We start from the raw sequence: 56427 nt of genomic DNA, 5'->3' as shown, positions 1-56427 counted from the left end.
GGCCGGAGCTATCATTGCCATCATCGTCGGGATCACATCATATCGTATTTTCTGCAGATCAGAAAACCTGCGGATGGCAAACCCGCTCCGGATTCTTCTCCTTCTCGTCTATGCGGCCATTCCGTTACTCATCGAGATGGCGCGGGCAAACATCGATGTTGCGATCCGGGTCATCACAGGCAGAGTACACCCGGGAATCATCAGGGTGCGAACAGGGATGAAGACCGATCTCGGGCTCCTTCTTCTGGCAAACTCGATCACCCTCACGCCGGGAACCCTCTCTGTGGATGTGGATGAGGAGAGCCGGGATCTCTATGTCCACCTGATCAATGTTCCGGAGGCGCTCCGTACTGAGAAGAGTGTCGACTCACGGGAACTCTTCACCTTCTTCAATATTCCAGGATGGATACGGAGGATCGCGGAATGAACGATATCTTCTATGCAGCTATTCTCGCACTGCTGCTTCTGATCCTCGTTGCCGGTATCAGGCTTGTGATAGGGCCGACAGTCCCGGACCGGGTTGTTGCCCTTGATACCATCAATACTCTGATGGTCGGTTCGATGATCCTGCTGGCTGCGTATCTGGGCCAGACGATCTTTGTTGATGTCGCGATCGTCTATGCCCTCCTCTCATTCCTCGGGACACTTGCCATTTCAAAGTATATCGGAGGAGAATTATGATTACAACCGCAGCATTGATCTGTATCGTGATCGGTGTCATCTTCAATGCACTTGGAGCAATCGGTATCCTCCGGTTCCCGGATGTGTACACCCGTCTCCACGCAGAGACGAAGATGACGACATTCGGGACGATCTTCGTCTCACTCGGTGTAATACTCTATGCCGCCGGGATGCTGACCGGAACAGGTGATGCACAGTACCTGACGCTTGGGATCCATACCGCCATCGCTGTCATCGCCCTTGCCTTTACAAACGCCACCGGCTCCCATGCGATCGCACGGGCTGCCCACAGAAGCGGTGTGAAGCCGGATCCCGCAGTGGTGGATCGACTTTCGGAGGTGAAGCGGCGTGATTGAGATGATCCTTCATCTGGTCATCCTCTCCGGGATTGTTATCTCGGCAGGGCTGGTATTTGCTCTCCGGGACCTTGTCTCAGCGGCAATCGCCTTTGCGACATTCAGCTTCCTGCTTGCAATCGAATTCTATATCCTGCAGGCTCCGGATGTTGCGCTGGCTGAGGCTGCCATCGGAGCCGGCCTCTCAACTGCTGCCTTAATGATTGCTATCCGTGGCACAGTCCGTTCAGAAGGTGATGGCATATGAGACGAAGACTCTCGATCGTGCTTACGCTGCTTACTGTCATGATGCTCGGCGTCATCGTCACCGGCCTCTCGTTTGGAGAGCCCGGTGCGGCACCGATGGACGACTACTTTATCGAGAACAGCCAGAGTGAGAGCGGTGCAAACAATGTCGTCACCGCAGTTCTCTTCGACTACCGTGGTCTCGATACACTCGGTGAGGCGGCCGTCCTTTTTACTGCAGCACTCGGAACAACGCTCATCTTCCGCCGACGGAGGGATGACTGAATGCAGATGAGCAGAATTGTTCGGACAACGGCTGATATTGCATTCCCATTCATTCTGGTGTATGGATTCTATATTATCATCCATGGACATCTGACACCAGGTGGTGGTTTTCAGGGAGGGGCGATCCTCGCCTCCGCTATGCTTCTCCTTCTCCTTGCGTACCGCTATCACGAGAGCATCAGACATGTCAGGAAGACGATGATGAAGACGCTTGAATCAGGCGGACTTCTCCTCTTCGCCTTCACAGCGCTATCCGCGATGGCTCTTGGAGCAGGGTACTTCTATAACTGGCTCTCTCCGGGTGGAGTTCTCTTTGGAGATATTGTCGAGGTGGGATCGGCTCTTGCAAATCTGAATACAGCAGGTCTGATCCCGATCATGAATCTCGCCGTTGGTATTGAGGTGGTGGGTGCGGTCAGTGTCATCCTCCTCGCACTCCTCTCAGGAATTAAGGAGAAGATCTGATGCTTACACAACTACCATACCTGGCCGTCGTCCTGATTGCAGGGATCGGGATCGCAACGATCCTCCTGAAGAAGAACCTGATCAAGATGATCATGGGGCTTGGAGTCCTGACCGGATCTGCAAACCTCTTCCTTGTGACCCTCGGATACAGGGATGGGGGGATTGCTCCAATTTATACGAGTGCACCTGAAGGGGTCATGGTCCTCTCCACCGTGCAGGCGATGACCGTGACGAATATCGTCATCGGCTTTGCAACGACTGCGCTATTGCTTGCGTTTGCTATTATGCTATACAGAAAATATGGATCTGTTGAGACCGGAGATATACGGAGGCTGCGCGAATGAGCCAGTACGTACCACTCCTCGTCGCATTACCGCTCATCGCTGCATTTGCGATGCCCCTCGTCGGGATGCTTGGAAAAACGATCAGAAACAGCCTTGCGATCATCGCAATGGCCGGGACGGTCACTGCTGCCCTCCTCCTCGTCTATGAGGTTCTGGTCAATGGGACGATCATCTATGCTTTTGGCGCATTTGATCCCTCACTTGCCATCCCATTTGATTCAGGCGGGGTTCCGATACGGATCCTCTTTGTGATAGATGCGATGTCGGCGTTCATGGTCCTGACAGCAGCGATCATGATGTTTGCCGTTGTCCTCTACTCGCTATCGAGCGAGTCCGAACAGACCGGCCAGGATGGATATTATGCCCTCCTCTTCCTGATGATGGTCGGTATCTTCGGGATGGTGACGACAGGGGATCTCTTCAACTTCTTCGTCTTCCTCGAGATCAACTCTCTTGCCGGTGCCGCACTTGCCGCCTACCGGATCAACAAGGGACTCTCGGTGGAGGGTGGTCTGAAGTACGCGTTCATCTCAACGATTGCAGGCCTCTTCTTCCTCTTTGCCATCGGGATGCTCTATGGCCAGTATAACTCGCTGAATATTGCATATATCGCATCGGTCATCGATCTGACCGGACTGTCACTGGTTGCACTCGTCCTGATGATCACCTCCCTTGCGATGAAGGCGGGATCTGTCCCGATGCACTTCTGGACACCGGACACCTATTCCAGTGCGCCCTCCTCGATCACGGCGATCCTGATCGTCTCGAGTATGGCAAGCCTCTATGCCATCTTCCGTGTCGCCTTCTCACTCTATGGAGTGACGATGAATGTCGTGACGATCGGATGGATCATCATCATCCTTGGTATCCTCTCGATGTTCATCGGGGTATCGATGGCGTTACCCCAGAAAGATGTGAAGCGGCTGATGGCATATCACTCGGTCTCGCAGATCGGCTATATGCTGGTTGGTCTTGGTGTTGGTGTTGCGGTCCTTGGGGATACACAGATGATGAATGAGTTTGGCCTCGTCGCAATGGAAGGAGGTATCTTCCATATCATCAATTATGCACTCTACAAGGGCCTCCTCTTTCTGATCGCCGGTGCAGTCATCTACCGGTGTGGGACGAGAAATCTGAATGAACTCGGCGGCCTCGGCCATTCGATGAAATGGACGATGGGATTCTTCATCATAGCGGCGCTTGCCATTGCCGGTATACCGCCATTTAATGGCTTTGCATCAAAGATACTTATCTATGAGTCGGTCTTTATATTCAATCCGTATATATCGGTGATCGCGATGGTCGTCTCAATCATGACCCTCGCATCATTTGTGAAGGTCTTCCATTCAATGTTCATGGGTCCGAAGCTTCCGCAGTATGCAGAGGTGAAGGAGGTACCCCTCCCGATGCTCATCGGCATGGGGCTCCTTGCGGCTCTGATCATCCTCTTCGGTCTCTTCCCGGATCTTGTTGTGAATCTTCTTATTGAGCCTGCCGCTCTTGCATTCATCGACCAAAGCGGCTATATCTCATCCGTCATGGGAGGTATCTGAGATGCAGACAACACTCTATAGCGGTTTTGGCGTCTGGGATCCGGTCATCTGGACGATAGCCGGAGCAGTGATCCTGCTTCTGGTCTATCTCTTCTGGAGGAGCGGGGTCTCAACCTACCGGAAAGGAAGCGAACAGGAACGACCCTACCTCTCCGGGAATGCCGAACCCGAGAAGAACGCGGTCCATATCGGTGGAGGGAACCTTTACTGGGGATTCACCGAAGGGCTGAAAGGATATTACTCCCGGCTCGTCCCGGTCCATACCGGTGATCTGAATGATTACATGCTCTGGTACTTCGGGGTACTGGTTGCTGTCTGCGCACTGGTGGTGATCTTCCAATGACACTGTCATCATCATTCAAGCGGTCGCTCTTTGTATTCCATTTCAATGCGGGCTCCTGCAATGGATGCGATATCGAGATCGTTGCAGCAATCACGCCCCGGTATGATCCGGAGCGGTTCGGTGTCCGGCTTGTCGGTTCCCCCAAGCATGCGGATGTCCTCCTCGTGACCGGGCCGGTGACGGGGAAGATGGCGCCACGGCTCCGAAGGGTCTATGACCAGATGGCAGATCCGAAGGTTGTGATGTGTATCGGAACCTGCGGCCAGTCAGGGGGGGTCTTCTATGACTCCTATAATCTTGAGGGGCCGATCGATCAGATCATACCCGTTGACGTCTATGTCCCGGGCTGTGCCCCACGGCCGGAGGCGATCATTCATGGTGTCGTCACCGCGATAACAAAACTCGAACGATTGGAAGGAGGTGAGGTATGAACGAGACAATACTTACGCCACAGGAACTGGTCGATCGGTTCATGGATACATTTGGTGAAGCAATCACCGATCCCAGGATCGTTACCAGGGCCGAAGGGGCGAAGAAGAACCCAAATACAAATATCTGGATGACGATCGATCGCGAGATCCTTAAGCCCGTTATCAGTCTGTTAAAAGAACTCTATTATCCGCATCTCTCAGTCATCTCGGGATGGGATACCGGGGACGAGCTTCGGCTCCAGTATATCTTCTCGATCTATTATGGAAAGCCCCACGGAGAGTACATGGTCACCTTCACGGTGCCGCTGAAGAAGACAGATCTTAGCGTCCCGACGATATCGGATCTTATTCCCGGAGCGGTCTTCACGGAGCGGGAGAAGCAGGAGATGTATGGTATCACTGTCGTGGGTATTCCCGACGGCCGCCGCCTCTTCCTGCCTGAAGATTTCCCACAGGGCGTCTATCCTCTCAGAAAGGATGAAACAGGGATTCCTGATTCGATGATAAAGAACCTCTGGGAGACGAAGCGGCCAACAGACCGCCCCGCACCGCCTGTCGCCGAGAAGGAAGATACTGAAGAGAAGCCGAAGGAGGTGAAGTCTGATGAGTGATGAGATGAAGAAGAAGCCGTATGTGGTTCCAATCGGTCCGATCCACCCGGCATTAAAGGAGCCGGTCCAGTTCCTCTTCGAGATGGAAGGGGAGGTCGTGAAGAAGGCGGACTTCGCCCCTGGACAGACCCACCGGGGGATCGAATGGATGGGGATGCGCAGAAACCCGGTCCAGATCGTCCACCTGACCGATCGTATCTGTGGTATCTGCGGTGTGACCCACTCGCTCTCGTTTGCGCGGGCTGTTGAGCAGATCGTCGATATCGAGGTCCCCGCAAGGGCAGATTATATCAGGGTGATCATCGCTGAACTGGAACGTATCCAGTCCCATCTCCTCTGGGCAGGGGTTGCTGCACATGAACTTGGGTTTGATACCCTCTTCTATCTCGCCTGGCGGGTTCGGGAGGATTCGCTCGATGTGATCGAAAATATCACCGGAAACCGGATCAACTATGGCCTCGTCCAGATAGGCGGGGTCAGGCGGGATATCACCCCGGAGCAGCATCCGGTGATTCATAAATGTCTGGATGGGTACCGTGATCTCCTCGGAAAGATGCTCAATCTCTTCCTGCATGACACAACCATCTCAATCCGGTGCAAGGATACAGGGAAACTCTCGTTTGAGGAGGCGTTGCACCTCTGCACCGTCGGCCCGACTGCCCGCGCCTCCGGCGTGGTGAAGGATGTCAGGGTCGATTATCCCTATGCCGCATATGGCGATCTCGATATAACCCCGATCCTCCCGTCTGCATATGGCGGGGAGATCAACGGTGATGTCTATGACCGGATTGTTGTTCGCCTCCTTGAGATCGAACAGTCGATCGGGATCATCGAGACCTGTCTCAAAGAGATGCCGGAGGGCGGGATCATCTGGGAACCGAAGCTCCCGAAGCTGCTTGCGGCCTGTAAGAAGGCGCATGGCGAGGCGATCGGCAGGCATGAGGCACCCCGTGGGGAGTGCACTCACTATGTTGCGATGGATGGGAACGAGGCTCCTGCGATGTGGAAGGTGAAAGCATCCTCATACAGCAACCTTCACTCCTGGATTCCGATGCTTGAGGGTGAGCAGCTCGCCGATGTTCCGATCATCGTCGCCTCGATCGATCCCTGTTTATCATGTACTGACCGTGTTGCGGTGGTGCGTGGGAACTCCAGTGACCTGCTTACGAAAGAGGATCTTCACCGGCTCTCGGTCGAAAAGACCCGGAGGATCCAGGGATGCTGACGGTGATTCTCCAGACGGTGGCGGCTGCTGTTGCCTTCTCGGTGATCGGGATCGTCGTCGGTCTCTTCCTTCTTGGGATCGACCGGAGGATCTCTGCCCGGATGCAGGCCCGGATCGGGCCGATCCTCATCCAGCCGTTTTATGATATCAGGAAGCTCTTCTCAAAGGATAATATCGTTCCTGAGAATGCGATCCCCTCGATCTTCCATGCTGCACCGATCGTCGCCCTTGCCTCGTCGATCATCGTGCTGCTGTACCTTCCGATCGGATCGATGATGCCGATCCTCGGAGGATATGGTGATCTCATCCTGGTGATGTACCTGCTTGCTGTTCCGTCACTTGCGATGGTCGCTGGTGGTTTTGCATCAGGGTCACCGTATGCGACGGTTGGTTCCCAGCGTGAGATGGTGAGCATGATTGCATATGAGCTCCCGCTTGCTTCTGCGGTGATCGCCATCGCCTGGCTCCTCTATTCATCAGGGATCTCTGATCCCTTTACACTTCAGGCGATCGTGGAGAATCCGGTCTGGACACTCGTCGGCCCGATCGGGTTTATCGGACTTGTTGTCCTGATGCTGACGCTTGCCTGGGTGACACCGGCAGAACTCTCAAAGATCCCCTTCGATTCGCCTGAGGCCGAGACCGAACTTGCAGGCGGCCTGCTTGTTGAGTATTCAGGAAAGAATCTCGGCCTCTTCACCGTCGCCCAGGGAGTCAAGACCCTGGTGATGGGGGGGCTTGCCGTGGCAATCTTCTTCCCCTGGAATATCTCACCCCTCCTTGGTCTGAGTTCCTATGCAGCGCTTGCAGTCGATGCTGTATTCTTCTTCCTGAAGGTTGTGCTGCTGATGATCATCTCGGTGACGGCCATCAGGACAGGACTTGCCAGATTCAGGATCACCCATGTTGTCACCATCTTCTGGGTGTATCTTGGTCTTGCAGGGCTTCTCGGCCTCTCGCTCATTATCCTTGATTCAGTTGTTATGGGGGTTCTCTAGATGGCACTCCCGATGATCCGTGAAATCTTCACCCAGCTCTTCAGGACACCGGCGACGAACCAGTTCCCTGCCCGCCATCTTCCAAAATCGGTCACTGAGTTCCTGAAGAAGGTCGGTTCCGGCGAGGCGAGGATGATCCCCCCGGTTGCAACACCCCCTGCATTCCGCGGGAAGATCCAGTATGATCGCGACGGGTGTATCGGCTGTAAGCTCTGTCTCAAGGTCTGTCCGGCACATGCGATCGAGTTCATCCCTGAGACGAAGAGGGTCAGGATCTATGTGGCAAGCTGCATCTTCTGCGGCCAATGCAATGACATCTGTCCAAAGCATGTCCTCACGATGAGCGATGAGTTCCTCCTTGCGACCGAGGACCGGTTTGCTGAGAATCAGATTGTTGAGTGAGGGGAGAGACCCTTTTTTTATCCCTGATGACGGGACAGGACGAAGCAGAAGCCCGGTTTGAGGATTATATGAGCCTTTATTACACAGACTCCTCACTCCTCCGAGGGGGGCACCGCCTACCCCCTCGGGTTCCAGGGTAGGTGGTCTGGCGACCACCGAACGGGGCTTGCTCTTCGTCAGTGAGGATAGATGGTGCTTCGCGCCCCACTTCTTGTTACTGGTCTCTCTCCCCTCTCAACTACAGTTTCTCATTCTCTGTCTCTTGTGTAGAAAGGGATGCCACAGTGAGGATGACACCAGAATACTCAATTGATACTTGCTCAGGAATCAGGGAAGTTGGCGATCAGAAATTTGGATTAGAGTCATTCTGCTATGTTTTCCCTGCTCGCTCCTTCATATTCATCAGAGGTTAGAGATCCATCCGATCGAGAGGACTGCCATACTTTTATGCATTCATCTAAATGAGCGAGGAGACTCCGGCATTCATGCCGGGGAGGAATCTCCCGAAATTGAAACATAACGTATAACGTGTGGTACAACCCATATCGATATAATGGTTATTCGAACCGTGTCAAATTATATGCGCCTGTCCCAACGACAGCATTATATTATTGACACGCTCGCATACCATGCAAAGAATCTGTACAATGTTGCATTGTACAATACCCGGCAGCATTACTTTGAATATTGCGAAAACATTTCGGTTCTCCAGACGATTCGACCGGATATTGCATCAAAGGTCACCACCTGTGTCGGTTCCTTTCTCCCCTATACCCGGAAGAAAGACTTTCCATACAAAGATATCTCAAATTATGCCCGGTCCCGTCAGAATGAGAACTATCCGCTGCTCCATAGTGATGTTGCGCAGCAGACCCTCAGAAGTGTTGAAGAAGCGTACAGCTCGTATTTTGCACTGATGCGGATGTACCACTCCGGCGAACTCCCACACCGACCACGTCTTCCACGCTATCTGGAGAAGGATGGCCGGTACAAACTGGCTTTTCCTGCGTCACATATCACGATCCGAAACGGCAATGTCACCCTCGGCATGGCACGAATGTTTAAAAAACAGCATGGTTTAACCGGGAAAGAACTGACCTTCAAAATTCCGCCACACATCCAGCCAAACCGGATCCGTGAAGTGACTATTGTTCCAGTCCATAACGGGAAGGTATACAAGATCGAATGTGCGTATACTGTTTCCGTACAACCAATATTTTTCCATCCTGACCATTATCTTGCGATCGATCTCGGCGTCAACAATTTTGCGACGATCGTTGAGACTGCTACCGGGACTGCCTCGATTATCGATGGTATGTATCTGAAATCAATTAACCGGTGGTATAACAAAGAAAACGCCAGATTACAATCGATTAAAGATAAACAGGGTTTAACAAAGGATTTCACACACAGTCAGTCCCGGCTCCTCATCAGGCGGGATAACCGGATCAACGAAGCGATGAACCGGATTGTCGCCTATCTGATCGCGTTTGCCTGTGAGCATGGAATCGGCACCATTATTGTGCCGCGATGGGATGGGATCAAACACCAGATCAATCATGGTGCGATAAACAACCAGAATTTCGTCCAGATCCCCTATGCGAAGTTTCGACAGAAACTGCGATCCAAATGCGAGCTCGTCGGGATACAGTATGACGATTCCCATGATGAACGGTATACCTCGCAGGTTGATGCCCTGGCACGTGATCCGATCGAGAAACCATGGTATGGACGAACCCGTCGTATTACGCGGGGACTGTATCAGAGCAGCTCCGGTACCGTGATCAATGCGGATGTAAATGGTGCGCTCAACCATTTGAGAAAAGTAGCTGGTGATTCGGGTATTACGCCGATAATCAGTAGCGGCCGTGTCAACCGGCCGGTACGAATAAGGCTCAACTACGAGCAACCTTCGTGCAGATTAAATTGCACTATCAGTCGTATGACTGGTATTGCAAGCCCCGCCGTTTAGGGCGGGGTAGTTGACGCTTGTAAGTATATGGTATCAGGGGTTTGATCATGGGAAAGATACAATTAACTGTAATAATATGGGAGGAAGAGGGATTATATGTCTCGAAATGCCTTGAAATCGAGGTTGCCAGTTGCGGAAATTCTCCACAGGAAGCCCTTGATACTATTCATGAGGCGATCAATCTTTACATAGAAAATGCGCGGGCTCTTGGCATGATGGAAGGGATCGAATCGGCGCTCCAGGCCCGCCATACATGTACCTCGATGATCGAGGTCGAGACATGACAAAACTCCCACTTCTGCCTTCAGAAGAGATCATCAAAAAATTGAAGAAAGCAGGGTTTATGAACTTAAAAGCGTGCAGGCTGTCATCGAAACCATCTCTATGCACATAATGGCATTTACGGCCATTGGTTATAATGTGCACATCCATAAATGCATTAAAGGCATACATGGAGCTGTGTTAACCCGCACGAGCGAAGCTGGGAGCAATCGGATCAGGCGTATTCCTGTGAATGAGCCAATCTGGAGGAGTCTCCACGATCTGAAAGAAGCTGGCCAGAGTTATGATGAGCTGCTTTCCATGATGATCCGGCTTGAGCGTGACTATCGCGATTGGAAGATGATCATCGGGATCGATCAGGCCGGCAGGTTTGTAGACTTCAACCCCGACGAGATAATGCGAGACAGGTAAGTTCCCCAAACGATTCCATTCCGCTCCTGAATTGTGCGAGGCTTTCGTAGTGGCATTACGTATCATACTTTATTCCATATACGAAAGTACAATGACGAAAGGCAACAAAAGGCATTCATTTTCCAGGCATAATCGTCGATCAGCTCCTGCCTGCCCCGCCGTGCACCCTGTCCCAACAGCAGCCACTCTATTCTGTCTGTACTCCTGTTGCGTATGGAGGACCATCCCCACAGGATCTATCCAGGCTACAACCGCTCCACCATTCGGATCTCCCCCATCTGTAACAGGTCAAGGAGCCGATCAGCAGCCTCCTGTACAACCGGAGAGAGGCCGACGCCCGGTTGGATCGTTGCAGGCTCAATCCCGATGAAGAGGATCTCGGGGATGTCGGGGGAGAGATAGGTGATCAGGTGCGAGAGCGGGAGCATATGGGTGCCGATGCTCGTATCATCGATCTTCTCCGGGGGGATGATCCGGATGCTGCCTGCAGGAAGGCCCATCTCTGCCGCATCAATGATGACCAGGAGTGAGGGGGCGGCACGGCGGATCGGGGCGGTGAAGTTCTCCGGTGCAGTGCCCCCGTTGTAGGCAGGGTGGATGTCTGCGATCGCCTCTGCAATATAACAGCCGGCACCATCATCTGAAAGAAGGGTGTTTCCGACACCAAGGATGAGCATCATTACAGAACCTGTTGGTGCCCAGGACTACAAGAACCTGCGGCAGGAGGGGGTACCTGGACGGTTGTCTGAGGGAGGGGGGCCTTAAAACAGCTCCCTCCGGCTCATTAGTTGCGCGCCGGATGGAGAAGGCGTTATAGAGGAATAAATCTTCATTTTGCGGGTTAATTTAGGAGGAGGATCGAAAGTGTACGGCAGATTCATAAGCTGATCCACAGACGTATCAATTGTCCCGGATGATCGGGAGGGAGGTGAAACGCCTCATGGCATTTGAAGCACCTGGCAAGAAGGAGAAGACTCCGGCACCTGAAAAGAAATCCAAGGATATGAAAGGAGGAAAGAAAGAGAGCAGGAGATAAGATCCTCCCCTCCGTCTTTTATTTGAAAATGCATGGGATTACGCATCATTTTAATCTTGTATCCCTGTGGCCCCTGTTAGCATCATCAAATGTTGTAGTGATCCTTATTCTGTCAAAAGTAACTGTTCCCTGATTCAGTTAATATTTCATAAACAGCATTCAGGCCGCATATCCCCTTTTTTGAAGGATCCAGAGCACAGAGAAGATCGCGATATTCCATTCAAACTGTGAAAATACTGCCACGATATTATTTTTATATTAATCATCGAAAGGTAGTTAATGAAATAATAAGAGGCAGTAATCCGGATTTATGACTGCTGTCATGTAAATCCATAAATGTCGTAACTTTATTATATGGTAGATGTAGTATAATATGCAATGAGAAAATATGTTGTGACTCTCACCAAGGAAGAACGTGATACCCTTGAAGCCCTCTCCTCTAAAGGTAAACATTCATCTCAAGCAGTTCTGAATGCCCTCATCCTTCTTGCATGTGATGAGGGCGAGCATCAGGCACAGCGTTCAACAAATGAAGAAATATCTCGCGTTTTGAATATCAGTATGAGAAAAATCGACCGTGTGAAAAGCAGATTTGTTCTGGAAGGTCTTGATGAGGCACTGACAAAGAAAAAATCAGATAGGATCTATGACAAAAAGACCGACGGTGATTTCGAAGCCAGATTAATTGCCCTGAGTTGCAGTGAACCGCCAGAGGGCTACTCTCGGTGGTCACTTCGATTGCTGGCAGATAAAATGGTTGAACTCGAGTACGTTGACACAATATCTCATGAAGCCGTTCGTCAGGTTTTAAAAAAACGAGCTCAAACCATGGCGAAATCAGGCGTGGGTAATACCTCCTAACCAGAACATTAATTTCGTTGCTCAGATGGAACGGGTTCTGGATGTGCATAAGCGACCCTTCGATCCACAACATCCAGTTGTTTGCATGGATGAATCCCCAAAACAACTCATTCCTGAAACTCGAGACTCAATACCCTGTACACCAGGATATCCCGCAAGACATGATTATGAGTACCGCCGTTGTGGCACATGTAATATTTTCATCGCATGTGAACCTCTTGCCGGGAAACGATTGGTAAAAATAACTCATCGAAAAACCAAGCAGGATTGTGCCGAATTTCTGCGTGATATTGCTGCCCAATATGAAGATGCAGATACAATTACTCTGGTTATGGATAATCTGAATACGCAGGGACCTGGATCACTTTATGAGACCTTCGCTCCCGAACTGGCCAAGAGTCTCTGGAATCAGTTTGAGTTTGTCTATACGCCAAAACATGAAAGTTGGCTAAATATAACAGAAATAGAGCTGAGCGTTCTGACCAGTCAGTGCCTTGACCGTAGGATGGATAGTATTGAGGTTGTCCGGAGAGAGGTTAAAGCGTGGGAAGAATCCCGAAATAACAAAGATAGTCGGATAAACTGGCAATTCACTACTGAGGATGCACGAGTGAAGCTATCTCGCCTTTAAACGACGTTTGAAGTTTGACGTGACACTACGTATTTTTCAAAGGGATGGAGGATGTCAGGAAAAGGTTCTCACCTCAACACATAAAAATGCGATACTTTATATATTTTAATTTATTAATTTAAAAATTAAAAAATTAATTACGGGGGTAACAATATGCCAGGAATATGGGGAGTTATATCAGAGAATTCGTCACGGGATTACCCAAATATTGGGCAGAAGATGCAAAAAATCAAAGAAGTATCGTACTTAATAGATTGCAGTTCCTATGCACACGGTCTCTTCGGCCGGTGTTCTCTTGATAAATTCTCAAATGACAAAACCTTCTCTAATAAGGAAGGGAAGCTTATTTGTGTAGATGGAATTACGTTTAATCTCCAGGATTTACTCCATAAATATAATGCACAGTCCTATGGAGATCTTATTAATCTGATGGAGAAAAAGTATGGTTGGCAATTTGTCAATCGGCTCCGAGGAAATTTCTCGGGCTATATACATAATGAAACGGAGAATACTCTTCTTCTATTTACCGATCATATCGCATCAAAACCGGTGTACTATTCCTTTGATAAAGCATCCGGAACCCTTCTATTTGGATCTGAGATTGCCCCTATTATTTATGGTATGAAAAAAATGGGCTTATCCGTCACCGTTGATCAAGACGGGGCATACAGTCTTCTCTCCCTTGGATATATGCTTGAGGACACCACCCTCTTTCAGGAGATTCACAAGCTCCCACCAGGCAATGTTCTCAATTTTAAAAATGGTACTATCTCTTTAATGGAATATTATCGGATCAAAAGCACTCCATATATCGACGAGGATGATGACACTATTCTGGCAGAGCTTGACTGCAGATTCAGAGAAGCCATTCGAATGGAGTACAGAAAGGACCTGGAATATAATTATCAGCATATTGCAACCCTGAGTGGTGGACTTGATTCACGAACAAATGTAGGATATGCCAAGAAACTTGGTTTTGATTCCATCCTCTGCTTTTGCTTCTCGCAAAGTGATTATGATGATGATCGTATTGCCAAGCGGATATGCTCGGAAAAAGGTTTGGAGTATCTCTTTTTCTCTCTGGATCATGGTAACTATCTTCTTGAGAATATTGATGAGATCATTGGATCAAATAGTGGCCAAATTTTTTACGCGGGATCTGCACATCTGTATAATGTTCTAAAAAAAATATCGTTTAAGAATTATGGGCTTGTCCATACCGGAATCGCAGGGGAGCCCCTAAAAGGAACAAGCCTCTCACATGGCTTCCATGGAGAAATAAATGAAGAATCGCTTAATCATATCACATATTCAAAGACTCTCCTTGGAAAAGTTAACATATCGTATAAAGAAATAAATGAATTAAATGAAAATGATGAAATATTTATGTTTTATCAGAGAGCGATAAACTGTGTATGGAATGGATTTAGAGCAATCGAACAATTTACCGAATACGCATCCCCATTTCTCTATCATGATTTTCTGGATTACGTGATGAGAATCAACCCGAAGAGACGATACGGTGAGAATCTATATTTAAATTGGATAAACCGATATATTCCTGAATTTTCAGAGTACCCATGGGAAAGGTATGGTCTCGCCCCAAAATATCCAAAGCTTATTTTAAATAATTATAGAATGGGAAGGGCGTTAATGAGACGCTTCAATACTGGATGCAATAATAGTATGAATCCGGCTCAATACTGGTGGGATAACAATCCAAAACTTCGAGACGCAATTGTAGCAAGTTATGAGCAGGATATATCGATAATTGATATGTACCCCCCCCTGTCTCAGGATGTTCATACTCTATTTGAAAATGGGACGTTCATTGAGAAAACACAGGTATTGACACTTATTCGTGGTTTGGAGTTATTAGAAGGAAAATAATTTTGACTCTTCTCCATATTTCTGATCGCCAAACTTCCTGATTCCTGAGCAAATGTCAACTGGACATTGTGGTATCATCTTCAAAGCAGATCCCTTTCCACACAAGCGACAGTGGATGAGAAACTGTGGTTGAGACGGGAAAGAGTATGATAAATACTATTTGTGAAAGAGGACATGCGGATGGGGATGTTGAGAAAAGTTTCTAAACCCATAAAAAAACGATACTTTATATATTTTGATTTATTAATTTAAAAATTAAAAAATTAATTACGGGGTAACAGTATGCCAGGAATATGGGGGGTAATATCAGAGAATTCGTCACGGGATAACCCAAATATTGGGCAGAAGATGCAACAAATCAAAGAAGTATCGTACTTAATAGATTGCAGTTCCTATGCACACGGTCTCTTCGGCCGGTGTTCTCTTGATAAATTCTCAAATGACAAAACCTTCTCTAAAAAGGAAGGGAAGCTTATTTGTGTAGATGGAATTACGTTTAATCTCCAGGATTTACTCCATAAATATAATGCACAGTCCTATGGAGATCTTATTAATCTGATGGAGAAAAAGTATGGTTGGCAATTTGTCAATCAGCTTCGAGGAAATTTCTCAGGCTATATACATAATGAAAAGGAGAATACTCTTCTTTTATTTACTGATCATATCGCATCAAAACCGGTGTACTATTCCTTTGATAATGCATCAGGAACCCTTCTATTTGGGTCGGAGATTGCCCCTATTATATATGGAATGAGATATCTCGGCTTACCCCTGACCATTGACCAGGACGGGGCATACAGTCTTCTCTCCCTCGGATACATGCTTGAGAATACAACGCTCTTTCAGGAGATTCACAAACTTCCACCAGGCAATGTTCTCAATTTTAAAAATGGCACTATCTCTTTAATGGAATATTATAGGATCAAAAGTACTCCATATATTGATGAGGATGATGACACTATTCTGGCAGAGCTTGACCGCAGATTCTCAGAAGCCATTCGAATGGAGTACAGAAAGGATCAGGAGTATAATTATCTGCATATTGCAACCCTGAGTGGCGGACTTGATTCACGAACAAATGTAGGATACGCAAAAAAGCTTGGTTTTGATCCCATACTCTGCTTTTGCTTCTCGCAAAGTGATTATGATGATGATCGTATTGCCAAGCAGATATGCTCGGAAAAAGGTTTGGAGTATCTCTTTTTCTCTCTGGATCATGGCAACTATCTTATTGAGAATGTTGATGAGATCATTGCATCAAATAGTGGTCAAATTTTTTACGCAGGGTCAGCACATCTATATAATGTTCTAAAAAAATTATCGTTTCAGAATTATGGGCTTATTCATACAGGAATCTCGGGAGCATATCTCAAAGGGGTACATCTTACAAAGGAAGTCCACCGTGAAATAACAGAAGGGTCATTAAACCATATAGCATATTCTAAAAAACTCCTAAAAAATATAAATTTTTATAAATATGATATACGGGAAAAATATGAGAACGAAGAAATTTTTTCTTTTTACCACAGAGATATTAATTGTATATTTAATGGATTTCGAGCCATCGAACAGTTTACCGAATATGCATCTCCATTCCTTTACATTGACTTCATAGATTATTTGATGAGGATTGACCCGAAGAGACGATACGATGGGAATCTATATTTAAAACTGATAAATAAATATATTCCAGAATTTTCAGAGTATCCATGGGAAAAGTATGGCCTTCCCCCAAAATATCCGATGTTTATTTTAAACAAATATGGACTTGGAAGGGCTTTAATGAGACGTTTAAACACGAGAAGCAATTATAGTATGAATCCTGCTCAATACTGGGGGAGTACCAATCCTAAACTTCGGGAAGGGATGGGCGCGAGTTATGAGCGGGATATATACACAATTAAGATGTACCCCGCTCTTTCTCAGGATGTTCATGTTTTATTTGAAAATGGAACCATTTTTGAAAAAGCACAGGTATTGACACTTATTCGTGCTTTGAAATTGTTAGAAGGAAAATAACTTTTTCAACTCATTCTTTTCACGAGACGCGAACAACTAATATCATAAAATTATTGGATCATCATTATTTTCTCTTGAGAATGAGTCCTATTTCTTTTTTTAACAATGGATCCATATAAATTACAACCACATAATATGTTAACATAATTACTCCAGTTATTAAAAATATAATGAAAATATTGACTATGAAAATTTTTATTATAATTATAGGGGAGGCGATAACAAAAGCAAGTGCCAAATATGTGAAAAGATCCTTTAAAGTTTCAATATAGCATACACCAGATATCGAAAGTGTATAAAAGTTCATAAATCCGATAAATAGCACTCCAGTTATTGAGAACAGTATCAGAGTTACTATTGGATTGAAAAATAAACCCCCTACCAGGAGAATGATAATACGTGATACAAGGATTACCAGATTGAAAGCTAAAGAAACAGTCTGTTTTTCCAGTACAAGTAAAACAGTGGAGAGTGGTGCACTAATAAAAACGAGAAATATCCAAGGTGCGAGAATCTGGGCATATTGTCCCGCTACAGACCATTCAGCCCCAAGCATAAATGCAAAAAGCTCTTCTCCAATAATCATTACAACCAAAAAAGGAAATATACCAATCGAAATCAGTCGTTTATGCATCTGCTCCACAGTGACCTTAAAATTCCCTGATAGGTTCTTAACTTCAGATATTTTCTGGAAGAAGACCTGGGATGCGGCAGTTCCAATAAGACCCATAGGCATGCCAATAACCATGAAAGCAATAGCATAGTGTCCAACTATCGTCGGACCAAAGAATATAGCTAACAAAAGAGGGGCAACCCTGGTGGAGAGGGTATTGGCCAGAGTTGCCCATGTCGTAAAAAGAGGGAATCTCTTATATCTGATAGCCATTTCTTTCATTTCAGAGAGACTGTATTTCAATAGTAACGAAGAGTCTACTAGCATCTGGCGAGCCATTATAAATAGAGCAGCTAAAAGGCCGGCGATATGTCCGGCGATCAATCCAAAAGCAGAAACAGCATTGATTCCGGCACCAATCTGAACTAGTTTGGTTATGAATGAATTAGTCACCTGAGCAGTCGCGACACCGGAAAACTGGGTTCTTCGTATCATCCAATTATTCAAAACTAAAAAAATGCCATTTAATAAAATAACAATAGGTAAAAAAACGAGGTACTGAGAGAGAACAGGAGTTTTTAGCATATTTCCAACGAAATCGGAGAAGAGGATGAATACAACCCCGGTAATAAGTGAGGTTCCAAGGATAAGAACAAAACACAAAGCAATAATATTAACCGAATCTTCATCTTTTTTGGGTAAAACAATTGCCAGTTGATAGGATAGACAGGACATAACTGCAATGATGCTGGATATTGATATAAATAGCTGAAAAACACCATAATCCCCGGGAGAATATAATCTGGTTATTATAGGGATGAGTAAAATACCCAGTATCTGGGCAAGGACACTCCCAGATAAGAGCTTCAATACATTGGTGATGAACCGTGACATATTAATATATTAAAATGTTATAGAATTATTATTATTAATAATTTTTCATATTGATTTTTATGATACAATAAAGCCATCAAAGTAATATAATAGTTCACTAAAAAATCCATCTGAAATAGATCCGGGCTCAATTCCGGCAGCAAATCGATCAGAAGGAATAGACAATCCCGAATAATATCCTTGTGGATGCCAGTATCATCAAAGCAGATCCTGATCATGCACCCATAGATAAACCATCAGTGCCACTCTGATTTAGCCCGCCCATGGTTTCCCTGAAACACCTGTAAGATAATGAACACGTGCCCTTAAAATACCTTAGAATTCATCCTAAATTACAAAATAAACTCATTTAAAGAGCGCAGAGGTTAAATCGGAAAATTGCACACGTATGATCAATTTGGTCATCTAAATTTTGGTAAATAATGTAAATGAAGTCTATGCAAGAGATGAATTCTCTCACCACTTTTAACATCATGTAGTCTGATGAGATCATTGGCAGGTAAAAGCATTTTATGCTTCTTCTTCATCATATAGAAAAATTATTAAATAAATATAATTAAATATAATTAATATAATATATATACAATAATGCGAATTTATAGCTCATATATTCTTTAGAAAATTCTAAATCAAATCACAAATTTTTTTCTCTACAATAATATATAATCAAATATATTTATACGTTAGAATGTAGATAGAGAGTATTGCAGTAAACTCTTACAGGTGATACAGATGGTTCAACCAGCAGGAAAAATCCAACGAAGAAGTGGTGGAGAGAGTCGATCCAGGTTTCGTGACTATTCATCCATATATTTTAAACAATGGGAAGCTACGACCGGAAAATCCCGGACTATATCAATTAACCAAAAAAATCCGAAAAACTCCGACGAAGCGAAATATCCCGTTCAATCCAATGAACAAATAGCCGCTCTAATTCCGGCATTTAATGAATCACTTGTAATCGGAAGCGTTGTGCTTCAGACGCGAAAATATGTTGACCATGTTATAGTCATCAACGATGGATCAACCGATGAGACAGCTGAAATAGCCCGACTTTCTGGTGCTGAGGTGGTTGATATGCCAGAGAATGTCGGTAAGGCTCATGCAATGATGGCGGGATTTAAGCGGGCAAAGATGCTCGGCTACTCGGTGGTTGTGATGTTCGATGGTGATGGGCAGCACAATCCTCATGATATTCCGGCCGTGTCTGCACCAGTGTTATCTGGAGAGGCTGACGTTGTCATCGGATCGCGATTCCTCAATATCGAGGCCAAGATACCGACCTATCGGATTGCAGGCCAGAAGATTCTCAATGGATTTACGAATGCTACCTGCAACTTCAAAACCACTGACTCACAATCGGGTTTCCGTGCACTCAATAAATATGCTCTTGATCACCTCACTTTCAGCTCTGAAGGTTATAATCTTGAATCTGATATGCTGTCACACTTCTCGGATTGCAAATTGAAAATTACTGAAGTTCCTATTCATGTGAGGTATGATGTCCCCCATAAGCATAAGATGAACCCACTGGCTCATGGACTCGGAGTCTTTACCAGACTGGTCGGGATGATTGGATACCGTCGCCCGCTGTTATCATTTGGGGTTCCGGGTTTTGCTTTCTTCACTGTTGGTTTTCTTATGGAGATCTATACATTCTCAACGTTTGTCGGGATTGGGCAATTTAATTACATTTTATTTACCGGGGGCATAGCATTGCTGACACTGGGATTGTTATTACTCGTGTGTGGCCTGATATTGAATTCACTTGTTATCCTCATGAAAGATGGAAATAAGAGAGGAGGTGTCTGAAATGATAGGGATAATTCTTGGAACCCGGCCGGAGATAATTAAGATGTCTCCGGTTATAAGGGAATGTGAGCGGAAGGGCCTTGACTATTTCATCCTTCATACCGGGCAGCATTACTCATATGAAATGGACAGGAACTTCTTTGAAGAACTTGAACTGCCCGAACCACACTTTAATCTGGATGTTGGCTCGGCTAGTCATGCCGATCAGACATGTCGGATAATGACAGGTATTGAGAAGATACTGATCGATGAACAGCCAGATACGGTTCTTGTACAGGGTGATACAAATACTGTGCTTGCAGGTGCACTTGCCGCTTCGAAATTAAACATACGAGTTGGGCACGTGGAGGCGGGACTTCGGAGTTTTGACCGAACAATGCCCGAGGAGATTAACCGGGTTGTTACAGATCATATATCCGACTATCTCTTTGCCCCTACTGAGACGGCACGTCAATACCTTCTGAATGAAGGGATCGAAGAGAGAAAGATATGTTTAACCGGAAATACCATCGTTGATGCAATCCTCCAGAACCAGAAAATATCCCAGACACGGTCAAAAGTTTTAGATGATATAGGAGTGAAACCAAAAGAATTCTTCCTTGCAACCTCGCATCGCCAGGAGAATGTCGATTCCTATGAAAAGCTTCGAAATATAATTAATGCTTTTGAAAATATTCACAATGAATTATCATTTCCAGTCATCTTCCCCATGCATCCACGAACACAGAAGATGATTCAGCAATTCAAAATGTCACTGGAGGGAACCATCGTTATGCCACCTGTTGGCTTCCTCGACTTCCTCCAGCTTGAGTCAAAGGCCCGTCTGGTCCTGACCGACTCAGGGGGCGTTCAGGAGGAGAGTTGTATTCTTGGCGTGCCATGTGTCACCCTGCGTGAGAACACTGAAAGGCCGGAGACCATAAGGGTTGGAGCAAATATGCTCGCAGGTACTGACAGGGACAAAATTCTCTCATCATCTCGTGAGATGATTTCTCGTACAGCTACATGGTCAAATCCATATGGAGATGGGAGGGCAGGGAAGACAATTATTACGTTATGTAACGGCCTTCCACCCCGTAATGCCAATCATTAGGTAGCTGGCCATGAGTATTATTCAAATTTTCAGGATATTCATTAATACCATTTGTACGTAAATCAGAAAGTGGGTACCTTCAAAAAATTTAATTATTTATAAAAATTACAAAAATTAATATATAAAATGGTATAATTATAATATTAAAATTGATGGTGATTTGTTATGGCAACAATATGCGTACTCGGACTTGGATACATCGGATTTCCAACCTCCCTTCTGTTAGCAGCAAACGGCCATATTGTAATTGGTGTAGATATCAATCAAAAAGTTCTCGATAGCCTGAATAGTGGAGTTCCCCATATCATGGAGCCGGGCCTTAACGAACTTTTCGAGGAGGGAAGATCGCGCTTTTCTGCACAGGGAACGGTACCTGAAGCAGATGTCTACCTTATTGCCGTCCCAACCCCCCTTGATACGCATCTTCGAATCTCTGATCTCAGGTATGTCCGATCAGCAGCCACGATGATCTTCCCCCACCTGAAAAAGGGGAATCTGGTGATCCTTGAATCGACAGTACCCCCAAGAGCCAGCGAGCGGGTCATCATCCCCATCCTTGAAAAGAGTGGCCTCAAGGCAGGAGAATTCCTGTACGCACACTGCCCTGAGCGTGCAATTCCCGGGAATACCCTTCATGAGATGATGTACAATGACCGAATAATCGGAGGAGTCACACAAGAGTCGATTATTGCGGCAGAGAAGATCTATTCATCATATGTTCGGGGGAAGATCTACACAACGGATGCCAAAACTGCTGAATTTGTGAAACTTGTTGAGAACACCTTCCGGGATGTGAATATCGCCCTGGCCAACGAACTGGCCCAGATCGCAGAAGATTATGGGATTAATATCTGGGATGTGACCGAGCTTGCAAACAGGCACCCCCGTGTCAATCTTCTCAAGCCAGGTCCGGGTGTCGGGGGTCATTGTATCGCAGTTGACCCCTGGTTCCTTACAGAGAACTCAACGAATACCGGTATGATTCAGCTTTCACGGGACATCAATGAGACAATGCCAAACTATGTCATCCAGCATGTTCGTTCCATCCTAAAGGGTGTCAGGGAGCCTGTTATCACGGTCTTTGGTGTGAGCTATAAAGGGAATATTGATGACTGTCGTGAAACCCCGGCGTTAAAATTCATCCAGCTTGCTCTTAACGAAGGGTACCAGGTGAAGTGTTTTGATCCACTCGTAAAAGAGTTTGCATATGACCTCTCCCCGATGCATGAAGCGCTGGAGGGGAGTGACTGCATCATCCTGATAACAGATCACGATCAGTTTAAGGAGATTGATCCTGCAACGCTTCTGATGAGGAGAAAAAATATCGTTGATACCCGAAATCTTCTCGATCACCAGAGGTGGAGGAGTGCGGGATATTATGTAAAACTGATGGGAGATGGGAGGGAGCAGTTTTTGGATCATAGCTTACTCGAAAGAGTATCCTCTGAAGAACGACCATGACGTGACAGAGAGGAGAAACATGAAGAGAGTCCTAATCATATCGCAACATTTTCCCCCTGAGAAGTCAGGAAACGCATCCCGTATTCGTGATATGGCATTTCATCTACAGAATATGGGAGTGGATGTTACTGTGATGTCCCCCCACCCGACATTTCCCACAGGGTCTTTTCCCAAAACCTGGCGACTGTCGCGAAAGAGAACTGTTGACGGCATTCAATCGATTAACCTCTGGACATGGCAGCCATCATCACATGATCCGGGTTTCCTGAGCAGGATGGCATACTACCTCCTCTTTCCTCTTCATGCTACGCTCTGGATCTCTCTACATCCCCGATCCTATGATGCGATTATCACCTCAGCTCCCCCCCTCTTTACCCATATCACCGGAAAATTTGCAAAGACGATATTTCGGAAACCATGGATAGTTGAGGTCCGCGATCTCTGGATTGATGCCTCCATCAGCCTGGGTTTCCTACGGAGAGGAAGCCTCTATGAGCGATTATCCAGGGGACTGGAACATAATGCCCTGCAATCAGCAGACAGGATCATGGTGACAACAGATGAACTCGGGAGACGTCTCTCTCCCGAACCTTCCATCCAGAAGAAGATTCGATGGCTCCCAAATGGCGTTGATACCAGTTTTTTTAAACCAACCAATGGATCGAAGATCGATCGGTTAATCTATGCTGGAAATATCGGGCATGCACAGGATCTGGAGAATGTGATTCTTTCACTGAAAATAATCCTCCGGAAGAGAGATATCGGTCTTTGTATCGTTGGTGATGGCGATATCAGAAGTCAGCTGATGAAGCTGGTCGAAACGGAGGGGCTGACCGACTATGTCTCGTTCACAGGGCTTGTGGAGAGAGAGATGGTTCCATCGCTCCTCTCTGAGAGCCGGATTGGTCTTGCACCACTTAAAAATCTTGAAACACTTGAGTATGCTGCACCAACAAAAGCCTATGAATACATGGCATGTGGCATTCCATTCCTTGGGTGTGGCAGAGGGGAGATAGAATCAATTGCGCAGGATTCCGGTGCCGGCGTTATTGCAGAAAATACACCCCAAGCCATTGCTGAAGCGATCCTCGGTCTGATCAATGATCCTCAGAAGATGGAGGAGATGGGAAAATCCGGACGTGCATACGTTATGAAGCATTATGACCGCAGGGCAATTGCAGGAAAGCTGAAGATATACCTGGATGAGGTGGCAGATGCCAGTTGATGTGGAGGAGGTCCTTACCGGGCTTCTGGATGAGACAAAAAAACATCTGGTTATTCAGGAGGACCAGGCATACTTTACCGATCCAATCTTTGATATTGTTCGAAACAGGGTGAATGCTGAGATCTGCAAGACACTGATCCGGATGGGAGATCTGGATCATGTCCCTGGATTAATCCGTTATATTACAGACCATCAGAACCCTGATGGTTCTTGGAATGAGATTCATCCTCAATATAACCAGCCATCGGCATTGATCACCTCTTTCATCGGGGAAGCTCTCATTCTGGCATATAATCATGTACGTATGGATGCATCACTAAAGAGAGCACGAGGGTATGTGCTTTCACAGGAGAGAGCCCCGGGACTCTTCCTGAAATCTGCCCAATATACCGCCGATCATCTTAATGTTGATGCATCATGCGGAGCGTTTCTCGCAGCTTATGGCAACCTCTTTTCAGATCAGATATCCCTTGATGCAGCTCATCGGGCTGCAGAGCGGATATGCCAGTACCAGGCTCAGGATGGATCGTACCCTTATACCAGTGACAAGGGCAGTTATCCCCATGCGCTTGATATCCCATGCATTCACTATCAGGGAGTGACGATGTATTATCTGGCAAAGATCAACGCCGTCCTGGGAAAAGATTGGATTAATGACAGCCTGATGAAAGGTGCAGACTGGCTCGCCTCACAACAACGGGATGACGGATCCTTTGACTGGTCTTCAAGCGGTCTTCTGTTTGCCTATTACCTGAGTGGGGCACAGGCGTTCGCATACGCCTCTTTTCTGCATGCAGCAGAGCATGATTCAAAATATCTGAAGAGTGCAGAGGGTTCATTAGAGGAGCTTACAAAGAATATCAATGGGATCATGCTCCGCTGGGAAGGGGGATCATGGGGATCATTATCCCCTCTAACTTCCCTCAGAACATCAAGGATTGGTGACTTTCCGCTGAAGGAACAGGTGTTTCGTATCGGATATGGAATGTACAGGGAGATTGCCAGGAGAAGGTTTTCGTATCAGGTCGATCCGACGGTATTTCATATCCTCTGCTCTCTCCTTGGGATCAAAGCATCAACGATCGAGGCATCAAATAATTACCCGGATCTCTTCATGACATCAGAGGTGCTGGATTGTTTGAGTTATACAATATCACATGGAGGAAATAAATGAAACAGTTGCTCCTGGATCTACAGAATGGTGAAGTGTGTATAGAAGATGTTCCCCTCCCGGTACTGAAGAATGGTGTCATGGTCGAGACTGCATACTCCCTGATAAGTGCAGGGACCGAAGGCGCACTCCTCAGCCTGGCCGGCAAATCACTCCTCGGTAAAGCCCGTGAACGACCGGATCTTGCAAATAAAGTGATTGCAAAGATGAAAACGGATGGGGTGCTTACGGGGTACCAGCAGGCGATGAGCAGGCTTGCCAAGCCTGAGCCCCTCGGCTACAGTTGTGCAGGGATTGTCACTCAGACGAATGTAAGCGATTTTTCAATCGGAGACAGAGTGGCATGTGCCGGGGCAGGATACGCAAATCATGCAGAGATGAACTACATCCCAAAGAACCTCTGTATCAGGGTTCCGGATTCCGTCTCCCTCCGCGACGCCAGCTTCACAACCGTCGGTGCCATTGCGATGCAGGGGGTCAGGAACGCCCGGGTCCAGGTCGGTGACGCCACCGTTGTGATCGGCCTCGGGCTGATTGGATTACTGACCGTTCAGATTCTGAAGGCCGCGGGATGTCGGGTCTTCGCCATCGATGTTGATCAGAAGAAGATTGCGCTGGCAACCGATCTTGGAGCAGATGTTGCCACGAATTATGATAATCTCACCGGGAAGATGGAGGCGTTCTCCCCCTTTGGTGCCGATGCGGTCATCATCACAGCGGCGACGAAGTCAAACGGTCCGGTCGAGCTTGCCGGTGATCTCGTCCGGCAGCAGGGGAGGGTCGTTGCCGTCGGCATGGTCGGGATGGAGCTTCCCCGTGAGAAGTACTATGATAAAGAAGCTGAGTTTGTCGTCTCCAGATCCTATGGTCCCGGGCGATATGATCGGCAGTATGAAGAGAAGGGGATCGACTATCCGATTGCAATCCGCTGGACCGAGAGGCGAAATATGGAGTCGTTCCTTGGGCTTCTTGCAGAAGGAAAGATCACCCTCGATCGCCTGATCACCCATGAGTTCTCAGGTGATGATGCCGTCTCTGCTTATGATCTCATCGAGAAGCGGAGAGAGCCGTTCATCGGTGTTGTCCTCAGATATGATGGAGACAGTGAAAGGAAGTCTGCATCTGTTGTACATATTGCTCAGGGTGCCGAAAAGAAGGCTCCGGCTGAAGGCGTGGTTCGCCTCGGCTGTATCGGGGCGGGCATCCAGGCTCTAAGTGCACTTTTCCCGCATTTCTCCAAATTACCGGTCCAACTCACCGGTCTTGCGACCGCAACCGGCCTGAGCGGAACCTCTGTGGCAAAAAAATATGGATTTGAGTACTGCACAACTGATTATCGTGAAATTTTACAGGATGAGAAGACAGATGCGGTGATCATCTCAACACGAAATGATCTCCATGCAGAGATGGCCATCGAGGCGATGCGTGCAGGAAAGCGGGTCTTTGTTGAGAAGCCCCTTGCCACCACTATGGAAGACCTTGAGAAGGTCGCCAGTGTCTGGAAGGAGTGCGGGGGACAGCTGCAGGTAGGGTTTAACCGGCGGTACTCCCCGCTCACCATGCAGCTGACAGAGTTCTTCAAAGAGCGGAGCTCACCGATGGTTATCCACTACCGGGTGAATGCCGGTCCCATCCCCCCGGATCTCTGGGTCAATGATGCTGAGCAGGGGGGCGGGATGCTCATCTCCGAATGCTGCCACTTCATCGATTATATCCTCTGTCTGTCCGGCGCACGGCCCATAGAGGTGTATGCAAAGTCGGTGCTGCCCGGGGGGTCGATCAACCGGTTCTCCAATCTTCAGATCGTTATCTCGCTGGATGATGGATCAATCGGAACCATCACCTATACCACACTCGGTGACAAAGCGTATTCCAAGGAGCAGGTTGAGGTCTTCTGCGATGGATCGGTTGGCGTCCTGACCGACTTCCGGGAGCTACGGCTGGTGAGGGATGGAAAGGAGAAGAAGACAAAGCGGTGGCTGTCGCAGGATAAAGGGTTCTTTGAGGAGCTGGAGAGGTTTGTCAGTGGAGAGAGAGATGATGTTCTACCGTCATTGTTCTCGACAATGCTTACGTTTAAGGCATGGGAATCGGTGGAGAAGGGTGTGTCGATCCCGGTTGGGCTGAATGAGCCCGGGATGACAGCGATAGAGAGAGAGACAGGTATCTGATAACATGGCTCCCTTGTTAGATACGTTCTATCAATCCAACTCACTCACTCTCAAGATTCTGTCACTATTGCGTTATTATGGTGTCTTCCGGAAGACCTATAGATTTTTAAAAAAATCCCAGTGGTGGAGCAAAGAAGAGCTTGAAGCATATCAATTGGGCCAATTACAAAACCTTCTTCATCATGCATATGAGAATGTTCCTTATTATCGAAGGGTATTTGATGAGCGACAGCTCAAGCCCGAAGACATCCGGAGTCTTGCTGATCTCCAGATGCTCCCCTACCTGACCAAAGATATTGTCCAAAATAACAGAGAGGAGTTAAAAGCCAGAAATTATCCTGAAGAAGCATTTGAATATGTTACAAGCGGTGGAACAACAGGTAATCCCCTCGGTTTTTATTATGAAAAGGGAGTATCCCGTGCAAAAGAATGGGCATTTATGAAGACCCAATGGGACAGGGTGGGATACAGCTTCTTCGACAAATGTGTCATATTGAGAGGGAATATTGTCAAATCAGCAAATGACGGGAAATATTGGGAAAAGTCGTTCTTCGGGCGGTGGTTAATTCTTTCGTCATATCATATGAACAATGATACAATCGCAGATTATGCTCATCAAATACGACTTTTTCGTCCCAAATTTATTCAGGCGTTTCCATCGACCATATTCACTATAGCACAATATATTAAGGATAATAGAATTGAAGAAAAATTCCCTACATTACAAGCCATTCTTTGTGGATCAGAAAAAGTCTATCCCTGGGAGCGTGAACTCATTGAAAGCGTTTTCAAATGCCGGATATATAGCTGGTATGGAATGAGTGAGCAGGTCACCCTTGCCGGGGAGTGTGAAGATAATGCAGAATATCATATATTTTCTGAATATGGTATTGTTGAGTTGATCAGTGATACAGGATCTCAGATTCATCAAACTGAAGAGCAAGGGGAGGTCGTTGCAACCAGTCTGACTAATTACTGCTTTCCTTTTATCCGATATCGCACTAAGGATCACGCGATAATGGCGACAAATGAGAATTGCGAATGTGGGAGACATTATTCTCGCCTTAAGACAGTTGTCGGTCGGGATTACGAATATATCATGACGAGTAAAGGAAAGGTAATTCTTAGCTTTGCAAGTACCCCTTCATCAACATTTGACAATGTTCTGAAGTTTCAATTTATTCAGGAGAAAATTGGAGAGGTTACAATGAATATTGTAAAAAAATCAACCTATACTGATAGAGACTCAGATACTATCCTGCAAACGCTACAGCGAAAGATGGGGAATGATGTACATATCGATATCCAGTTTGTTGTGGATATCCCAAAAACAAAAAATGGAAAATATCAATTTTTTATTCAGAATATCCCCCTTGAGGAAAAATCAGATGGTGTGAAGTCCTGATGAGCTCCATAACCCTAACAGCTGTTGGTGATATCTTGCTGAAAACCAATGATAACTCGGACCCATTCTATATGGTTCGAGAATCACTCTCAGAGGGAAATATAGTATTTGGAAACCTGGAAACGGTTCTATCTCAAAGCCCTGTGCGAGCGAAAAAGGCACATGTGTTATATGAGGATCCAGAGAAGGTACGCTATCTCAAAGATCCAGGCTTTGATGTCGTCAATGTTGCCAATAATCAGATTCTCGATCTCTGGGTAGAGGGATTTCATGATATACTGAATGTCCTTGAACAGAATCTGATATCCTATGTCGGTGGTGGTCATTCAAAAAATGAAAACCGACCGGTGATCATCGAACGGAATAATATCAAACTGGGTTTTCCTGGATATATTTCCGGGCGATGGAGAGTGCCCAAGGAGATAGCAATCAACAAGATACAGGAAAGAGAGGTTCTTAGAGATATTGCTCAGCCGAAGAAGTCCTGTGACCATGTTATTGTATCGCTGCACTGGGGAATTGAACATGTCCTTTATCCATCGCCGGATCAGATCGATCTTGGCCACAGACTTATTGATGAGGGAGCATCTGTTATTCTTGGGCACCATCCAGATGCACTGCAGGGGATTGAAGAGTATCACGGGGATCTGATTGCATATTCATTGGGGAATTTTCCGTTTGAACACAAACCTCCTTTTGGGAAACCGGATCAGAGTATGAGTCAGTCAGTAAATATTGAAATAAAAAGGGTGTGTGAATATTCGATGATAGCATGTACAATTAATGAAAATTTTGCTTCGCAGGTTGCATATGAAAGAGAAGAGGAAGATATTAGGAAGGATATCTTACAAATCTCAGATTCCACCACCAATGGGTTGGAAAATCCCACTTGGTGGTATAAAGAGATTGTTGACCTTTACTTAACTGGTAATATGAAAAAATATGAAAAAAGAATTGGCAATGAGACTCTTAAACCTCTGGTCGAATGTATTGTATGGCTTATGACATCATTTTGTATCAAATGTTATCAGGGTTTTTTGAGAAGAAGAACAGATGAACTTAACATGGAGTGAGATATTATGAAAATTCTTCAGGTTACACCATTTTTCAAACCTATGTGGGAATCGGGTGGGGTTACTCGGGTGGCGTATGAAATATCAAAACAACTTTCAGATATGGGGAATGATATTACTGTATATACAACCAATCGTTCAAAAATCGCTAATAATTTGATAACTAATGTCCCAGTTGAGATGGAGGGTTTTAAAGTCTACTATTTTGAAAATTTAAGAAGATATTTTCCGTGGAAACCATTACCAATACTACCATATTATTTACCATTTATTGCGAAAAAAGAAATAAAAAATTTTGATTGTATACATATTCACGATCATAGATCTCTTCTCGCAGTTATTGTATATTATTATGCAAGGAAATATAATATACCTTATGTCGTACAAGCACATGGATCCTTGCCATATCTGGTAGGAAAAGGTCGTCAAAAAAAGGTATTTGATTATATAATAGGAAAAAGAATACTCAAATATGCAAATAAAACAATCGCCTTGAATATTACTGAAAAAAATGGTTATATAGCTCTAGGAGTACATCAAAATAAAGTTGAAATAGTGCCAAATGGTATAAATATTTCAGACTATAATCACCTCCCGAACCCAGGAACCTTTAAACAACTTTACGGCATGTCATTAGATGATAGAATTATATTATATGTAGGAAGACCGGATCCGACAAAAGGTGTTGATCTGCTCATTCGTTCCTTTGCAGACATTCACACTCAGGATAAAAAGGTAAAACTTGTCATAGTTGGAGTAAAAGGAACGAATTTATCATTCGAAAAGCTTGTAAAATCATTAAAACTTGAAGAGATGGTGATATTTACAGGTTTTGTCTCAAAAGAAGATAAAATGGCCGCCTATGTTGATGCTGATGTCTTTGTGACCCCAAGTTTCACTGGTTTTCCCATGACATTTCTTGAAGCATGCCTCTGTGGTACACCCATCGTGACAACAGACAAAGGGGACTTTTTAGATTGGATTAATGATGAAGTTGGTTTTGTCGTTACGTACGAAAAGGAAGAACTGAAGGAAGCCATTCTTAAAATTATTCAGGATGGGTCATTGAGAATGCGGTTTTCAGAGAGGGGTAAGGAACTTGTACAAACAAGATATAACTGGACTTCTATTGTGCAAGATATTGAGAAAATTTATGATGATATACAGAAATGAAAGAAAATATAAGAAGAAGTGAAAATGTTATGGTATACAATAACACATCAACTCTTTTTCCCTCATAGGGAAGATTTTCTTTTCTCAGGGTATTCTTAAATCAATGTTGGTCTTAAAAATAATAATTCTTGTCATTGTTGGTCCGGATGGAGGCAGCCAGCAGGAATTGCTGGAGACGGCAGTAAAGCTTGGTATTTCAGATAATGTGATCTTCACCGGTCCTCTCTACGGCCAGAAGAAGGTGTCTGCATATCGACGCATACCTGTATGTACTCCCATATGTATATGAATCATTTCCGATGACGGTTCTTGAGGCATGGGCTTTTCATACCCCGGTCATTATTTCAGAATCATGCGCGTTATCTGCCACGATTGACAAAAAAGAGGCAGGGATTGTTTTCAGTCGGGATCCTATCGACTCAGTCGTACGATGCAGTTTCTTCTTATGGATGACGGATTGAGGGAAAGAATTCATGCTAATGGCCGGGCACTTGTTGAAGGCGAGTATGCTATCGAGAGGGTTGTTGAAAAGATAGAAGGAGTGTATTCTGTAATGACCAGGAAGAATTATAAAAAATTTTAATCATATCTTCAAGAATAAAATGGCAGCAGTCAGCTAACCTAAAGAGTATTCTATATACCTTAGTATTTTGATAATGAATAAACACGTTCATCGTTATCATTGTACTAATTTTTAGTGAGTTGTTTTATTATGCAGATACCAATTGCCCGCCCATCAATAGGCAGAGAAGAGGCGGATGCTGTCACCTCCGTCCTCGCCTCCGGCATCATCGCCGAAGGCCCTGTCACGAAATCATTTGAAAAAGAGTTTGCTAAATACTGCGGGGCAGCGTATGCCGTTGCCGTGAACAACGGAACCGCCGCCCTTCATGCGGCTCTTCTTGCGGCAGGGGTGGGTTCCGGCGATGAGGTGATTGTCCCTGCATTTACTTTCTTTGCCACTGCATCCTCTGTCTCAATGACAGGGGCACAACCGGTCTTTGCTGATGTTCTGCAAAATACCTGTTGTATCGATCCCGCGTCGGTTCCTGAGCTGATAACTCCTGCTACGAAAGCGGTGATCGGGGTACACCTTTATGGCCAGCCCTGCGATGCGTTTGTGCTGAGAGAGATCTGCTCGGATCAGGGACTTGTCTTCATCGAGGATGCTGCCCAGGCCCATGGGGCGATGATCAACGGAGAGAAGGTCGGCTCAATCGGGGATCTCGCCTGCTTCTCCTTCTATGCAACCAAGAATCTTGCAACCGGCGAAGGGGGAATGGTGACGACCGGGTCGGGTGCGTTCCATGACCGGCTCCGGCGGATCATCAATCATGGGCAGTCCGAGAAGTACATACATACGGAGATCGGGTACAACTACCGGATGACCGATATCGCTGCTGCCATCGGGCGGGTGCAGTTATCAAAACTGGATGGATTCATCCGGGCACGGCAGGAGAACGCAGCATACTTTAACGAGCATATCAGGGTTCCCGGGATTCTGACGCCCGGGATCGCTCCAGGCTGCACCCCTGTCTGGCACCAGTATGCGATCAGGGTGGCAGATGATGCCCCGCTCTCTCGCGAGGCCCTGATGGCGTACCTGAAGGAGAAGGGGATCGGATCAGCAATCCACTACCCGGTCCCGCTCCACAGGCAGCCGGTCTATGAGGCGGGAGCGACATTGCCGGTCGCTGAGGAGCTGGCCGCAACAGTACTCTCTCTTCCGGTACACCCGGGTGTCGGAGAAGCTGAACGAAAGTATATTGTCGATTGTTTAAATGAGGTTGTACCATGATGGATGCTGGCGTCATCGGAACCGGAATCATGGGCCGAAACCATGCCCGTGTCTATAGTGAGTTGAAGGAGGTCGGAGACACCTATGTCTTTGATCTGAACAAGGAGAGTGCAGAGGAGGTCGCTGCCTGGACGGGGGCAACCGTCTGCTCGACGATGGACGAGCTTCTCAGGAATGTGGATCTCGTCTCCCTGGCTGTACCGACACGGTTTCACTTTGATACCGCAAAACAGATCATCGAATCCGGGGTCCATACTCTCATCGAAAAGCCTCTCTGCCTGACCGCAACGGAAGGAGAAGCACTGATCCGGGAGATACCCGATGGTATCACCGTTGGAGTCGGGCATATCGAGCGATTCAACCCGATCGTTTCTGAGATACAGAAGATCGTGAGCGATCCAAAGTATATTGCGTTTCACCGGCACAACCCCGCATCCGGCCGGATCACCGATGCCTCCATCGTCGAGGATCTGATGATCCATGACATCGACATCCTCTTCAACGCCCTCTATCCTGATCATGACTATACCTTCAATGCCCGTGGAAACGGTGATATTGCCCTCGTATTAGGATCATTTGATCACGTCGCATTCTACCTCTCCGCCTCCCGGAAATCTGCAAAGAAGATCCGGTCGATCTACATAGAAGAAGCGGAGAGGACGATCGAAGGCGACTTCATGACCCAGGAGATCTTCGTGTACCGCAAGCCCGAGACCTATGATCAGACCAATAACCTGTACCGGCAGGATAATATCATCGAGAAGGTCCTGGTCAATAAGGTTGAGCCCTTAAAGACCGAACTCCAGGCATTTGTCCGGGCTGCCCGTGACAGAAAGCCCTTCCTGGTCACTCCTGAAGAGGCAGTCTTAAACCTCCGAATCTGTGACGAGGTTAAGCGGGAGATGTCGACGTGAAGATCGTCTCCATCATCGGTGCCCGGCCCCAGTTCATCAAATGCGCACCGGTCTCGCGGGCACTCAGAACGGATCACCAGGAGATCCTGGTACATACAGGCCAGCATTATGATGAGAATATGTCGGGTATCTTCTTTGAGGAACTATCCATTCCGACACCAGACTACCATCTCGGGATCGGATCCGGCTCTCACGGAGCACAGACCGGCCGGATGCTTCTTGCGATTGAAGAGGTGCTGCTCAAGGAGGAACCTGATATGGTCCTCGTCTATGGCGACACCAACTCCACACTCGCCGGTTCACTGGCGGCAGCCAAACTGCATATCCCGGTAGCGCATATCGAGGCCGGCCTCCGGAGTTATGATCGCAGCATGCCTGAAGAGATGAACCGGATCGTAACGGACCATACGTCTGATCTCCTCTTTGTTCCGACTGAGAACGGGGTCGCAAACCTTGCGCGTGAGGGTATTGAGAAGGGTGTGTATCATGTCGGAGATGTGATGGTCGATGCCCTCCTCTTCAACCGGGAGCTTGCAGGGAGATCGGATATTCTTGAGCGGCTTGGTCTCGATGCTGGTACATATTACCTCGCCACCGTCCACCGTGCCAGCAACACCGATGACGAGCAGAACCTCAGATCTATCATGGCCGCATTTGCCGCTCTTGACCGGCCGGTGCTCTTTCCGGCACACCCGAGGACGCGTAAGTTCCTTGAGCAGTATGGAATCCTTGCTGAAGGGAATGTCCGGCTGATCGAGCCGCTCCCCTATCTTGATATGCTCCGGCTGCTCGCCCAGGCTACCGCTGTCCTCACCGACTCAGGCGGTGTCCAGAAGGAGGCATATATCCTGCAGGTCCCCTGTATCACCCTTCGGGAGAATACAGAATGGGTCGAGACGGTGGAGGATGGCTGGAACGTGCTTGCAGGTGCGGATACCGGCCGTATCATTGCAGCAGTCAGTCAGATGACCGGAGGTGGCGGCCGCTCCGGGAGCCATTCCGCACACTATGGCGACGGCACCGCCGCTGACAAGATCAGACGGATTATCAGTGCATTTGACAAAGAATAAGAGAGATACTACTATCAAGAAATCACAGGAGATGACCATGACAGACCAGCACCCAGAGAATCATCTAGCAACACGCATCACGGAACGCGGGCCGATCAGGACCATCGGTGTCATCGGGATGGGGTATGTCGGGATCCCCGCCGCCGTCCTCTTCGCCGATATCCCCGGGATCACCCATGTCTACGGGTTTCAGCGGGACTCAAAGACCTCGGGCTACAAGATCGCGATGCTGAACCGGGGCGAGTCCCCCCTCAAGGGCGAGGAGCCGGGGCTTGAGCCCCTCCTCCGGAAGGTCGTGGATGCCGGAACCTTCTCCTGCACACCGGACTTTTCAAAGATTGCAGACTGCGATGCCGTATGTCTTGCCATCCAGACCCCGTTCCTTGATCCCGCTGATCTTCTCCCTGACTTCACCCCGCTCATCGACGGCCTCCGGCATGTCGGCCGGAACCTTCGGCCAGGGATGCTCGTGGTCCTTGAATCGACCATCACCCCCGGCACCACCGCCGGTATGGCCCGGGAGATCCTTGAAGAGGAGTCCGGTCTTGTTGCCGGCCGGGACTTCGCCCTCGCCCATGCCCCTGAGCGGGTGATGGTCGGCCGGCTCCTCAGAAACATCCGCGAGCATGACCGGATCGTCGGCGGGATCGATCCCGTCTCGACAGCGCGGGCGGTCGAGCTCTACACCCCGGTCCTGACGACGGGCCGCGTCATCCCGATGACCGCAACCGCCGCCGAAGTGACGAAGACCGCCGAGAACACCTTCCGCGACCTCCAGATCGCCGCTGCAAACCAGCTCGCCCTCTACTGCGAGGCGATGGGCGTGAACTTTTATGATGTCCGTGCCGGGATCGACTCGCTGAAGGGCGAGGGGATCACCCGTGCCATCCTCTGGCCCGGCGCCGGGGTTGGCGGCCACTGCCTGACGAAGGATACCTATCACCTGGAGCGGGGGGTGCAGCTTGCCGCAGAAGCCGGAATGTCCGCAGAAGCAGCTCTCGACTATCCCGAGGGGCGGCCCTCGCTCTACACCCTCGCCCGCGATATCAACGACTTTATGCCCGCCCATATGCTCCACCTCACCGAGGCCGCACTGGCAGAGGCGGGCAAGGCCCTTTCAGGTGCGACGATCGCCCTCCTCGGCTGGGCCTTCATTAACGACAGCGACGACGCCCGCAACAGCCCGTCTGAACCGTATTTCAAGGCTGCAACCGCGGCGGGGGCTGCAGTCCGGGTACACGATCCCTGGGTCGATCCCGCCACCTCGCCGGATCTGCCGAGCCCCGATCAGCCGGACGGCGGCCTCACCATGGATCTCGAGCAGGCGCTCGCCGGTGCGGATGCTGTGGTGATCTTCACCGGGCATGCGGCGTACCGGGGGCTGGTGCCTGAGGATGTGAAGCGGCTCTCCGGGTGCGAGCAGCCGGTGATTGTGGATGGGAGGAATGTTGTTGAGCCGGAGGAATGGGTGACGGCGGGGTTTGTGTATAAGGGGGTTGGGAGAGGGGAGTGGAATTGAATCTGTTTCTGCTTACGAATTGATAGTATCCACTCTTCGGAAAATTGGAGAAGAACCGATCGTAAAGAAGATCCTTCTCCTTATAAATGAGAATCAGCTCAGGCTCATCGATCGTGCAATCGACGAGCTCTATAAACTGCTGCTTCGAGAGATGAAGCTCTGCTGCCATGAGCCCGAGCAGCTTATCACGTATTTCCTTTTTCCCATGAGATACCCAGGTTCGGATCGCTGTATCGCACCCATTGTGCCGGACTGTCAGTTTGATATGTCTGGACATCTCTGTTGAGAATCCTTTCTTCTTCAGGCGGGCAATAATTGTGTGATTCTTCCGGCTTACGGCATCAGATCCCCTCTGATATAAGGGACATGAGTTTCTGCCTGAACAATTGTGCTCCTGAAGAGAGCTTGTGGATATCCTGCTCTACATAATCCTTCCAGTTCTCTTCGAATTCATTGTCAGGAATTGGTGAAAATCTCATTTCGGGTTGCATCACTTGATACCCTGAACTCCATGAAGCAGAGAGTAATTTCGGATACGCCATTACCTTCCCCGTCAACGATCAGAGATGTGAGTTACATATATATGCATATGTACCCTCTATTGTGTAACCAAACGTGTGGAGGTATGTGTAGTATGGGGACAAATCTTGCACTCGATGATCATCTCATTGCTGAAGCCCAGGCAATCGGAGGTGCCCGCACAAAGAAGGCCGCGGTTACTGAAGCTCTTGAAGAATATATTCGGAGAAGAAAACAGGTACGGATCACGGAACTCTTTGGAAAGATAGAGTACGATCCGGAGTATGACTATAAAAAACACCGTCTGCGAAGATGAAAGTCCTTGTTGATACCTCAATCTGGTCCCTTGCTCTCAGGAGAAGAGGTGTTCTGTCAGAGGATGAAAAAGTATCAGTCAGTGCATTGATCGATCTCATCGATGATGCACGGGTTGTTATGATCGGCCCAATCAGGCAGGAACTACTCTCAGGGATCTCATCAATGTCACAGTTCAATGACCTTAAAGAGCATCTGCAGTCCTTTGAAGACCTGCCCCTTTACCGTGAGTATTATGAGAGGGCCGCGGATTTTTTTAATATTTGCAGACGATCCGGTGTTCAGGGATCACATATAGACTTTTTAATCTGTGCAGTGGCAGTTGAAGCGGATCTGCAGATTTATACCTCAGACCGTGATTTTATTCAGTATGCAAAGCACCTGCCTATCCGTTTATATGGGACATAACCGAATAACCCCCCATTCACATGCGCCCATATCTTCGGTGTGCCCTCTCGATAGACATGATATGAGTAATATAGACGTTTTTCTTATCTGGATCGATGGTATAGATCACGGTGAATGAACGTGCGATATGGAGACGGTACGAATCCCGCTTCTTATTTGTACGGAGTTTTTCCTTATCTCCATCTTTACCAGGATATGGATTATCCTGTAAAATTTTCAGCTTGTCTTTGATAATCCGTTGATCTTTGCTATCGAGCGAATTGAGAAACTCGAGCCCCCGTTTATCCACCATGAGGTGGAATATCAAAGCTCTAACTCCACGAATTCATTGCGGGCCATTACCTCTTCGATATCATCCGCGAGGCGCTCTTTTTTTATTCTATCTACCAGTCTCGCCAGCGTCTCGTCGAGCGTCTCATTCGTGAGTCTGAGATCCAGAATCTCGTTATAGGTCTTTTTTGAGACGGGAATATTCTCCGTAGCGGACATTGATTTCTATTATATGCTGATCAAAGATATAACTTCTTTCACAGTGGATTATCTGCAGGAACCCGGGTTGACACGAACTTCATTCCTTCTTCCGTTCCAGGTATGATCGAAGTGTCCTGAGATCAGCTTCTGCATCCTCTGCATCATAGTCAGGAGGCACTCCTTTCTCATCCAGCAGGAGGATCATCTCCCATTTGTTCGAACCCCGGCCAGCTCGGCAGCCTTGCCCAGGGAGAGGCGCCCTTCCCGGTACAATGCCACGGCCAACGTCCGGCGAAGAAATTGGTCAAGATCTGATCTCCTGATTATCATATTTAACTTTTGTGCATGGAATACAGTATGATACGTAGTGCCACTACGCAAGCCTCGCACAATCAGGAGCGGAATATAATCGTTTGGGGAACGTACCTGCGCGAGTACTCCTTATGAGTCTTTTCGATCGTCATGATCTTCTCAACCTTTACGATGCTCTCCTCGTGCTCAATAATATAGAAGATCGTAAAAGATCTGCTGACATGGAGGCGATAGACGGCAGGAGGATGAGGGCACTCAGGCCTCTCCTTGTTCCCCCCAGGAAACGGATCTTCTGCGAGTTCAAGAATCTTCAGAACGATGATTCGCCGGGTCTTTTTTGGAAGTTTTTTGAGGGAATCTTTTGCTCCCTTCTCGATGACGATTGAAAACACGTACATCTCCTGCTTCCCGGGTTTTACTCGTCTTGCATTATCTCGTCGGGGTCGAAGGCTACAAACTCGCCGGTATATGTCATAAAAGTCGGTCCGAGGAAGGTTGTCTACAGAAACCCGGAGTGAATACGAGATAATGGAATAAGGGGAGTCAAGTTAAAGACAAAGATCCCCATTCTCGGCAGAAGCATCATTTCAAAGAAGATCCTTCCCGCTATAGATGCTGTTGAGATCAGCCTCGTCGATCGTGCAATCGATTGTTTCCATAAACTGCTGCTTTGAGAGATGGAGTTGTTCTGCCATGAGACTGAGAAGCCGATCCCCGATCTCCTTTTTGCCATGAGATACCCATGTTCGGATCTGTGTATCGCACCCATTGTGCTGAAATGTCAGTTTGATATGCTTCGACATCTCTGTTGAGAATCCTTTCTTCTTCAGACGGGCAATAATTATGTGATTCTTCCGGCTCACGCCATCAGATCTCCCTGGTATACTCTTCTGATAGCAGGGATATGAGCTTCTGCCTGAACAATTGTGCTCCTGGAGAGAGCTTGTGGATATCCTGCTCTACATAATCCTTCCAGTTCTCTTCAAATTCATCTGTTATCTCCACAAGAGCTTCATGAAGATTTGATGCTGATGCAAGGAGATGATATTCGTGGTTATAGAGGATAAAATCCTCATTATCTCTCTCGCATGAAAGCTCGATTGGAGGATCAAGCGTATGAATCGTGTCACGAATCCGAACATACCAGAGAGGGATGTGGAAAAGTGATCGGCCATCTGAATCGGGTGCACGTTCCGTAACAAGCCGTTCAATCACGTCACTATATGTTTCGCGGGGGTGCTCCTTCATCTGACTGAGCAGATCCTTGACTCCGGTTGCGATCTTGATCGAACTCATGCTCTGCATACTACCATATACTACCTTGGTGGCATAAATGGTTTTGGATTATCAGGATGATAAAGTGGTTCTTCTCCATATTTCTGAAGGCCATTACTATCCAAAGGCTATCATACTACACGAATGGCCTCAAATAGCTATTATCTGACCAATACATGTAATAAATGACTTAATATATTTTTATATTCATTTCAAAGGCGCGATCTTTAAACGTTACAATTATTGGTGGTAACGAGTCAGAGACAGGCCTCATGGTATTTTGGAGAAGGGCTACTCGTATTGAGTATCAGAAATCCCCCCCGTCCTCGTCCGCAGGTGCTTCGCAGGGAGGTTGTACCGGGTGATCGCAGATGCAGCCGGGAGGTGCGGGAATGCTCCTTTGGTCTGCCAGAAGCAGATAAAACCCGATTCGCAGAATCACCTTTCAGGTAGCTCTCTTGAGCAAGGGTGTATCACCTCTGTCATCCTGATCCCTTCGCCCGCCCCCCCCGATACCCGCGCCGCACCTGCTTCACTGGTGTTGCACATGATCATTTGTGAGACATATTTCCAATCCTATGTCGCACAAGAATGGTTGTGGGAGATGGATGTCTCACAACCTTCCCTCCCCGGTGATAGCAGGGAGTCGGTGGCCGGGCGGGGATCATGGCGCCTTATTCCGCAGTGGTGGAGGGAGTTGAGATCTGAAGACGGATGAGGATCTGAAAAAAGATGTCCCACTCACTTTGCATTTGTGTTGAGGTATTCTTCAATAACCTGTTTGAAGAGACCAAAGTCTCGAAGGTTTTCCTGCAGGATTGAAAATGCAATCTCATCATTCATCCTGCCATATCTGTGAACCACCAGATTGCGAAAACCCTTCATTGTCCTGAGTTTTTCATGCATTTCAGACCTGATGATTCCATGTTTCACGAGGTGGATGATAGTATCCTCATCCTCACCAGGAATCCCAAGCTTCAGATCCGCATTCAGGATTGCGCAGATGTCGAAGATATTTTCTATCGCATATTCGATTCGTTTATATATCCCATCCTTCATCAGGCCCATATCGAGGAATTCTTCAAAGGATTCCGGCAGATGTTTCTTCACGAGCAGGACGCTCTCCTCCATTTCGATAAGCTTTGTCCGGATCAGTGTTTCCCTGACCGCACCACTCATACCATCAACTCTTTTCCGATATAGTCGTAGAAACGGTGTTTGAAGCTATCAAATTCCCTGATAGTCCGGTATGCAACATCATACGCAAAACGCATATCCTTTGCATACAGGAGACGGCCCCGGATGACCTCAATTCTGATGTAGAGCGGGAGGTGTGAAAAGATCTGGATATCAATACGTGCATCTGATAATTCTTTTATGCATGCAAACCGGAATCGTTCAGCCTCAGTTGTATCACCATCATACCAGAGACAGAGATCGATATCCGAATCAGCCCGTGCCTGCCCCGCTGCAACGGATCCATAGAGGAAGATGAAAAAGACGCGATCAAAGCCATCGATAGCTTTGATACGCTTCAGGGCTTTGTCTGCAAGGTCTTCTGTGGGGGGCATGCAGGATCTCATATGTACGTAATGGGCGTTCATCATCATATGTATTATTCGTCAACTACTCCAGCGTGACTAGCGGGGCTTGCAATAGCGGTGTTACAACATCCACCGTTGTACCTTCCCCGAGAATTCTGGCTTGTTCCTGTGTAACCTCAGGCACCAGTTCAATGGCTTCTTTGATCTTCTCACGTGCTTCTTCTTTCGTGTCACCCTCACTGATAGCTGCCGGAAGCTCCAGACACCGTACAGTACATCCACCTTCTTCTGCTGCCGCAAGAGCTACTGTATATTTCATGATTACTCATCGTTGTTTCGGGTATAGTAAAGGTAATCCAAACAGATCTCGTTGTGAAGAGCCTGTCCAAAACAGGAGGAGAGGGGTGCGGAACTCTTTATCACGAACGAGAGAGGGGTCACGAGGGTACAGGAAATTGAGATCCTCATCCCTGATGACCTGATCAACAAAGCAGACGAATAATCTGAATGCCCATCCTCAAAAGGAAGCCCTTTTTCAACACTGGGGCCTCTATGAGCGGCCCAGAGCTCGGCCGGGACAGGAGCAGTGTCTTCGGGTCGCCCCCCCCGCCTGGCCGCAATTGTCCTGATGCTGGTACCAGGATCCGGGCTGATTCTCTCCTTCCGGAACTATTGTCTGATGAAAGCCCGGGGAAGAAGGCATCCTCCATGTAACATATTGTAACAGTTTCGATCAGATCACCCGCATCCTGGTCTGCCAGGTGAAGGTTTTGGTCCGGGGTTGGAGACGAACCGGGAAAACGCTACAGGAACGCCTTGGAACGTATCGAAGAGTACTCAAAAGGATACCATCCCGGTTCTGGTATCGGACATGCAGCAGATTAATCATCAGAATTATGATCTCGTCTTCAAAGAGGCCTTCTCTCTCTTTGAGAACCGTTCCCTGGATTTCCTTGGGCTGGTTCTTCCCCGGAAAAGATCCAAACTGCGCTGGAACGAGAGGAAGAGGTCAATGAGCTCGAATTAATCTTCCTGCCTCTGATGAAGAGCAGCCTGCCGGTTGACGCCTTGCTCAGGAGGACGATTGAACTTGCTCACAGGATCCCGGAGATGGAGGTCAGCCAGAAGATACGCGAGCTCTCGCTCGCCGTCTCAAATCGCATCGTTGATGAAGAAACACTACAGGAACTGTGGGAGGAAATGCAGATGCTGAAAGTCATCAAATTCGCTGAAAAGAAGGGAATGGAGAAAGGACTGGAGAAGGGAAGAGAGGAAGGGCAGATCAAAGTCATCAAACAGATTTCACCCAGAAAGTTTGGTCCATTGCCACGCGGCCTCAGCCAGGCGATTGATACCCTGGATCTCGCAACCCTTGATTGTATCGTCAATGATCTCCTTGACATGGAAAGTATCGATGACCCGAGGCGCTATATCCCGGACTGGTAGACTCCTGAAGTGGTAGATTCGTCACCTACCCACGACTGAAGTCGTGGGCTTCCTACCTGTTAGATCGTGACGGATGGAGAGTTCGCATGATTTTTTTTGGAGATGGAAACAAAGCTGGATCTGCTTTATGGGGTATTTCTGATCGGACGGTCAGATTCATAGCAGCGAACAAATGCCGTACCAGCCATCGGATGGAACCTGGGGTGGACTCTCATTTGGCGATACTTTTTTGGAGAATGAGACCAAGTAGAGTTATCAGGAGAAGATCTCTACAAGAGATTGCAGTATTTGCGAAAGCCTGAGAAATGGTTGTTTAAGGTGCAGTTGGTGAGCGTAATCGGATTTTGCGTCAAAAAGGGTACATGGGAGTTACTGATTGGGGATTATAATGGGAAACACAAGTCTTGAACAGGATTTACAGAGCGAAATCAGGGAACTGCCCCTTCATTACCAGAAGAAAATTCTGGATATTGTACGGCTTATGAAGATAGGATGCAGAACCACCATCAAAAAACATGACATTCTTGAATTGAAAGGGTGCGGGAAGGATCTCTGGAAAGGTACTGATGCGAAAGAATATGTCAAGAAACTGAGGAATGAATGGGACTGAATCTGCAACTCCTGTTGAAGGATAAGACGGCAATCGCACTGGATACAGCTCTGTTTATCTATCTGATCGAAGAAAATCCCACGTATATCCGGTTTGTCGAACCGATATTTCTTGGGATTAGTAGGGGTGCTATCCAGGCCTGCACCTCCACCATCACCCTTATTGAAGTTCTCACAAAGCCTCTGGAAGAAAATAACACTGAATTAATACAAAAATATTGCGAAATCATGTCTGATTCAGCAAATCTCTTTTTATCTGATGTTGATAGAGAAATCGCGGTTGAATCTGCACGCCTGAGGGCAGCCTACTCATTACGAACACCCGATGCCATCCAATGAGCGACCGGAATCGTTAATGGTGCGGAACTCTTTATCACGAATGATAGTGGGTTTAAGAAGGTACAGGATATTGAGATCCTCATCCTTGATGACCTGATGTGACAACTCCCCCGATACCCGCACCGCACCTGCTTTCTGTCACTCCTGATAATTTTGGTAGCTGCATCGGAATCTCTAACGGGATCTTTTCCCACGTTCCGAAGAATTCAGGGGAAAAAACCTCGCGATCAGAATTGTGGGGAAGAGTCTATTGTGGAAAGACAATCGATCGATCCTTTTGGCACATGCATACCTTTATAGAATGTCATCACTGAATATGAAGTGCGATAGCATTATGAAATTCTCTCTCATTGTCGAAAAGGATGAGGATGGGCGGTATGTTGTGGAGTGTACTGACCTGCCGGGATGTATGAGTGAAGGGGAAACACTTCAGGAAGCCATTGAAAATATCCATGAAGCAATCATTGGCTGTCTCAGATCGAGATTGAAGGTTGCGTCTGAGAATATTCAGATCACTTCTCTTCCATCTCACATGAGTATCGATCTTGATTCCTCTGGAATACAATATGCCTAAGCTTCCCCGAGCAAACGCTTTAAAACACATTGCTGCCTTCAATAGAGCAGGATTGGTCGAAAATCATATTGAGGGCAGTCATCATATCCTTGTGAAATCTGGTAGCCAGATACATCTATCAATCCCCGTTCATAGCGGGAAGGATCTCGGTATAGGCCTGCTGCGCAGACTCATTGAGAAAGCTGGTATGACTCATGAGGAGTATTGCATGTATTTCTCAAAGAAACGATGACTCTTCTTCAAACCGCAAAACCCCGAAGAACACTTTTCAGCGGTATGAATGAACAGATGATCGGTTCTGCATATGCTCATCGCAGTATGAAAGCCGCTTGATTCATCAGTTCCAGGTTCCACACACCTTCAGCTCCACCTTTCCCTCTTCCCATGAGATGAAGGTGCCAGATGCGTCAATGTCATCGAGATTATCATCGGGCTTTCGCCTCTCGCCTCTGGTGTCATTAATTATATTAGTACCTGTACAAGAGAGAGAGAGAGAGAGAGAGAGAGCTGATCAAGAACCGGGGTTTGCCTCGACTGAACGTGATGCGGTTATAAACATCCGTTTCCCGTTTCACCATGTCCAAATAATCCACGGTTCTGCTCCATATCTCGATATCACAACTTCGGAGAAGAGTGAGGGGGCTTCTGTAATACATATCAGCGGATCCCCCATCGCCCGCTCGCCCGTCCGCACATGCTTCGCAGGGAGGTTGAGCTGTGTGATAGTTGTAGGGGTTGTACCGGGTGATCGCAGATGCTGACGCGGGAGGGGAGGGAAAGCTCCTTTGGTCTGCCAGAAGCAGATACACCCCGATTCGCAGAATCGCCTTTCAGGTTGCTCTCCTGAGCAAGGGTGTATCATCTCTGTCATCCTGATCCCTTCACTTGCTGCCCCTCCCGATACCCGCGCCGCACGTACCGCACCTGCCGCACGTGCTTCAAAGTATCCATCTGCTTGAGCCAACCCACCTGCCTGAACCTACCCATACTATAGCAATGAGGCCTTCTTCCTGCCAAACCCTTCCTCAAACAGAACGGCACATCCGGATCAAAGCCCTTAATGTCTTGTATGCCAACATTTCTGCAGAGATGTTCAATTCAGGAATGAAGAACCAGGATCCCCCACACACCACCGTCTGTGTCGTCGGCCTCGGGTATGTCGGGTATCCGCTCGCATGTGCATTTACTGGGAAAAATCACTTCAAGAATGACTAGATAATTAAATAAATATACATATATAGTGCCAGATATGGACTTTCTCATTAGTTTATACATAAGATAAAATATTGAAGTGAAATTATCATGAAGATCCCAAAATTACCTTTTAGCAAGACGATTATCGATGTTCAATGGGCATTCATCAGCATTGTTACCGCATCGCTTGCTCATTTCATCCTCAGGATCGTTCTTGGAAGGGAGCTGGGAGCAGATGGCCTTGGTATCTACACCCTTGCCTTTACCATCTATCTCTTTGGAATGCAGTTTGCCGCATTTGGGATCGGTGCGGCGCTGACAAAATTTGTTGCACAATTCATTGATGATCCAATAACCATCAGAAATTATGTCTCATCAGGAATGACCAGTTCAATTATCACTGGCACCATCATGGGAGTTGTCCTCTTTCTCCTTGCCCCTGTCATTTCAATATCTTTTTTTGACGTTCCTGAACTTGAACCCCTCCTCAAACTGACTGCGATCTGCTACCCATTTATCGCTATTCAGAAGGCTGTTCTCGGAACATTGAATGGCTTTCGAAGGATGCATCTTTATGCATTATTGGAGATTATCCAGAATGTAGCAGTTGTATGCATCTCAATCACCCTGGTGCTCTTGTACGGGATGGGGGTGATGGGGGCTGTCGTTGGTTTTGTGGTTCCTACTGTGGTTATAGGTATTATCTGTCCCTTGCTGATCCGTGATTCTATCGGTCTGGATCAGTCGCTTTGGGACAAACCTACACTATATGCAACAACTATCTTTGGATTATATGTGGTGATGGGAAATTCAATCGGTTTTCTGAACACTCAGGTAGACAGCATCATGCTTGGATACTACCTAAATCCGGCTGAGGTTGGTATCTATGCGGTTGCTGTGCTACTCGCACAGACGCTTACGCTTCTTCCAAGTGCTGTACAACGCATAACAGGACCAACAATAGCGACACTTCACGGGAAAGGAGACATACAGAAAATCAGAGGTATCATTATCTCAACAATGAAGAAAATCTTTCTGATTTCAGCAGCTCTGGCGTTATTCATTGCAGCTTCAGGGCAATTTTTTATTGAATTCTTATTCAAATCCGAGTTTCTTCCCGCATTCACACCTCTCCTCATTCTTCTCTTAGGTCAGACATTTTTTTCACCTTTTATGGCTATCGGTAGCACACTTGCAAGTATTGGCAAGGTACACATCAGCTTTCGTATTGCCGCTGTCTGTGCAATTTTAAACCTTGGACTTAATGTTTTACTCATTCCACTTTTTGGAATAGTTGGTGCTGCAATTGCAACGGCAGGTACCTTGGTTGGTACATTTTTGATTTCTGTAATAATAATAAATATTATGCTCAAGAGAATAATTTAATTAATGGAACTCTACAATCCGAAAGAGGGAATCGCCTAAACACTTCCTGATCATGTGGATTTGGATAATACGGTGCAGGTTTGCATAGAACCCTACATTCCCGGTAACACCTAACCAGCCCTGAAAACTACCTCTTTATCCTCCTTAGATTCTTAAGATATCCCCCCATATTGGGGCGAAAGATTTATAATCGTTATGTATCATAGGACTTACGCATAACCCTCCGAAAAAAATTTAGAGCGCATACTTTGGATCCTTTAGGTAGTCGGCGATAGCATTAGACTGAATCTCCCATTTTGCCTGATAAATTGTGATGTCCTGCTGTTGATTCACAGCCTCTAACCGGATATATGCTCGAATCGAGCAATTAATGTGATTTTTCTGCCCAGCTGCTTTTCGAACTTTACAATCTTCTACGCAACATAGCTCTTTCAGAGCACGATGGTAGTTTTCAATAGACCAGCATATCGCCTGGAGGTTTTTCCTGTCAACGTAATCCATCGTAAGACAATTCGTGGCCCAGTACCGGTCACTTCCTTTTTTGTTCACCGAATGAAATACCTTGATAAAACCGTATTTCCGGAGATGAACCTCCAATCCATCATCCTGAATTGCCAGTGATGATACCTGGACATTCCCGGTTCGGTCAGGATTTACCATTCGATTCTTCTTGACGCGAGTAAACCAGTTCCAGCCCAGACGGTCGAGATATTTGAGATTCTCAATTCCGGAATACCAGCTATCAAACATGACAAAATAGGGGTTGAATCCACGATCATTTGCCGTTTGAAGCATATCACGAAGGTGATCGCTCTTGGTTTTCCCATCACAATCGATATCGTAGATCCGGTAATCAACGGGAAACGTATTCACTCCATTGGTCCAGACAAGCGTTGTTTTCGCTCATTTAATTTTGATCCACTTGGCTCATCTAAAAGTGGATCAGTTTTTGATGAGCGAATACAAAGCGTGACCAGACCGATGCCTTTCACCACTTTCCTGTGTTTTCCACTCCATTGAAAATGTGTGGTTTCGATTTTCTCGGAGTGGATTTTGTCAATCACAGTATCATCGAGAACCAGCCACCCATTGCGTCGTTCAATACAGGGTGCAACCTCCATCCATAACGTCTCGGTAGTAAGAGACTGTCTTGTCAGAAATCGGTTGAATTTGTCATGAGATACGACGATTCCTGTTTTTGAGTGGCAATCTGCTGCTTTCACACAGGATACATCACAGGTAGCTGTAATGAGGAAATGTATGTAATCCGTGCCAGTTATCTGATACTGTTTTGACACACATGATTTAAAGCATCACCAATATATTGATTTTTGTTCAAACTGTTAAAGTGCGTGAGTCCTATCCAGAATCTCTTTGTGAACGGGTCACTCCGAGGACGAAAGAAGTGATCATGTTGCACATCTACTGCGAGGCGATGAGTTGACCTTCAATGATGTCCGGGTCGGGAGCAGTGGTCGGCGGCCACTGCCTGTGGATGTGAAATGGATCTAAGGTGCGAGAAGTCGTTGATTATAAATGGAAGTAATGTTGTAGAACCGAAGGAATGGATGAAGGCAGGGTTTGATTATAAGGGGTTGGGAGAGGGGATGCAGATTCGAATCCAATAATTTAAAGAGGATCGCAGTAACAGTCTCCATAATTCAATGTTCTTGATAACAAACCCTTTTATTCATCCAATTAAGATAATTAATGAGGTTCCTTTAATGAAAACGATACTCATCACAGGTGGTGCGGGCTTCATCGGCTCAGCAGTTATCCGTCATTTAATTAAAGAATCAGATTATTCTATCATAAATGTTGATAAGCTAACCTATGCCGGAAATCTGGATTCCCTCCAGGGGATAGAAACAAACCCTCAGTATCATTTTGAACAGATAGATATCTGTGATGCTGAGGGGCTGGGTTCGGTCTTTGAACGCTATCAGCCGGATGTTGTGATGCATCTTGCAGCAGAATCGCATGTTGATCGCTCAATTGATGGGCCGGCGACCTTTATCCAGACAAATATTATCGGAACATATACACTGCTTGAAGCGGCGCGTGCATATTGGGAACAGCTTTCTCCTGAGAAGAAGAACCAGTTTCGGTTTCACCATATATCAACTGATGAAGTCTATGGTGATCTTGGAGAGACAGATGCCCTCTTCACTGAAGAGACTCCCTATGCACCGAGTTCCCCCTATTCAGCATCAAAGGCAAGTTCAGATCATCTTGTCAGATCCTGGTTCCGTACATACGGTCTCCCAACGATGGTGACAAACTGCTCAAATAATTATGGTCCATATCAGTTTCCCGAAAAGCTCATCCCTCTGATGATTCTCAATGCTCTTGAAGGAAAACCCCTCCCCATCTATGGGAAGGGAGATCAGGTTCGTGACTGGCTCTATGTCGAAGATCATGCCCGCGCTCTCTGCCTTGTTGCCGTCCAGGGAGTTCCTGGAAAGACCTATAATATCGGTGGGAATAACGAGAAGAAGAACATCGAGGTTGTTCATTCTATTTGTGATCTTCTTGAGGAAAATGCCCCTGACAAGCCTTCAGGTGTGTCACATTATGTTGATCTCATCAGATTTGTCCAGGACAGACCAGGTCATGATATCCGATACGCAATTGATGCCTCAAGGATTCGGGATGAACTTGGCTGGGTTCCCGAGGAAACATTTGAAACAGGTCTCCGTAAAACGGTTGAGTGGTACCTTAATAACCTCTCCTGGTGCCAGAGAGTACAGGATGGGTCATATCAGAGAGAACGGCTTGGTGTGAACAAATGAAAGGAATAATTCTTGCTGGAGGGAGTGGAACCCGCCTCTATCCCGTAACAAAAGGTGTCTCCAAACAACTTCTCCCAATCTATGATAAACCGATGATCTACTATCCTCTGTCTGTACTGATGCTGGCAGGGATTCGGGATATTCTTGTTATCACAACTCCTGAGGATCAGAGCGGCTATATCCGGCTGCTTGGTGATGGAACGCACCTTGGCATTCATCTCACCTATGCGACTCAGCCAAGCCCTGACGGGTTGGCTCAGGCTTTTATCATTGGTGAAGAGTTCATCGGGAGTGATCCTGTCTGTCTTATTCTGGGAGATAATATCTTTTATGGACCCGATTTCAGCCCCCGATTACGGAAAGCTCTCAAGCGACCATCAGGTGCTACAATCTTTGGATATCAGGTGAAAGATCCGGAGAATTATGGGGTTGTTGAGTTCGATGAAGAGAAACGGGTTCGTTCCCTGGAAGAAAAACCCCGAAAGCCAAAGTCACACTATGCAATAACCGGTCTCTACTTCTATGACAATGACGTCGTCGAGATCGCAAAGCAGATCAAACCCTCTGCTCGTGGCGAACTTGAGATCACAAGTGTTAACCAGGCATATCTGGAACGCGGGGATCTTAACGTCGAACTGCTCGGACGTGGGTTCGCATGGCTGGATACCGGAACCCATGAGAATCTCCTTGATGCAGCACACTTCGTGGAGACGATCGAGAAGAGACAGGGCTACAAGATCGCATGCCTTGAAGAGATTGCCTGGCGCAACGGGTGGCTCAGTGTTGAGGAGGTAACAGAGCTAGCCCGCCCCCTTGCGAAGAATGGGTATGGGCGGTATCTGCTTGAGTTAATAAAGATAGAAAACGGGAGTACTGAATGATCCCCGTCACCCGCCCCTGGCTTCCTGACAAGGACAAATATATGGAGTATATTGGGCGGTGCTATGAGAATCACCAGCTTACAAATAATGGTCCGCTTGCCCAGGAGCTGAAGGCCCGCCTTGAGGAGTACCTCGGTGTTGAGAACCTTCTCCTGGTTGCAAACGGCACCCTCGCCCTCCAGATAGCATATAAGACATTAGGCGTCTCAGGAAAGGCCATCACCACACCGTTTACCTTCGTTGCCACAAGCAGCTCCCTCAGGTGGGAGGGGATAGAGCCCGTGTATGCTGATATTGATGAAGGAACCCTGAACCTCTCTCCTCACAAAGCACGCGAAGCCATTGATCCTGACGTTACAGCCATTGTCCCAGTCCATGTATATGGGAATCCCTGTGATGTGGAGGCCTTCGACAGGATCGCCAAGGAACACGACCTGAAGATCATTTATGATGCAGCGCATGCATTTGGGGTTCGGCTGAACGGGGAAAGCATTCTCAAGTGGGGCGATGCCGCAACGCTCAGCCTCCACGCGACAAAGGTGTTTCATACCGTCGAAGGGGGGGCCATCATCTTCAAGAAGAAGGAAGATTATGATCGTGCATGTCGGCTTATCAACTTTGGTTATGAAGATGGTGAGGTTGTCGATGAGGGAATAAATGCAAAGATGAGTGAGTTCCATGCTGCCATGGGTCTCTGCATGCTGGATGAGATTGACAATATTCACAAGAATCGGGAAGAAGTCTATTACCGCTATCACGAATCACTCAAAGACCACTTCGAGATGCCGGTGTGGAACGAGGGTGCTACACGGAATTATGCATATTTCCCTGTGCTCTTTCCATCCGAACAAGCGCTGCTCAGGGCGCAGCAGCGTTTGAATGAGGCGGGGGTGTATCCGAGGCGGTATTTCTATCCTTCTCTGGATGAGGTGAGGCATTGTCGATCTGATAGGTATAATTCCATATCGAGGGATAGAACACGGAGGGTGCTTTGTCTGCCTATGTACGCTAAACTTCCGTTTAGTACTCAAGAGCAGGTTATTTCAAGTCTCATTTCACTAGAATATCTCTGACTTGGGGGGACTTATATTAACCTATATGATAAGTTGAATAGAAGATAAATATAATTCGAATATTGAGGTAGAATGATGGAAAATATAACCATTTTTGGTGCAGGTGGTCATGCTAAAGTGATTATTGATATATTAGAGAGACAAGGTGCTTATCATATAGAAGGAATTTTTGTTGACACACCTAATGTCCGAGAATTAATGGGTTACCCTGTCCTTGGCAATATCTCGGATTGTTGTTCTTACAAACGAGGTATTATTGCTATTGGTGATAATTTTGATAGGCAAGTCGTTACCAACAAAATTAAATCTCTCAATCCAGATTTTAAATTCATTAATGCGATTCATCCGAATGCTACCATAGGAAAAGAAGTTACAATTGGCTATGGATCTGTTGTTTCGGCTGGGGCAATAATTAATGCCCATGCACTAATTGGAAATCATTGTATCATAAATACAAACGCGACTGTCGAGCATGATGTTATTATTGGTGACTACTCTACAGTAGGGCCTTCGAGTACAATTGGTGGGAATTCAATTATTGGGAGATTATCTAACGTCTCCTTGGGTGCAAATGTTATTCAGAAGATAAAAGTGGGGGACGGTACTTTGATTGGTGCGGGTTCAACCGTAATTAATGAGTTACCTGCGGGTGTTTTAGCATATGGTATACCTGCAAGAGTTATAAGGAAAAGAGACCCGAATGAAAAGTATCTGTAACAGGTCAGGTATACCCGTGAGCCGCCATGGCCATGAATGAACCCCCCCGAATACCCCTCTAATGGCATCGAATAGTGACCTTCCATTCTTCTTCACAGTCGAAATGTATCCCACGAACTCTGCAAAAGTTGGATGCCCTCACTTTGCGAGACCTCCCCCTTGAAAGAACCGTCAATATAAAGTTTGATATGTAACAAAATTCAAACAATTTATTGAGGTAAAACTATGAGCAAGAAGAGAATAATTCATTTTTTTAAAAATAGATCAAACATTTTTAACGATACCTTTGTTAGTCAAGTTGAAAGTTTGGAGGAATTAAGAGAACATTATCAACACCAATTTATTTTCATGGACAAAAGTCCAGATATTCATGAAAGCTCTTGTTGTCAGTACATCTATCTGGAAGATTCAAGAACAATAGTGGAGAAATTTTTAATTATGATGAATGTTGCAAAACAAGCAGATTTAATTCTTGTGCATGGATTATTCCACCCTTATTATATACTATTGCTTGCCTGCTGTAGATCTCTTTGCTCTAAAGCAAGCTGGGTTGTTTGGGGAGGTGATATTTATGGTTGGTCCGGCAACGATTTGCCGATATTTTACAATCTTTTAAAAAAAATCCGTTCTCTCTTGGTTCAGAGAATAATTAATAATCTTAATGCTATTGTAACTCTCAGTCCGGGGGATTATGAGACGATCTTAAGCACGTATGTAGCAAATGCTAAGCATTTAAATACATTTTATCCGAATCCTGTACTATTAAGATACTTTGATCAGGCAACTCAATCTCGAGGGCAGACGAATAATGCCACCAGAAATATTCTACTTAATAATTCTGCTACGTATCTGAATGAGCATATTGAAGTTATTGACATACTTAAAAGAAAAGAAGAAGTACCTTTTAATCTGATCTGTCCTTTATCATATGGTGATAAAGAATCCTTAGTAAAATTGCCCCAATTTATAAAGTATTGTAAGGAACATTTGGGCGAAAAATTTCATCCTATTACTAGTTTTATGGATCCCTCCGATTACGCTTGCTTGTTAAGAACAATTAATGTTGGAATTGTTAATTATAGACGTCAACAAGCGATAGGAACAATAACGCCGTTACTTTATGTGGGAGCGAAGGTATACTTAAGGAAAGATACTTCGATATACAAATGGTTGTCGGATTTAGGTCTTATAATTTTTAATGTTGATGAGCTTCCTGATATCTCGGGAAACGAAATCTTCGAATTTTCTGAAGTTTTTAGGAATAAAAACAAGAATATTATTACGGATCACTTTTCTAATTCAAATTATATCAAGATGTGGAAAGTGGTTTTCGATTCGTAGCAAGTCAGGTTTCAGTACCTGACTTTGTGATTTTTTAACTTAGAATCTTCCCGTCCCTTTACTCTCTTGGGATAACGTACCTTTCTTTCTGTAAATTCTCTGACCCTGGTCTCCTTGGTTGATCATTCTCTCTCGTCCGACAAATACCTTCTGCCCGTAACCCACTCTTCGTTGATGTCCATCAAGATAGCTCCTATGAGTCTGAGGAGGGACTCATCATTAGGAAACACCCCTGTGTCAATGTCGGTTTACTTTTCCCCATTTCCGTCGGCGTAAAAATACCCAAATTCGTCGGGATAAAATTCCCCATCTGTGTCGGAATAAAAATCCCCAATGTACAACCAGAGAGTATCTGGGATTCCCATGCTCAAGGACGAGGAGTTTTTTATGTTACTGGATCTAGCTCGTGAACAGGAACTGGCAACGGGGAAAGTCAATATCAGCTTGCTGTCCCGAGAAACCGGCTATGACAGAAAAACCATAGCTCGGCATCTTTCTTTGGATCAACCCTCAAAACATCCTCAGACCCGAAATAAACCAAGCAAGCTGGATCCCTTCAAACCATACATTCAGGAGAGGTTGAACAATTATCCTCGTCTGAGCCGTGTTCGACTTCTGGAAGAGATCCAGAATCTCGGCTATGATGGCGGACCAACAATACTTGGTGATTTTATCCGCCAGATTCGCCCCAACATCACCATTCCGGCTGAAATCAGATATGAAACCAAACCGGGAGAGATGATGCAGTGTGACTGGCTTGAATACCCCTATGAAACGGCCGATGGATCCAGAAAGAAGGTCTATGGCCTCTCAATGGTTCTTGGCTATTCCCGAATGAGATATGTAGAATTCTTCCCTCATCAGGGTCTTCCTGCTCTTCTCAAAGGACACCTGGGAGCCTTTGAGTATTTTGGCGGAGTTACTGAGATGATCCTCTATGACAATCTTCGGAGTGTCGTTCTTAACCGGAAATATCCCTCAACCTCTTCAGAATTTCATCCCCTCTTTGCAGACTTCCGTGACCACTTCGGGTTTACATCACGGCTCTGCCGGCTGGGTCGGGCCAAAACCAAAGGCAAAGTTGAACGTGCAATTCACTACATCAAAGACAACCTCTTGTACGGCCGAATGTTTCATTCTATCGAGGATCTTAATCTTCAGGCACGTACCTGGCTCAATTGCGTCAATGGGAAAGTTCATGGAACCACCCATGAGATTCCGTTTGATCGCCTGGTTCGGGAGAACCTTCGTCCTTTCTCCTCGTACAAACCGTATCTCCTCAAGAGAAAAGAATCCCGAAAAGTTTCCAAAGACTGCTACATCTCGCTATACGGGAATAGCTACTCAGTTCCCTGGAAGTTTGCAGGAAGGCGTGTTGACGCATATATCCATGAGAATCACGTGTCAATTCATGCTGATGGCACAGAGATCTGCACCCATATTCTCCTGAATAGGAGAAATGAGCGTTCAAAGAAAAAAGAGCATTTTGAAGGGCTTTACAAAGAAATCCTGGGTTTATCCAGCAATGGTGCAAAGAAGGAGCGGGTAAACAAACCAGCCATTGATCAGCACTCTGTTGAGACACGAGATCTTGCAGAATATGACGTTTTTGCAGAGGAGGGCCGGGTATGACGACTCTTCTTCTTGAGCAGATCCATCACCGCCTTACCATGATGAAACTGGATGCGATGGATGCTCTGCTTGAACCAACGCTTGAACGTGCAATGAACGAGAATCTCAGTCCAATTGAGACGATTGGGTATCTGGTTGAACAGGAATGGAACAACAGGACGTCGACGAGAATTAGAACCCGGACAAAAAGTGCTGGTTTCCCTCTCCTGAAGCGAATTGAAGAGTTTGATTTTACGTTCCAACCCTCAATTGATCAGACGGTGATCAGGGATCTTGCCACTCTGAGATTTATTGATAATGCAGAGAATGTGGTCTTCCTTGGACCACCTGGTGTTGGTAAAACACATCTGGCGATTGGTCTGGGTGTTTCTGCAATTGAACAGGGGATCCCGGTTCTCTTCATCAATGCGTCTGTCCTGATCGAACAGCTCAAAGAAGCATATCACAGTGATCAGCTTGATCGGTATCTGAAGAAACTCATCCGGCCAGGTCTCCTGATCATCGATGAGATCGGGTATCTTCCATTCGATGCTCAGGCGGCATACTGTTTCTTCCAGTTGATATCCCGGCGATATGAGCAGGGATCAACGATTTTCACCTCGAACAAATCGTTTGGTAACTGGGGGGAGATCTTTCAGGATCAGGTGATTGCCGCAGCGCTTCTGGATCGAATCCTGCACCACTGTAGAACGGTGAATATCCGGGGAGAGAGTTATCGTATGAAAGACAGAAAGAGCCACAAATTATGGGTGAACAAGCATGAATCGGCAGAATAGAGGTTTCCTAATGTTTGATAGAGAATTAACGATAAGTTTAAGTGGGGTGGGGAGAATTATTCCGACACAAGTGGGGATTTCTAGACCGACGTTGACACCCTGCAACCCTTGTTCTCCGTTTTAACTCTTTATTCATCCTCTCCATCATATTTGTCGTTCTGATCTTCTTCCAGTGTTCTTTTGGAAACGCAGTATAACTCAGAAGGCCGGGGATGAATCTCTCAATAGTATTCGCGGCCTTTCTGTATCCTTTGTCATTTAACTCATCAGCGAGAGCCTGAAGCCTTTCCTCACTACCGTAGGCATCTCTCAGACATTCAATGATCTCTTTCTGCATCTTGCGAGGGATATTCTTCAAAACAGCTCGTGTACAATGGACCTGACACATCTGTCAATGGCGGTGTAGAAAT

65 protein-coding genes and 3 pseudogenes (1 of these 68 only partly in view) are annotated in these 56427 nt (G+C 46.7%); 53 read left to right on the top strand and 15 right to left on the bottom strand.

Translation table 11 applies throughout. The features are described from left to right. The 17 genes from RJ53_RS01780 to RJ53_RS01700 form a co-directional block, all read left to right on the top strand. A protein-coding gene (locus RJ53_RS01780; protein ID WP_343221807.1) for a Na+/H+ antiporter subunit E crosses the window boundary here: on the top strand, positions 1 to 427 show its 3' portion. The gene continues 101 nt to the left of window position 1, outside the view; the window shows 427 of its 528 coding nt (coding positions 102–528); its start codon lies beyond the left edge, outside the window; the stop codon is at positions 425 to 427. After that, entirely contained in the window at positions 424 to 681 is a 258-nt protein-coding gene (locus RJ53_RS01775) for a cation:proton antiporter (RefSeq protein ID WP_211529898.1), read from the top strand. Before RJ53_RS01780 ends, RJ53_RS01775 begins: the two co-directional genes overlap by 4 nt. After that, positions 678 to 1037 (top strand): monovalent cation/H(+) antiporter subunit G, encoded by a 360-nt coding sequence (gene mnhG / locus RJ53_RS01770; protein ID WP_211529897.1) that lies wholly within the window; start codon positions 678 to 680, stop codon positions 1035 to 1037. The genes RJ53_RS01775 and mnhG overlap by 4 nt, the downstream gene beginning before the upstream one ends. Position 1038: 1 nt before the next feature. Further along, on the top strand, positions 1039 to 1284 hold the full coding sequence (locus RJ53_RS01765; protein ID WP_246495947.1) for a hydrogenase subunit MbhD domain-containing protein: 246 nt from the start codon (positions 1039 to 1041) through the stop codon (positions 1282 to 1284). Further along, positions 1281 to 1547: a hydrogen gas-evolving membrane-bound hydrogenase subunit E gene (gene mbhE / locus RJ53_RS01760; protein ID WP_211529895.1), complete on the top strand. Its 267-nt coding sequence runs from the start codon at positions 1281 to 1283 to the stop codon at positions 1545 to 1547. Before RJ53_RS01765 ends, mbhE begins: the two co-directional genes overlap by 4 nt. Before the next feature lie 6 nt (positions 1548 to 1553). Next, positions 1554 to 2012 carry an MnhB domain-containing protein gene (locus RJ53_RS01755; protein WP_246495938.1) on the top strand — a complete coding sequence of 153 codons (459 nt, stop codon included), beginning with the start codon at positions 1554 to 1556 and terminating at the stop codon, positions 2010 to 2012. Next, on the top strand, positions 2012 to 2356 hold the full coding sequence (locus RJ53_RS01750; protein WP_211529893.1) for a sodium:proton antiporter: 345 nt from the start codon (positions 2012 to 2014) through the stop codon (positions 2354 to 2356). The genes RJ53_RS01755 and RJ53_RS01750 overlap by 1 nt, the downstream gene beginning before the upstream one ends. Then, positions 2353 to 3909 (top strand): proton-conducting transporter transmembrane domain-containing protein, encoded by a 1557-nt coding sequence (locus RJ53_RS01745; RefSeq protein WP_211529892.1) that lies wholly within the window; start codon positions 2353 to 2355, stop codon positions 3907 to 3909. Before RJ53_RS01750 ends, RJ53_RS01745 begins: the two co-directional genes overlap by 4 nt. 1 nt (position 3910) lies before the next feature. Beyond that, positions 3911 to 4252: a hydrogenase gene (locus RJ53_RS01740; protein ID WP_211529891.1), complete on the top strand. Its 342-nt coding sequence runs from the start codon at positions 3911 to 3913 to the stop codon at positions 4250 to 4252. Next, a complete protein-coding gene (locus tag RJ53_RS01735) occupies positions 4249 to 4683 on the top strand; it encodes an NADH-quinone oxidoreductase subunit B family protein (protein ID WP_211529890.1) in 435 nt (144 codons plus the stop codon). Before RJ53_RS01740 ends, RJ53_RS01735 begins: the two co-directional genes overlap by 4 nt. Further along, positions 4680 to 5294, top strand: coding sequence for an NADH-quinone oxidoreductase subunit C (locus RJ53_RS01730; protein WP_211529889.1), 615 nt, complete (start codon positions 4680 to 4682; stop codon positions 5292 to 5294). Before RJ53_RS01735 ends, RJ53_RS01730 begins: the two co-directional genes overlap by 4 nt. Next, the gene (locus RJ53_RS01725; protein ID WP_211529888.1) at positions 5287 to 6519 is read left to right on the top strand and encodes a hydrogenase large subunit; all 1233 of its coding nucleotides are present in this window, start codon (positions 5287 to 5289) and stop codon (positions 6517 to 6519) included. The genes RJ53_RS01730 and RJ53_RS01725 overlap by 8 nt, the downstream gene beginning before the upstream one ends. Then, positions 6513 to 7517 (top strand): respiratory chain complex I subunit 1 family protein, encoded by a 1005-nt coding sequence (locus RJ53_RS01720; RefSeq protein ID WP_211529887.1) that lies wholly within the window; start codon positions 6513 to 6515, stop codon positions 7515 to 7517. Before RJ53_RS01725 ends, RJ53_RS01720 begins: the two co-directional genes overlap by 7 nt. Further along, entirely contained in the window at positions 7518 to 7919 is a 402-nt protein-coding gene (locus tag RJ53_RS01715; protein WP_211529886.1) for a 4Fe-4S dicluster domain-containing protein, read from the top strand. Between the two features lie 553 nt (positions 7920 to 8472). Beyond that, entirely contained in the window at positions 8473 to 9891 is a 1419-nt protein-coding gene (locus RJ53_RS01710; protein ID WP_211529885.1) for an RNA-guided endonuclease InsQ/TnpB family protein, read from the top strand. Positions 9892 to 9938: 47 nt separating this feature from the next. Beyond that, on the top strand, positions 9939 to 10175 hold the full coding sequence (locus tag RJ53_RS01705; RefSeq protein ID WP_211529884.1) for a type II toxin-antitoxin system HicB family antitoxin: 237 nt from the start codon (positions 9939 to 9941) through the stop codon (positions 10173 to 10175). Between the two features lie 175 nt (positions 10176 to 10350). Then, complete coding sequence (locus RJ53_RS01700) at positions 10351 to 10584, top strand: hypothetical protein (RefSeq protein ID WP_211529883.1); 234 nt, start codon at positions 10351 to 10353, stop codon at positions 10582 to 10584. Positions 10585 to 10829: 245 nt separating this feature from the next. Here the strand turns inward: RJ53_RS01700 and RJ53_RS01695 are convergent, their stop codons facing one another. Beyond that, positions 10830 to 11264, bottom strand: a complete 435-nt coding sequence (locus RJ53_RS01695) for a hydrogenase 3 maturation endopeptidase HyCI (RefSeq protein ID WP_211529882.1) — start codon at positions 11262 to 11264, stop codon at positions 10830 to 10832. A gap of 224 nt (positions 11265 to 11488) precedes the next feature. Between RJ53_RS01695 and RJ53_RS11750 the strand changes: the two genes are divergently transcribed. From RJ53_RS11750 to RJ53_RS01680, 4 genes are all read left to right on the top strand, one after another. Continuing rightward, positions 11489 to 11620, top strand: coding sequence for a hypothetical protein (locus RJ53_RS11750; protein ID WP_281412416.1), 132 nt, complete (start codon positions 11489 to 11491; stop codon positions 11618 to 11620). 378 nt (positions 11621 to 11998) lie between these two features. Continuing rightward, positions 11999 to 13112, top strand: a protein-coding gene (locus tag RJ53_RS01690; protein ID WP_246495937.1) for an IS630 family transposase whose coding sequence is annotated in 2 segments (ribosomal slippage) — positions 11999 to 12432 and positions 12431 to 13112 — 1116 coding nt in all. Because the reading frame shifts where the segments join, the coding sequence is not laid out codon by codon here. A 153-nt stretch (positions 13113 to 13265) separates the two neighbouring features. Beyond that, a complete protein-coding gene (locus tag RJ53_RS01685; RefSeq protein WP_211529881.1) occupies positions 13266 to 15002 on the top strand; it encodes an asparagine synthetase B family protein in 1737 nt (578 codons plus the stop codon). A gap of 282 nt (positions 15003 to 15284) precedes the next feature. Next, positions 15285 to 17021, top strand: coding sequence for a hypothetical protein (locus RJ53_RS01680; RefSeq protein ID WP_211529880.1), 1737 nt, complete (start codon positions 15285 to 15287; stop codon positions 17019 to 17021). Between the two features lie 64 nt (positions 17022 to 17085). Here the strand turns inward: RJ53_RS01680 and RJ53_RS01675 are convergent, their stop codons facing one another. Next, positions 17086 to 18528 (bottom strand): oligosaccharide flippase family protein, encoded by a 1443-nt coding sequence (locus tag RJ53_RS01675; RefSeq protein ID WP_211529879.1) that lies wholly within the window; start codon positions 18526 to 18528, stop codon positions 17086 to 17088. Positions 18529 to 19260: 732 nt separating this feature from the next. Between RJ53_RS01675 and RJ53_RS01670 the strand changes: the two genes are divergently transcribed. The 15 genes from RJ53_RS01670 (at position 19261) to RJ53_RS01600 (ending at position 36413) form a co-directional block, all read left to right on the top strand. Then, positions 19261 to 20340, top strand: a complete 1080-nt coding sequence (locus RJ53_RS01670; RefSeq protein WP_211529878.1) for a glycosyltransferase family 2 protein — start codon at positions 19261 to 19263, stop codon at positions 20338 to 20340. A gap of 1 nt (position 20341) precedes the next feature. Further along, the gene (gene wecB / locus RJ53_RS01665) at positions 20342 to 21433 is read left to right on the top strand and encodes a non-hydrolyzing UDP-N-acetylglucosamine 2-epimerase (protein ID WP_211530086.1); all 1092 of its coding nucleotides are present in this window, start codon (positions 20342 to 20344) and stop codon (positions 21431 to 21433) included. A gap of 165 nt (positions 21434 to 21598) precedes the next feature. Further along, positions 21599 to 22894 (top strand): nucleotide sugar dehydrogenase, encoded by a 1296-nt coding sequence (locus RJ53_RS01660; RefSeq protein WP_211529877.1) that lies wholly within the window; start codon positions 21599 to 21601, stop codon positions 22892 to 22894. A 19-nt stretch (positions 22895 to 22913) separates the two neighbouring features. Continuing rightward, a complete protein-coding gene (locus tag RJ53_RS01655) occupies positions 22914 to 24119 on the top strand; it encodes a glycosyltransferase family 4 protein (protein WP_211529876.1) in 1206 nt (401 codons plus the stop codon). Next, the gene (locus RJ53_RS01650) at positions 24109 to 25293 is read left to right on the top strand and encodes a prenyltransferase/squalene oxidase repeat-containing protein (protein ID WP_211529875.1); all 1185 of its coding nucleotides are present in this window, start codon (positions 24109 to 24111) and stop codon (positions 25291 to 25293) included. The genes RJ53_RS01655 and RJ53_RS01650 overlap by 11 nt, the downstream gene beginning before the upstream one ends. Then, a complete protein-coding gene (locus tag RJ53_RS01645) occupies positions 25290 to 27461 on the top strand; it encodes a bi-domain-containing oxidoreductase (protein ID WP_211529874.1) in 2172 nt (723 codons plus the stop codon). The genes RJ53_RS01650 and RJ53_RS01645 overlap by 4 nt, the downstream gene beginning before the upstream one ends. Before the next feature lie 4 nt (positions 27462 to 27465). Continuing rightward, positions 27466 to 28866: a phenylacetate--CoA ligase family protein gene (locus RJ53_RS01640; RefSeq protein WP_211529873.1), complete on the top strand. Its 1401-nt coding sequence runs from the start codon at positions 27466 to 27468 to the stop codon at positions 28864 to 28866. After that, positions 28866 to 29939: a CapA family protein gene (locus tag RJ53_RS01635; protein WP_211529872.1), complete on the top strand. Its 1074-nt coding sequence runs from the start codon at positions 28866 to 28868 to the stop codon at positions 29937 to 29939. Before RJ53_RS01640 ends, RJ53_RS01635 begins: the two co-directional genes overlap by 1 nt. A gap of 6 nt (positions 29940 to 29945) precedes the next feature. Then, positions 29946 to 31112, top strand: a complete 1167-nt coding sequence (locus tag RJ53_RS01630; RefSeq protein WP_211529871.1) for a glycosyltransferase family 4 protein — start codon at positions 29946 to 29948, stop codon at positions 31110 to 31112. Positions 31113 to 31357: 245 nt separating this feature from the next. Next, positions 31358 to 31573, top strand: a complete 216-nt coding sequence (locus RJ53_RS11895) for a glycosyltransferase (protein WP_211530085.1) — start codon at positions 31358 to 31360, stop codon at positions 31571 to 31573. Beyond that, positions 31543 to 31695, top strand: a complete 153-nt coding sequence (locus RJ53_RS01620; protein WP_211529870.1) for a glycosyltransferase — start codon at positions 31543 to 31545, stop codon at positions 31693 to 31695. The genes RJ53_RS11895 and RJ53_RS01620 overlap by 31 nt, the downstream gene beginning before the upstream one ends. Positions 31696 to 31824: 129 nt before the next feature. After that, a complete protein-coding gene (locus tag RJ53_RS01615) occupies positions 31825 to 32910 on the top strand; it encodes a DegT/DnrJ/EryC1/StrS family aminotransferase (RefSeq protein WP_211529869.1) in 1086 nt (361 codons plus the stop codon). After that, positions 32907 to 33824 carry a Gfo/Idh/MocA family oxidoreductase gene (locus RJ53_RS01610; RefSeq protein WP_343221805.1) on the top strand — a complete coding sequence of 306 codons (918 nt, stop codon included), beginning with the start codon at positions 32907 to 32909 and terminating at the stop codon, positions 33822 to 33824. Before RJ53_RS01615 ends, RJ53_RS01610 begins: the two co-directional genes overlap by 4 nt. Beyond that, the gene (wecB, locus tag RJ53_RS01605; protein WP_211529868.1) at positions 33821 to 34894 is read left to right on the top strand and encodes a non-hydrolyzing UDP-N-acetylglucosamine 2-epimerase; all 1074 of its coding nucleotides are present in this window, start codon (positions 33821 to 33823) and stop codon (positions 34892 to 34894) included. The genes RJ53_RS01610 and wecB (RJ53_RS01605) overlap by 4 nt, the downstream gene beginning before the upstream one ends. A gap of 37 nt (positions 34895 to 34931) precedes the next feature. Then, complete coding sequence (locus RJ53_RS01600; protein ID WP_211529867.1) at positions 34932 to 36413, top strand: nucleotide sugar dehydrogenase; 1482 nt, start codon at positions 34932 to 34934, stop codon at positions 36411 to 36413. A gap of 341 nt (positions 36414 to 36754) precedes the next feature. On the opposite strand, the gene RJ53_RS01595 is transcribed toward RJ53_RS01600, so the two are convergent. Then, the gene (locus tag RJ53_RS01595; RefSeq protein WP_211529866.1) at positions 36755 to 36955 is read right to left on the bottom strand and encodes a hypothetical protein; all 201 of its coding nucleotides are present in this window, start codon (positions 36953 to 36955) and stop codon (positions 36755 to 36757) included. 92 nt (positions 36956 to 37047) lie between these two features. Between RJ53_RS01595 and RJ53_RS01590 the strand changes: the two genes are divergently transcribed. Both RJ53_RS01590 and vapC read left to right on the top strand, forming a co-directional pair. Continuing rightward, positions 37048 to 37248 (top strand): type II toxin-antitoxin system VapB family antitoxin, encoded by a 201-nt coding sequence (locus tag RJ53_RS01590; RefSeq protein WP_211529865.1) that lies wholly within the window; start codon positions 37048 to 37050, stop codon positions 37246 to 37248. Further along, positions 37245 to 37655, top strand: coding sequence for a type II toxin-antitoxin system VapC family toxin (vapC, locus tag RJ53_RS01585; RefSeq protein WP_211529864.1), 411 nt, complete (start codon positions 37245 to 37247; stop codon positions 37653 to 37655). Before RJ53_RS01590 ends, vapC begins: the two co-directional genes overlap by 4 nt. A 303-nt stretch (positions 37656 to 37958) precedes the next feature. Here the strand turns inward: vapC and RJ53_RS01580 are convergent, their stop codons facing one another. The 8 genes from RJ53_RS01580 to RJ53_RS01545 form a co-directional block, all read right to left on the bottom strand. Beyond that, entirely contained in the window at positions 37959 to 38144 is a 186-nt protein-coding gene (locus RJ53_RS01580) for a hypothetical protein (RefSeq protein ID WP_211529863.1), read from the bottom strand. Positions 38145 to 38327: 183 nt separating this feature from the next. After that, positions 38328 to 38456 (bottom strand): UPF0175 family protein, encoded by a 129-nt coding sequence (locus tag RJ53_RS11890; protein WP_394357502.1) that lies wholly within the window; start codon positions 38454 to 38456, stop codon positions 38328 to 38330. Positions 38457 to 38518: 62 nt separating this feature from the next. After that, positions 38519 to 38836: a type II toxin-antitoxin system RelE family toxin gene (locus tag RJ53_RS01570; RefSeq protein ID WP_246495936.1), complete on the bottom strand. Its 318-nt coding sequence runs from the start codon at positions 38834 to 38836 to the stop codon at positions 38519 to 38521. A gap of 189 nt (positions 38837 to 39025) precedes the next feature. Next, positions 39026 to 39301 (bottom strand): hypothetical protein, encoded by a 276-nt coding sequence (locus RJ53_RS01565; protein WP_211529861.1) that lies wholly within the window; start codon positions 39299 to 39301, stop codon positions 39026 to 39028. Between the two features lie 4 nt (positions 39302 to 39305). Continuing rightward, complete coding sequence (locus RJ53_RS01560; protein WP_211529860.1) at positions 39306 to 39743, bottom strand: hypothetical protein; 438 nt, start codon at positions 39741 to 39743, stop codon at positions 39306 to 39308. 711 nt (positions 39744 to 40454) lie between these two features. After that, positions 40455 to 40892, bottom strand: a complete 438-nt coding sequence (gene hepT / locus RJ53_RS01555; protein WP_246495935.1) for a type VII toxin-antitoxin system HepT family RNase toxin — start codon at positions 40890 to 40892, stop codon at positions 40455 to 40457. Next, positions 40889 to 41284 (bottom strand): nucleotidyltransferase domain-containing protein, encoded by a 396-nt coding sequence (locus tag RJ53_RS01550; protein ID WP_246495934.1) that lies wholly within the window; start codon positions 41282 to 41284, stop codon positions 40889 to 40891. Before RJ53_RS01550 ends, hepT begins: the two co-directional genes overlap by 4 nt. A gap of 55 nt (positions 41285 to 41339) precedes the next feature. Beyond that, positions 41340 to 41576 (bottom strand): type II toxin-antitoxin system HicB family antitoxin, encoded by a 237-nt coding sequence (locus tag RJ53_RS01545; protein ID WP_211529858.1) that lies wholly within the window; start codon positions 41574 to 41576, stop codon positions 41340 to 41342. Positions 41577 to 41809: 233 nt separating this feature from the next. Between RJ53_RS01545 and RJ53_RS01540 the strand changes: the two genes are divergently transcribed. From RJ53_RS01540 to RJ53_RS01515, 6 genes are all read left to right on the top strand, one after another. Beyond that, positions 41810 to 41971: a hypothetical protein gene (locus tag RJ53_RS01540; RefSeq protein WP_211529857.1), complete on the top strand. Its 162-nt coding sequence runs from the start codon at positions 41810 to 41812 to the stop codon at positions 41969 to 41971. 327 nt (positions 41972 to 42298) lie between these two features. Next, the gene (locus tag RJ53_RS01535; RefSeq protein ID WP_211529856.1) at positions 42299 to 42703 is read left to right on the top strand and encodes a DUF4351 domain-containing protein; all 405 of its coding nucleotides are present in this window, start codon (positions 42299 to 42301) and stop codon (positions 42701 to 42703) included. Between the two features lie 388 nt (positions 42704 to 43091). Then, the gene (locus RJ53_RS01530) at positions 43092 to 43313 is read left to right on the top strand and encodes a hypothetical protein (RefSeq protein ID WP_211529855.1); all 222 of its coding nucleotides are present in this window, start codon (positions 43092 to 43094) and stop codon (positions 43311 to 43313) included. Next, positions 43304 to 43651: a type II toxin-antitoxin system VapC family toxin gene (locus RJ53_RS01525; protein ID WP_211529854.1), complete on the top strand. Its 348-nt coding sequence runs from the start codon at positions 43304 to 43306 to the stop codon at positions 43649 to 43651. Before RJ53_RS01530 ends, RJ53_RS01525 begins: the two co-directional genes overlap by 10 nt. A gap of 301 nt (positions 43652 to 43952) precedes the next feature. After that, entirely contained in the window at positions 43953 to 44225 is a 273-nt protein-coding gene (locus tag RJ53_RS01520; protein WP_343221813.1) for a type II toxin-antitoxin system HicB family antitoxin, read from the top strand. Beyond that, positions 44218 to 44457, top strand: coding sequence for a type II toxin-antitoxin system HicA family toxin (locus RJ53_RS01515; RefSeq protein ID WP_211530081.1), 240 nt, complete (start codon positions 44218 to 44220; stop codon positions 44455 to 44457). The genes RJ53_RS01520 and RJ53_RS01515 overlap by 8 nt, the downstream gene beginning before the upstream one ends. A gap of 339 nt (positions 44458 to 44796) precedes the next feature. Here the strand turns inward: RJ53_RS01515 and RJ53_RS01510 are convergent, their stop codons facing one another. Then, positions 44797 to 45189, bottom strand: coding sequence for a hypothetical protein (locus RJ53_RS01510; RefSeq protein WP_211529853.1), 393 nt, complete (start codon positions 45187 to 45189; stop codon positions 44797 to 44799). A 125-nt stretch (positions 45190 to 45314) separates the two neighbouring features. Between RJ53_RS01510 and RJ53_RS11745 the strand changes: the two genes are divergently transcribed. Together RJ53_RS11745 and RJ53_RS01505 are read left to right on the top strand one after the other, a co-directional pair. After that, positions 45315 to 45440: a hypothetical protein gene (locus RJ53_RS11745; RefSeq protein ID WP_281412415.1), complete on the top strand. Its 126-nt coding sequence runs from the start codon at positions 45315 to 45317 to the stop codon at positions 45438 to 45440. Between the two features lie 87 nt (positions 45441 to 45527). Then, positions 45528 to 46805, top strand: coding sequence for a flippase (locus RJ53_RS01505; RefSeq protein WP_211529852.1), 1278 nt, complete (start codon positions 45528 to 45530; stop codon positions 46803 to 46805). 234 nt (positions 46806 to 47039) lie between these two features. Here RJ53_RS01505 and RJ53_RS01500 read toward each other — a convergent pair. Then, positions 47040 to 48103 (bottom strand): annotated as a pseudogene (locus RJ53_RS01500) (IS701 family transposase). A gap of 426 nt (positions 48104 to 48529) precedes the next feature. Between RJ53_RS01500 and rfbB the strand changes: the two are divergent. From rfbB to RJ53_RS01475, 5 genes are all read left to right on the top strand, one after another. Next, on the top strand, positions 48530 to 49597 hold the full coding sequence (gene rfbB, locus RJ53_RS01495) for a dTDP-glucose 4,6-dehydratase (RefSeq protein ID WP_211529851.1): 1068 nt from the start codon (positions 48530 to 48532) through the stop codon (positions 49595 to 49597). Then, positions 49594 to 50478: a glucose-1-phosphate thymidylyltransferase RfbA gene (gene rfbA, locus RJ53_RS01490; RefSeq protein WP_211529850.1), complete on the top strand. Its 885-nt coding sequence runs from the start codon at positions 49594 to 49596 to the stop codon at positions 50476 to 50478. Before rfbB ends, rfbA begins: the two co-directional genes overlap by 4 nt. Next, positions 50475 to 51551, top strand: coding sequence for a DegT/DnrJ/EryC1/StrS family aminotransferase (locus tag RJ53_RS01485; RefSeq protein WP_211529849.1), 1077 nt, complete (start codon positions 50475 to 50477; stop codon positions 51549 to 51551). Before rfbA ends, RJ53_RS01485 begins: the two co-directional genes overlap by 4 nt. A gap of 72 nt (positions 51552 to 51623) precedes the next feature. Beyond that, the gene (locus RJ53_RS01480; protein ID WP_211529848.1) at positions 51624 to 52268 is read left to right on the top strand and encodes an acetyltransferase; all 645 of its coding nucleotides are present in this window, start codon (positions 51624 to 51626) and stop codon (positions 52266 to 52268) included. 225 nt (positions 52269 to 52493) lie between these two features. Then, positions 52494 to 53609 (top strand): TDP-N-acetylfucosamine:lipid II N-acetylfucosaminyltransferase, encoded by a 1116-nt coding sequence (locus RJ53_RS01475; RefSeq protein WP_211529847.1) that lies wholly within the window; start codon positions 52494 to 52496, stop codon positions 53607 to 53609. Between the two features lie 122 nt (positions 53610 to 53731). Here RJ53_RS01475 and RJ53_RS01470 read toward each other — a convergent pair. Next, positions 53732 to 53842 (bottom strand): annotated as a pseudogene (locus tag RJ53_RS01470) (transposase); the annotation flags it as partial. A 100-nt stretch (positions 53843 to 53942) separates the two neighbouring features. Between RJ53_RS01470 and istA the strand changes: the two are divergent. Further along, positions 53943 to 55241 (top strand): IS21 family transposase, encoded by a 1299-nt coding sequence (istA, locus tag RJ53_RS01465; protein ID WP_343221802.1) that lies wholly within the window; start codon positions 53943 to 53945, stop codon positions 55239 to 55241. After that, the gene (istB, locus tag RJ53_RS01460) at positions 55238 to 56017 is read left to right on the top strand and encodes an IS21-like element helper ATPase IstB (RefSeq protein WP_211529845.1); all 780 of its coding nucleotides are present in this window, start codon (positions 55238 to 55240) and stop codon (positions 56015 to 56017) included. Before istA ends, istB begins: the two co-directional genes overlap by 4 nt. Before the next feature lie 97 nt (positions 56018 to 56114). Here the strand turns inward: istB and RJ53_RS01455 are convergent. Then, positions 56115 to 56408, bottom strand: a pseudogene (locus tag RJ53_RS01455) (transposase); the annotation flags it as partial. Positions 56409 to 56427: the final 19 nt, after the last annotated feature.

This window comes from Methanocalculus chunghsingensis (assembly GCF_018132105.1).
In the GTDB taxonomy this organism is placed as follows: domain Archaea; phylum Halobacteriota; class Methanomicrobia; order Methanomicrobiales; family Methanocorpusculaceae; genus Methanocalculus; species Methanocalculus chunghsingensis.
The sequence above is the reverse complement of the archived record's forward strand: the minus strand, read 5'-3'. Positions and strand labels throughout refer to the sequence as shown.

Bases quoted from the DNA above. Each gene is read 5' to 3' on its own strand.
- RJ53_RS01775 (WP_211529898.1), top strand. From the start codon at position 424: ATGAACGATATCTTCTATGCAGCTATTCTCGCACTGCTGCTTCTGATC.
- mnhG (WP_211529897.1), top strand. From the start codon at position 678: ATGATTACAACCGCAGCATTGATCTGTATCGTGATCGGTGTCATCTTC.
- RJ53_RS01765 (WP_246495947.1), top strand. From the start codon at position 1,039: ATGATCCTTCATCTGGTCATCCTCTCCGGGATTGTTATCTCGGCAGGG.
- mbhE (WP_211529895.1), top strand. From the start codon at position 1,281: ATGAGACGAAGACTCTCGATCGTGCTTACGCTGCTTACTGTCATGATG.
- RJ53_RS01755 (WP_246495938.1), top strand. From the start codon at position 1,554: ATGAGCAGAATTGTTCGGACAACGGCTGATATTGCATTCCCATTCATT.
- RJ53_RS01750 (WP_211529893.1), top strand. From the start codon at position 2,012: ATGCTTACACAACTACCATACCTGGCCGTCGTCCTGATTGCAGGGATC.
- RJ53_RS01745 (WP_211529892.1), top strand. From the start codon at position 2,353: ATGAGCCAGTACGTACCACTCCTCGTCGCATTACCGCTCATCGCTGCA.
- RJ53_RS01740 (WP_211529891.1), top strand. From the start codon at position 3,911: ATGCAGACAACACTCTATAGCGGTTTTGGCGTCTGGGATCCGGTCATC.
- RJ53_RS01735 (WP_211529890.1), top strand. From the start codon at position 4,249: ATGACACTGTCATCATCATTCAAGCGGTCGCTCTTTGTATTCCATTTC.
- RJ53_RS01730 (WP_211529889.1), top strand. From the start codon at position 4,680: ATGAACGAGACAATACTTACGCCACAGGAACTGGTCGATCGGTTCATG.
- RJ53_RS01725 (WP_211529888.1), top strand. From the start codon at position 5,287: ATGAGTGATGAGATGAAGAAGAAGCCGTATGTGGTTCCAATCGGTCCG.
- RJ53_RS01720 (WP_211529887.1), top strand. From the start codon at position 6,513: ATGCTGACGGTGATTCTCCAGACGGTGGCGGCTGCTGTTGCCTTCTCG.
- RJ53_RS01715 (WP_211529886.1), top strand. From the start codon at position 7,518: ATGGCACTCCCGATGATCCGTGAAATCTTCACCCAGCTCTTCAGGACA.
- RJ53_RS01710 (WP_211529885.1), top strand. From the start codon at position 8,473: ATGGTTATTCGAACCGTGTCAAATTATATGCGCCTGTCCCAACGACAG.
- RJ53_RS01705 (WP_211529884.1), top strand. From the start codon at position 9,939: ATGGGAAAGATACAATTAACTGTAATAATATGGGAGGAAGAGGGATTA.
- RJ53_RS01695 (WP_211529882.1), bottom strand. From the start codon at position 11,264: ATGATGCTCATCCTTGGTGTCGGAAACACCCTTCTTTCAGATGATGGT.
- RJ53_RS01685 (WP_211529881.1), top strand. From the start codon at position 13,266: ATGCCAGGAATATGGGGAGTTATATCAGAGAATTCGTCACGGGATTAC.
- RJ53_RS01680 (WP_211529880.1), top strand. From the start codon at position 15,285: ATGCCAGGAATATGGGGGGTAATATCAGAGAATTCGTCACGGGATAAC.
- RJ53_RS01675 (WP_211529879.1), bottom strand. From the start codon at position 18,528: ATGTCACGGTTCATCACCAATGTATTGAAGCTCTTATCTGGGAGTGTC.
- RJ53_RS01670 (WP_211529878.1), top strand. From the start codon at position 19,261: ATGGTTCAACCAGCAGGAAAAATCCAACGAAGAAGTGGTGGAGAGAGT.
- wecB (WP_211530086.1), top strand. From the start codon at position 20,342: ATGATAGGGATAATTCTTGGAACCCGGCCGGAGATAATTAAGATGTCT.
- RJ53_RS01660 (WP_211529877.1), top strand. From the start codon at position 21,599: ATGGCAACAATATGCGTACTCGGACTTGGATACATCGGATTTCCAACC.
- RJ53_RS01655 (WP_211529876.1), top strand. From the start codon at position 22,914: ATGAAGAGAGTCCTAATCATATCGCAACATTTTCCCCCTGAGAAGTCA.
- RJ53_RS01650 (WP_211529875.1), top strand. From the start codon at position 24,109: ATGCCAGTTGATGTGGAGGAGGTCCTTACCGGGCTTCTGGATGAGACA.
- RJ53_RS01645 (WP_211529874.1), top strand. From the start codon at position 25,290: ATGAAACAGTTGCTCCTGGATCTACAGAATGGTGAAGTGTGTATAGAA.
- RJ53_RS01640 (WP_211529873.1), top strand. From the start codon at position 27,466: ATGGCTCCCTTGTTAGATACGTTCTATCAATCCAACTCACTCACTCTC.
- RJ53_RS01635 (WP_211529872.1), top strand. From the start codon at position 28,866: ATGAGCTCCATAACCCTAACAGCTGTTGGTGATATCTTGCTGAAAACC.
- RJ53_RS01630 (WP_211529871.1), top strand. From the start codon at position 29,946: ATGAAAATTCTTCAGGTTACACCATTTTTCAAACCTATGTGGGAATCG.
- RJ53_RS01620 (WP_211529870.1), top strand. From the start codon at position 31,543: ATGCAGTTTCTTCTTATGGATGACGGATTGAGGGAAAGAATTCATGCT.
- RJ53_RS01615 (WP_211529869.1), top strand. From the start codon at position 31,825: ATGCAGATACCAATTGCCCGCCCATCAATAGGCAGAGAAGAGGCGGAT.
- RJ53_RS01610 (WP_343221805.1), top strand. From the start codon at position 32,907: ATGATGGATGCTGGCGTCATCGGAACCGGAATCATGGGCCGAAACCAT.
- RJ53_RS01600 (WP_211529867.1), top strand. From the start codon at position 34,932: ATGACAGACCAGCACCCAGAGAATCATCTAGCAACACGCATCACGGAA.
- RJ53_RS01595 (WP_211529866.1), bottom strand. From the start codon at position 36,955: ATGGCGTATCCGAAATTACTCTCTGCTTCATGGAGTTCAGGGTATCAA.
- RJ53_RS01590 (WP_211529865.1), top strand. From the start codon at position 37,048: ATGGGGACAAATCTTGCACTCGATGATCATCTCATTGCTGAAGCCCAG.
- vapC (WP_211529864.1), top strand. From the start codon at position 37,245: ATGAAAGTCCTTGTTGATACCTCAATCTGGTCCCTTGCTCTCAGGAGA.
- RJ53_RS01580 (WP_211529863.1), bottom strand. From the start codon at position 38,144: ATGTCCGCTACGGAGAATATTCCCGTCTCAAAAAAGACCTATAACGAG.
- RJ53_RS11890 (WP_394357502.1), bottom strand. From the start codon at position 38,456: ATGATAATCAGGAGATCAGATCTTGACCAATTTCTTCGCCGGACGTTG.
- RJ53_RS01570 (WP_246495936.1), bottom strand. From the start codon at position 38,836: ATGTACGTGTTTTCAATCGTCATCGAGAAGGGAGCAAAAGATTCCCTC.
- RJ53_RS01560 (WP_211529860.1), bottom strand. From the start codon at position 39,743: ATGCAGAGCATGAGTTCGATCAAGATCGCAACCGGAGTCAAGGATCTG.
- hepT (WP_246495935.1), bottom strand. From the start codon at position 40,892: ATGAGTGGTGCGGTCAGGGAAACACTGATCCGGACAAAGCTTATCGAA.
- RJ53_RS01550 (WP_246495934.1), bottom strand. From the start codon at position 41,284: ATGCCCCCCACAGAAGACCTTGCAGACAAAGCCCTGAAGCGTATCAAA.
- RJ53_RS01545 (WP_211529858.1), bottom strand. From the start codon at position 41,576: ATGAAATATACAGTAGCTCTTGCGGCAGCAGAAGAAGGTGGATGTACT.
- RJ53_RS01540 (WP_211529857.1), top strand. From the start codon at position 41,810: ATGAGCGGCCCAGAGCTCGGCCGGGACAGGAGCAGTGTCTTCGGGTCG.
- RJ53_RS01535 (WP_211529856.1), top strand. From the start codon at position 42,299: ATGAAGAGCAGCCTGCCGGTTGACGCCTTGCTCAGGAGGACGATTGAA.
- RJ53_RS01530 (WP_211529855.1), top strand. From the start codon at position 43,092: ATGGGAAACACAAGTCTTGAACAGGATTTACAGAGCGAAATCAGGGAA.
- RJ53_RS01525 (WP_211529854.1), top strand. From the start codon at position 43,304: ATGGGACTGAATCTGCAACTCCTGTTGAAGGATAAGACGGCAATCGCA.
- RJ53_RS01520 (WP_343221813.1), top strand. From the start codon at position 43,953: ATGTCATCACTGAATATGAAGTGCGATAGCATTATGAAATTCTCTCTC.
- RJ53_RS01515 (WP_211530081.1), top strand. From the start codon at position 44,218: ATGCCTAAGCTTCCCCGAGCAAACGCTTTAAAACACATTGCTGCCTTC.
- RJ53_RS11745 (WP_281412415.1), top strand. From the start codon at position 45,315: ATGTTCAATTCAGGAATGAAGAACCAGGATCCCCCACACACCACCGTC.
- RJ53_RS01505 (WP_211529852.1), top strand. From the start codon at position 45,528: ATGAAGATCCCAAAATTACCTTTTAGCAAGACGATTATCGATGTTCAA.
- rfbB (WP_211529851.1), top strand. From the start codon at position 48,530: ATGAAAACGATACTCATCACAGGTGGTGCGGGCTTCATCGGCTCAGCA.
- rfbA (WP_211529850.1), top strand. From the start codon at position 49,594: ATGAAAGGAATAATTCTTGCTGGAGGGAGTGGAACCCGCCTCTATCCC.
- RJ53_RS01485 (WP_211529849.1), top strand. From the start codon at position 50,475: ATGATCCCCGTCACCCGCCCCTGGCTTCCTGACAAGGACAAATATATG.
- RJ53_RS01480 (WP_211529848.1), top strand. From the start codon at position 51,624: ATGATGGAAAATATAACCATTTTTGGTGCAGGTGGTCATGCTAAAGTG.
- RJ53_RS01475 (WP_211529847.1), top strand. From the start codon at position 52,494: ATGAGCAAGAAGAGAATAATTCATTTTTTTAAAAATAGATCAAACATT.
- istA (WP_343221802.1), top strand. From the start codon at position 53,943: ATGTACAACCAGAGAGTATCTGGGATTCCCATGCTCAAGGACGAGGAG.
- istB (WP_211529845.1), top strand. From the start codon at position 55,238: ATGACGACTCTTCTTCTTGAGCAGATCCATCACCGCCTTACCATGATG.